A 57,671-nucleotide genomic window follows, 5' to 3' on the forward strand; every position below is an offset into this window, starting at 1 on the left:
GAGATATTAGACCCATTAGTGATAGACACAGGCTTATCTGCAGCGGATTATAGTTTTGAGTGGAGTTATAATAACACTATCATACCAGGAGCCACAGCGCCAAGTCTAATGCCAAGTCAAGAAGGAAGTTATAGTGTATTTGTCACAGACCTGAATACATCCACAGTGACCAATTGTACTCATATAGATACAACAGACGTTATAGAAAGCGAACCACCAAGTGTAAGCGTAGAACTAGTAACACAAGCCTTTGCGGATAATCATACAATAGAAGCTGTAGCAACCGGAATTGGAGTGTATGAATACAGTTTAGATGGAGGGCCATGGCAAGACGAAGGGACCTTTACCAACCTATCTTCAGGAGAACATGAGATCACAGCAAGAGACAAGAATGGCTGTGGATTAGTTACTGTATCAAAATTTATAATCGATTATCCATTATATTTTACACCAAATGGAGATGGAAATAATGAAACTTGGAACATTGAAGGTGTTGGAAGTAATGCAAAAATTTATATATTTGACCGATACGGAAAGTTGTTAAAGCAAATAAGTCCAGATGGAGACGGATGGAATGGAACTTATAATGGTAAAGCGATGCCAACGAGCGACTATTGGTTTACAGTAGAATACGACGAACCGAGCAATGGTGAACGTAAAGAGTTTAAAGCCCATTTTGCTTTGAAACGATAAATTATAATTTTAAGCATAAAAAAGCCTGAGTATTTAAATACTCAGGCTTTTTTTATATGCTTTTATTTTCAATTACAGATTAAACCCTAGTGTTAAGATAAAATCAGTAAACTTAGATTCAATTTGAGCAGCATCTGTTAAACCGACAGAATATAACTGATGATTATAATCGCGTTCAGATTGACTAAATGCAAAATCTAAATTAAGATTCCCAAAATTATAACCTATTCCTAATGAGTATCCGTTAAGGTCACCATAAAAACTATCATTTTTATAAGGACTTTCTTCAAAGCGGTAACCACCTCTAAAACTAACTTGTTTATAACGGTATTCGCCACCTAATCGATAAGATACGGCAGTATCTAAATCATTACTTATACTAGTATTCAAATTAGAGAAAAGAGCATCTGTTGTCGGTTTAAATTTTGAACTGCTATAATCTTTTACAGCATAGTCAAAACTCAATAAACCTGTCCTACCAAAAACATACGCTAAACTTCCAGTTACTTTACCTGGTGTTTGTAATTTATATTCTTCATAAACATTAATTACATTTGGGTTTACAACCTGATTAACATTAGATCCATCTTCTAATCGCGATGATGCTAGATATTGTGATGTTTCGTCTGAAATTCTATACCATGTTGGAGAGCTGTAAGATAAACCCACTCTTAGCTCTTCTGTTACTTTTGCAATTCCTCCTAATTGGAATGAGAATCCGCTTCCTGTTGTAAGTAAATTGTTTTCGAAATCTACTTGACTCACTGTAGAGCTTGCATTTGAGTTAGATTCATTAAAGAATGTGGTGCGTTCATAATCTATAAAATGTGAATTCAGATTCAATCCAAAATAAAGCTTATCATTATAACTTGTAGCAATATTAAAAGCTAGTTTTCCATTGTAGCCTCTACTAGCATACGCGTAACGTTGATTGTAGTTACCTCCATTTATATTAGAGATATAATTGTCGTTACTATCGTTTTCATCAGGATTTATGATATATCCTTCATAACCTAAAAATGCCTGTTGATTCTGAAAGCCATATATCGACCCAATTTCAGAATACGCCTGAGATATTGATTCACCAGGAAGGGCAGAAATATTGTCTAGTGGTAATCCATTTGCATATTCAACAAAGTAAGATCCGATAGTGTTATTCGCATTTACACCACTAGCTATCCAATCGTTATTAAAAGCAGCAGAACTATCATAAGCAAAACTTAATGAGAATTTATTCCAACCCGAACTTGTGTTCGTGTTTTTAAAAATAAATGCGGCTCCGAGTTGATTTAAATCAAAGCTGGAATTGGAAGAGGAGTTAGCTTTATTAAAATAGGTTACATCATTGTTAGTGTTGAATAGACCTAACGATATTGAAGCGTGGCTATTGTTAAAAATAGCTGAACCTGCGGGATTAATATTAACACTAGACATGTCGCCACCCAAAGCTCCAAAAGCACCACTCATAGCTCTGAAACGAGCAGTTCCCTGTATGTCATCCATAGAATATCTTAGTGCATCTGTTACGTCTTGTGCTAAAATATAAGACGTGCTTACCAAGCCTATGCAAAGCATAAGTACCTTTTTCATATATAATTTTTTAAGATTTATTAAAGTTTATTTTATCTTCTACCACCTCGTCTACTACTGCTAGAAGAACTTCTACTACCACTACTAGACCTAGAACTTGCAGATGATCTTACAGTACTTCCAGATGATCTAGTGCTGCTAGATCTTGAACGAACCGTTGCTGAAGATCTTGTACTTCTAGTAGAGGTAGCTGATCTAGTTGTACTTCTATTAGAAGACCTCCTCGTAGTCGCAGGTCTAGATCTTCTTGTTGAAGAAGAAGAGTTTCTAATGGTACGCGTTGGACTTGTTGTCGTTGTCCTTCTATTTGATCTTACTCTACTATTAGACTGAACAGCGTTAGATAATCTTCGTGTTGAATAATTATTTCTAGATAAGGCAGCATTACTTCTAGATAAGGCAGCATTACTTCTACGATTTAAATTGTTGTTGTATAATAAAGATCCTCTTCTTGTAGTATTGTAAGCATATCTATTATTTCTGTAATACCTGTTGTTCAAACCGTAATTATAGTATCCGTAGCCATATCTCCATGGTGCGTAATGTCTATACCCATAATAGCCACCGTAGTAACCGCCATAAGGACCAAAGTTATAACCCCAATGTCTGTAACCGTAGCCAAATCCTGAATTCCACATCCATGGACTATTATAACCATACCAGCCATTATCTATATAATTAATGGTAACCGTATTACTGATTTGTCCCCAACCACCATAAACAGGTTGTTGTTCTAGGGTGTCAACTACTTGTTCGGTATAATTTCCTTCATACGTGTCGATATCTGTGAAAATTTCAGATTCTTCTTGTATAGCATCGACTTCAGCTGAGTTTTCAGCGAAATAGTTTTTGTAATACTGCGAATCATTAACTGAAGTAGTAACTACTGTTTCTTCTGTATTGTTTTCGTAATCTTCAGTAGCATAAATCCCGTCATTGTCGTATCCTGCATACTGAAACGAACCACAAGAAGTTAACACGGTTAGTACACCGAGTGCAACAAAAAATGGCAATTTCTGAGTTAAATTAGTTTTAAATTGCATATCTCTTTTATTTTATTGTTGAACATAGCAAAAATAGTTAGTTTTGCTGTATTATTTAATACATTTAACATAAGCACAATATTTGTGCCAAAACACGGAAAATGGGTAAAAATCTTACTAGTAGAACCGAAGATTATTCAAAATGGTATAATGAACTGGTTGTTAAGGCCGATTTAGCAGAAAACTCTGCTGTTAGAGGTTGTATGGTTATTAAACCGTATGGCTATGCTATATGGGAAAAAATGCAAGCAGAATTGGACAGAATGTTTAAAGAAACAGGTCATGAGAATGCGTATTTCCCTTTGTTTGTTCCTAAAAGTTTGTTTGAAGCAGAGGAGAAGAATGCTGAAGGTTTTGCTAAAGAATGTGCTGTTGTAACACATTATAGATTGCAGAATGATCCAGACAATGAAGGAAAACTTAGAGTAGATCCCGAAGCTAAATTAGAAGAAGAGTTAGTTGTAAGACCAACTAGTGAAGCTATTATATGGAATACTTATAAAGGTTGGATACAAAGTTATAGAGATTTACCAATCTTAATAAACCAATGGGCAAATGTTGTACGCTGGGAAATGCGAACACGATTATTTTTACGTACTGCCGAATTTTTATGGCAAGAAGGGCATACAGCACATGCTACAAAGGATGAAGCACTGGCGGAAACAGTACAGATGAATGATGTTTATGCTGAATTTGCTCAAAACTTTATGGCAATTCCTGTTATTAAAGGAGTAAAAACAGAAAGCGAACGTTTTGCTGGCGCCATTGAGACCTATTGTATTGAAGCTTTAATGCAAGATGGAAAAGCATTGCAAGCAGGGACATCACATTTCTTAGGTCAGAATTTTGCAAAAGCTTTTGATGTTAAATTCACCAATAATGAAGGTAAATTAGACCATGTTTGGGCATCTTCTTGGGGAGTCTCTACAAGATTGGTTGGAGCTTTGATTATGACGCATAGTGATGATAAAGGTTTAGTGTTGCCTCCAAACTTAGCACCATCTCAAGTTGTTATTGTTCCTATATTTAAGACCGATGAACAACTAGAAGCGGTTTCTGAGAAAGCAGAAAATATAATTAAGGAACTAAAAGCTCTTGGTGTAAGTTGCAAATTTGATAAACGAACAACACATAGGCCAGGTGCAAAATTTGCTCAGCATGAATTGCAAGGTGTGCCATTACGAATAGCAATCGGCCCTAAAGACTTAGAAAATAATACGGTTGAGTTAGCAAGACGTGATACTTTAACCAAAGAGATTGTGAAAATTGAAGGTTTAGCCTCAACCATTAAAGATCTTTTAGGTACTATACAAGAAGAATTATTTACTAGAGCTTTAAACTTTAGAGATGAACATACCACTGAAGTTGACGATTTTGAAACATTCAAAAAAGTTTTAGAAACAAAAACAGGATTTATTTCAGCGCATTGGGATGGTACTGCTGAGACAGAGCAAAAGATTAAAGAGTTAACAAAAGCGACCATAAGATGCATTCCTTTAGTTGATTACAAGGAAGAAGGTAAGTGTGTTTATAGCGGGAATGCATCGAAACAACGTGTGCTTTTTGCAAAGGCTTATTAATTTTTTTTGAAAAAAATTTAATAAGGTGTTGCACAATTTAAAAATAGTTGTATTTTTGCATCCGCAATGGAAACGTTGTAGGTTCATTTAAATAATAAATACCAAAAATGGCCCGTTCGTCTATCGGCTAGGACGCATGGTTTTCATCCATGTAAGAGGGGTTCGATTCCCCTACGGGCTACAATTTTTAATAAGAAATAATATAATGGCAAATCATAAGTCAGCTTTAAAAAGAATTAGAAGAAACGAAAGTAAACGCGTACTTAACAAGTATCAGCATAAGACAACACGTAATGCTATAAAAAAATTACGTGAGCTTACAGATGCTAAAGAAGCGCAAGCAATGTTACCTTCTGTTATTAGTATGTTAGATAAATTAGCAAAGAATAATGTAATTCATGCTAACAAAGCTGGTAACTTAAAATCTCAGTTAACTAAACATGTTGCTGCAATTTAAATAATTGTAGTTTCTATTAAGATATTTAAAGTCTTTCCGATTGGAAAGACTTTTTTTATGGCTATGATTTAAGTATTATGGCTTTGTTGTTAAGCGTTGTCTTTTTATTGCAACTACTAAGATTGCAATTAAAGTAAATCTTAATAAGCCAATAAACTAATTTAGGCGTTGTTTTAATTAGTACACATACCAAAAAACAGGAAAAGTAAAGGGCTGAATATTTTAGACGCTATACAATAAGGGGGTTATACCTGGTCGAAGACATCTAAAATTGTCATAATTAATTATCTAATACGTTTTAAAACAAACCTGTAATTTCACCATCGTGACTGATGTCTATACCTTCAGAAGCAGGATGCGCAGGTAAGCCAGGCATTCGCATTATATCTCCAGTAATTGGGATTAAAAAGCCTGCACCAGATGCGATTTCAATTTCTCTAACTGTAATAGTAAAGTCCTTAGGACGACCTAAAAGTTTAGGGTTGTCTGATAATGATTTTTCGGTTTTTGCGACACAGATGGCTAATTTATCTAAACCAAGATTTTTAATGCGTTTAAGTTGTCGTTTAGCATTAGAAGTATACTCTACATAATCTGCTCCATAAATTTTTTGAGCTATAGTTTCGATCTTAAACTCTACACTGTTTTCCCAATTATAAAGCGGTTTAAATTGTGCGGTATTATCATTTACAACTTCTATGATTTGTTGTGCAAGTTCAATAGCACCTTCTCCGCCTTTAGCCCAAACATCAGCAACGGCAACTCTAATATTTTTACTTCTAGAAAAATCTTTTATGAGTTGAATTTCCTCTAGGCTATCCGATTCAAATTTATTGATGGCAATTACAGGAGTTAAACCAAACTGCTCTATGTTTTCTATGTGTTTTTCTAAATTGGGAAGTCCTTGTTCTAGGGCTTCTAAATCTTCGATTTTTAGTGATTTTAAATCTGCGCCACCATGATATTTTAAAGCTCTGATAGTTGTTGTTAATACCACAGCTTTTGGTGAGAGATCTGCACTTTGGCATTTAATGTCTAAGAATTTTTCAGCGCCTAAATCACAGCCAAAACCAGCTTCTGTAATTGTGTATTCTGAAAATGTCATTCCCATTAATGTTCCTATTACCGAGTTGGTACCTTGAGCTATATTCGCAAAAGGACCTCCATGAATAATTGCAGGATTTCCTTCCATAGTTTGCACCAAATTAGGTTTGATAGCATGTTGCAATAGGGCAGCCATTGCACCTGCAACTTTTAAATCTTTAGCATAAATAGGCTTATTTGTAAATGTATAACCTATAAATATATTTCCAAGACGCTCTTTTAAATCGTTTAAATCCGTAGCAATACAAAGAATTGCCATAATTTCTGAAGCTGCTGTTATATCAAAACCAGTCTCTCTAGGAATACCTGAAGTCGTACCTCCTAGACCAATAACAATTTTTCTTAAAGCTCTATCATTCACATCAAAGACACGTTTCCATGTCACCGTTCTTGGGTCTATACCTAAGGAGTTTGTTTTACTCTGAATATTATTGTCAATTATAGCAGCCAATAAATTATTCGCTTTTTCTATGGCTGAAAAATCACCTGTAAAATGCAAATTAATATCTTCTAATGGTAAAACTTGTGCAAAACCACCTCCTGTTGCTCCACCTTTTATTCCAAAGACAGGGCCTAAAGAGGGCTCTCTAAGAACTACGGTTGTTTTTTTGTTTAGTTTATTCAGTGCTTCAGACAATCCGATAGATATTGTTGTTTTTCCTTCACCAGCTGGAGTAGGTGAAATTGCAGATACTAAAATAAGATTGCTTTTATCGGCTTTAGATTTATCGATACAAGACAGAGGAATTTTAGCTTTATTTTTTCCATACATTTCTAAAAGATTAGGGTTAATTCCAAATTTTTCTGCGATGGCTGTAATCGGTTTTAGTGTTACCTTTTTTGCAATTTGAAGATCTGTCATAATAGAAAATATAAATTATTACTTCTCAAATTTAGACGAATTATAAGGCTTAAATGGTGATTTTTATCATGTATAAAATTGTATTTCAACTCTTTTATTACTTAATGCGTTAAAGGTTGTAACTTTGCAGTAAATTTTTAAAGATGCACAAAGCAGGTTTTGTAAATATTATAGGTAATTTTTTTCCATACATTTCTAAAAGATTAGGGTTAATTCCAAATTTTTCTGCGATGGCTGTAATCGGTTTTAGTGTTACCTTTTTTGCAATTTGAAGATCTGTCATAATAGAAAATATAAATTATTACTTCTCAAATTTAGACGAATTATAAGGCTTAAATGGTGATTTTTATCATGTATAAAATTGTATTTCAACTCTTTTATTACTTAATGCGTTAAAGGTTGTAACTTTGCAGTAAATTTTTAAAGATGCACAAAGCAGGTTTTGTAAATATTATAGGTAATCCCAATGTTGGAAAATCCACGTTGATGAATGCTTTTATTGGTGAAAAGCTATCCATAATCACATCGAAGGCACAAACTACCAGACATCGTATCTTAGGTATTGTGAATGGTGAAGATTTTCAGGTGATACTAAGTGATACACCAGGAATTATAAAACCAGCGTATCAACTACAAGAGTCTATGATGGATTTTGTAAAATCGGCTTTTGAAGATGCAGATGTACTAATTTATATGGTTGAAATTGGTGAGAAAGAATTAAAAGACGACGCTTTTTTTAAAAAAATCACCAACTCAAAGATTCCTGTTTTGTTATTGCTAAACAAAATTGATACCTCTAACCAAGAACAATTAGAGGAGCAATCAGAGCTATGGCAAAGTAAAGTGCCAAATGCTGAATTTTTTCCTATTTCTGCAACTGAAGGATTTAATGTTCAAAATGTATTTGATAGAATTATAGAATTATTACCAGAGTCACCAGCATTCTATCCAAAAGATCAATTAACAGATAAACCAGAACGCTTTTTTGTAAACGAAGCTATTAGAGAAAAAATCTTAATGCATTACAAAAAGGAAATTCCGTATGCTGTAGAAGTTGATACAGAAGAGTTTTTTGAAGAAGAGGACATAATAAGAATGCGTTCAGTAATTATGGTAGAGCGTGAAACTCAAAAAGGAATTATTATTGGCCATAAAGGATCTGCACTAAAACGTGTTGGTGTTGAAGCTAGAAAAGATTTAGAAAAATTCTTTGGTAAACAAGTGCATTTAGAACTGTACGTAAAAGTGAATAAAAACTGGAGAAGCAATCAGAACCAGTTAAAACGGTTTGGTTACAATCAACGATAACTCTTAATAATATCATTCATAAAATCATGTAATTTATGCATTTCAGGCTTGCCTTTATAGCGGCCTAACCGTCCTGAAACATACAATGCAAACCATAGTACCACCATTAGAAGGGTAAGAAATATTTGAATGGCATATGAGTTACCTAATGATGCATTGGTATAGGCCCAAACACCAAAGCCAAAAAACAAAGCGGCAACTATAAAATGTAAAAACATAAACATAGTCCATACGGTTGGGTTGGGGCCAAATAAACCATGAACTATGGCTTTATTACTACCGTCTTCGTTAATTTCTAAATGTAATTGAGGCGACCAAAAATGCTGATCTTTTTTAGGAATTTTTATAAAAATATGATCATCAATTCTAGAAACGATAAAATCTTTCTGACTTAATTTTGATGCTTCAAAGGCCTTGAGTAACGTTTCGTTATCAGTTGCCACTTCAAATTTAAAGCGCGGTCGTAATACTATTTCATTTGAGAGAGACATCTTATAATGGAGTAGGTGACAGGTGTTTATTTTAATATTAAAAACTCACAACGTCTGTTAATAGAATGTTCCGTTTCAGTACAATTATCACCACAAGGAACTATTGGTTTCGATTCGCCATAACCTTTTGAGGTTAATCGTGCTCTCGATATGCCATTTTCTACAAGATACTCTAAAGTTGCACGTGCTCTTTTTTCAGAAAGATCCATATTAAATTCATAACTCGCTCTAGAGTCTGTATGTGCTCCTAACTGAATTTCCATTCTTGGATATTTTGTAAGTAAGGCTACCAATACATCTAAGGTTCTTGCTGCCTGTGGTTTTATATCCCATTTGGCAAAATCGAAATATATGTTTTCTAATTCTATAAAAGTATTTCCTTCATCATCATCAGTAACAATTTCTTCTGCATCTTTGTAAGACTCAATTTCTAACTCAATATTAAATTCAATATTACCTTTGTCATTAGTATCAAAAAATTCAACCTGAGGAATATATTTAGGCTGAAAACCTTCAACAGAGTAATTTTGACTTGGTTGTGTTGGAAGTTTATATCTTCCATCTTCTCCAACGCGTTGTTCTGCAACCACATTGCCATCTTTATCAAATAAAGTTACGGTTGTATTAGGTAAAATTTCGCCAGTTACTTTATCGGTAACTAATCCTTCAATAAAATAAGTTCTTTCGTTTTCGATGCGTTTAAACGTGTAGATATTATCTAAACCAGAGCGGTTAGACGACACATACCCTGTGTTTATGGAATCTACAACCACAAAAGCAAAATCATCTTTTTCACTATTTATAGTTTCTCCTAAATTGAGCGCTTCTAAGAATTCATTGTTTTTTGCACGACTAGCAAAAAGATCTAAACCTCCAAAGCCATGTTTTCCGTTTGATGAAAAGTACAATGTACTATCCTTGGCAATAAAAGGGAACTGTTCTCTACGAATGGTATTGATGTTTTCACCTAAATTAATCGGTGTTCCAAATGAGTTATCTGCGAAAACATCGACATAAAAGATATCAAATGATCCTAAAGTATTAGGCATATCACTAGAAAAATATAAGCGAGTTTCATCATCGTTTAATGCCGGATGCATTGTAGAATAGGTTTCACTAGCAAATGAAACGGGTTCAATATTGGTCCATTCACCGTCAATAAGCTCTGCTTTAAAAATACTAACTACAGCGATTTTTGTTGAATCTAAATCGATTCGTTTTTTTAGGTTTCTAGAAAAGTACATGGTCTCACCATCTTTTGTAAAGATGGCGTTACTTTCATGTTGTTTTACAGAATTAATTTCATCGCTTAGCGGTTGAATGCTATCTAAAGTGATGTCATCTCCTTTAGATACAACACCTTCGTATAAATCTAAATACGGTTTGCCATTCCATTTATAATTCGGGTTTTCTATGTTTTTAGTAGATGCAAAAACAATTTTATCATCACGAAGACCAACTCCAAAACTAGAACCTCCAACGTCTTTTGTAAGATTATTTAATTCGTATTTATACGGTACAATACGTTTTAGCAAAGCTTTTAATTCTGGTGTGTTTATGGTATCCTTCAAGTGACGCGTAGAAACTTCATCAGCTTTTTCATAATTTTTGATGCCTTTTAAAACTTGAAAATATTTGAAATAGAAATCCTCGGTTAAATCGGTATTAATTTTTAAATCATACACTTGCTTGTAGGCTTTGTAAGCTTTTTCAAATTCAGAATTAAAGTAGTAACAATCTCCTAATTTTTCTAAATTATCGACTGTTTTGGGAAGGCTAGAAAAAATCTCTGCAGCTTCAACATAAGCTCTGTTTTCATAAAGATTATTCGCTTTGCTTACGGACTGAGAGAAACACAGCACTCCTGTTGTTAAAGCCGTTAATAGTATATATAGTTTAAACGTTTTCATGTGTTTTCAATTAGAAAAATCTAGGGGATTTATCGTAACCTTTTCCGAGTCTTCCGATGTTAAACAATAAAAATAATTCGTGCGAACCAGAATTAAATCGTCCTAAATTAGAGATTGTATGGTCGTAAGCATAGCCAATGCGAACTGCTGACGTCATAGAAAAATTAATCATACCAGTAACCGAATCATCATAACGATATCCCAATCCAAACTCCACTTTGTCATACATTAAAACGTTGGCTGTTGCATCTATAGAAAGCGGTGCATTATTAACATATTTCGCCATGAAGGCAGGTTTAAATTTAAAATTGTCACCAAGGTTAAATACATAACCACCAGTGAAAAACATATGAATGTTTTCTGCTGCTTCAGAAACAATGCCACTGTCTTCTTGTAGGTGTTTTGACTGTAATAAATTAGGTGCTGATAAACCTAAATAATATGTTTCTGAAAAATAGTATAGACCAGCTCCAACATTAGGGAAGGTTCTATTAATGTTTTCTGCAAAGGCTGGATCTGGGAGTGGATCTGAATACACAAAACCATCAAAATTGGTACTGTAAAAAGTGGCTCCAGCTTTAATTCCAAAAGATAATTTTGAAGTCTTGCCAACAGGAAGGACATATGCAATATCTGCAAATGCGCCAGATTGTTTGACGACATCACCAATTTCATCATGAACAAAAGAAATACCTCCTTCTAAACGATCTGTGATTTTAGAATGTGCAAAGAAAGAACCGGTTACAGGAGCTCCTACCGATTGTGCCCATTGTGAACGATAAAGTAAACCAACGCTCATAGTAGTCTCATCATCTGTAGCGTAAGCAGGATTTATAACACTCATATTATACATATATTGCGTGTATTGCGGATCTTGTTGCGCATATGATGAGAACCCTAAAAATAGAATTATAATCGCAATGCTATATGTTATTAATTTACTTTTCATTTTAATATGTCATAATTATCTATTCAGATAGACTCGTCCTTGTTGTGGTTCACGTTCACCATCATTAAATTCTAATATGTAAAAATAGACTCCAGCCGGAAGTTCAGTGTCATTATTTTTAGAGGTTCCATTCCATTTAGGTGAATTAATATCTCCTTCATATAGAATATTACCGTATCTATTAAAAACACTTAACTTAAAATTAGGGTATAACTCATCTAACCATAAAATATCGAAAACGTCATTAATTCCATCGTCATTTGGTGAAAAACCATCAGGTATTATAAGTTCTCCAATACAAGAAATTAAGCTTACTGTGAGTTCTAATCGAATATTACTTTCGCAACCAAATTCTGAAGTAAGGGCTCCATAATAAATAGTGCCATCTTGTAATGCTTCCGTATCATCATAAGGAATGCCGTCCGTAGGTGCATCATACCAAATAACTATACCGTCATCAATTATGTTGTTAGTTAAGTCTGTTATTGTAGGATTGTCTCCCAAACAAAATTCAGAACCATTATCAATAATCTCTGGTGTAGGAAGTTCTTCAACTAATATTTTAATTGGCTCTATAGTGTCTGTAATTGCACTACAATTTTGTCCTAAAACAAATAATTGTGTAAGTGTTACAATAGTTAAACCTGAATTTGGTAATAATTCCTGAGGAATTGTAAAAGTTGCATTTCCTCCTGTAATTGAAATGGCTATTGTATTTACTGAGTTATTAGCTTCTGTGAGTGCGTATACAATAGAGTAGTCTCCGTCGGGTAGTTGGTTGGCGCCTGTGATATCTATAATGGCATCCTGATAACCAGCACATAAAAGATTATTATCTATTGACATTGTTAGACCTGTAATATCAGGAAGGTCAATAATAGTAACAGTTACACTAGCAGAATTAGTGATACCACACTCTGCTGAAGTTACAGAATACGTGTAAATACCAGCGGTATCTATAGTTGGATCAAAAACTCCTGTACCACTGGTTAGTGCAGGTGACCAGGTACCACCGACGTCTGGAGTACCACCTAAACTATCAAAAAGATCTACTGGGTCTGTTTGGTCTATACATAAGTTAAGCGTATCGTCGATTCCAGCATTTGGTTCTGCTAATATTGTAACGGTAACAGTAGCTGTTGCCTCCGGACAAGCAGTGCCAGTACTAGAAACCGTATACGTATATGAGCCAGCAGCATCTATGCTTGGATCAAATAGCCCTGTACCACTGGTTAGTGCAGGTGACCAAGTACCACCAACATCAGGAGTACCACCTAAACTATTAAATAAATCGACGGATGTATCCGAACTACAAAACTCAATTGTACCATCAGAGCCTGCATCGTTCGTGTCTGAAAAAGAAACATCAACTGTTGCCGAGCTAGTGCCACACAAATTACTTACGGTGTATGTATAGTTGCCTTCAGGATCTATATTAGGGTCTAAAATTCCAGATCCACTATTTAGTGCAGGTGACCAGGTACCACCAGCTTCTGGAGTTCCGGCTAAACTGTTAAATAAATCTACTGTATTTGTTGAGTCACATAAATTGAGTGTACCATCACTTCCTGCATTTGGTGTTTGTAAAACTGAGACTATAACGGTTGCCGTTGCATCAGGACAAGCAGCGTCAGTGCTAGAAACTGTATAGGTATATGAGCCAGAAGCATCACTACTAGGATCAAAAAGACCAGTTCCACTGGTTAGTGTTGGAGACCACGATCCACCAACATCAGGAGTTCCTCCTAAACTATTAAATAAATCAACGGTTGTATCCGAACTACAAAGCTCAATTGAGCCATCAGTACCTGCGTCATTTGAATCAGAAAAAGAAACATCAACTGTTGCAGAACTAGTGCCACACGAATTACTTACGGTATATGTATACAGCCCTTCAGAATCTATATCAGGGTCTAAAACTCCAGATCCACTATTTAGCGCAGGTGACCAGGTACCTCCAGATTCTGGAGTTCCGGCTAAACTGTTAAATAAATCTACTGTATTTGTTGAGTCACATAAATTGAGTGTACCATCACTTCCTGCATTTGGTGTTTGTAAAACTGAGACTATAACGGTTGCCGTTGCATCAGGACAAGCAGCGTCAGTGCTAGAAACTGTATAGGTATATGAGCCAGAAGCATCACTACTAGGATCAAAAAGACCAGTTCCACTGGTTAGTGTTGGAGACCACGATCCACCAACATCAGGAGTTCCTCCTAAACTATTAAATAAATCAACGGTTGTATCCGAACTACAAAGCTCAATTGAACCATCTGAACCTGCATCATTTGAATCAGAAAAAGAAACATCAACTGTTGCAGAACTAGTACCACACGAATTGCTTACGGTATATGTATACAGCCCTTCAGAATCTATATTCGGGTCTAAAACTCCAGATCCACTATTTAGCGCAGGTGACCACGTACCACCAGCTTCTGAGGTTCCGGCTAAACTGTTGAATAAATCTACTGTATTTGTTGAGTCACATAAATTGAGTGTACCATCATTTCCTGCATTTGGTTCAGGTAAAATTGTAACAATCACAGAAGCCGAATCGTCAGGACAAAGGGTTTCACTATTTAGAACAGTATAGGTATAAGTGTTCGCGGCATCTAATGTTGGGTCAAAAATTCCAGTTCCACTAGCAAGAGCTGGTGACCAAGTACCACCAGTGTCTGGCATTCCGCCTAGACTATCAAATAAGTTTATAAGGGTTGTGTCGGTACTACAAATTTCAACACTACCATTAAAACCAGCAGTATTAGCATCAATAGTAGTAACTGATACACTTGCCGAAACATCACCGCATATTGAGTTTATGGTATAGGTATAAACGCCATCAGCATCACTATTAGGATCAAAAATCGCTGTTCCGCTTGAGAGTGAAGGTGACCAAGTTCCTCCTGGTTGAGGTGTTCCATTTAAGCTTTCAAATAAATCAACAGTATTTAAAAGACTACATAGAAGTATTGTGTTATCATTACCTGCATCAGGTGATTGCTCTACGGTTACTTCAACAATAGCTGAATCATCTGAACAAGGATCAGTTCCTGATGTGGTGTATGTATACGTGCCACCAGAATCTACAAGTGGATCAAAAACTCCTGTTCCACTAGTTAATGTTGGTGACCAAGTTCCACCAGCCTGAGGTGAACCACCAAGGCTATCAAAAAGATCTACAGAGCCATCATCTGTACAAACTGTAACAGACCCATCTATTCCTGCGTCTAAAAAAGGAGTTACATTTATTGAAATTGTGGCGGTTGCATCTGCACATGGAGTTGTGCCTGTAACTGTGTATGTATATGTGTTACTTGTATCTATTAAAGGGTCATAAATTCCTGTGCCACTTGCTAGGGCTGGCGACCAGGTTCCTCCAGTTTCGGGAGTGCCTCCAAGATAATTAAATAAGTCTAATGTTCCATTATTACTACAGATATTAACTGTCGCATCTAAACCAGCATCGGGTTCAGGTATGATAATAACATTTACATTTGCTGAAGCATCAGGACAAGGTGCAGTACCAGTAAGTGTATAGGTGTATATTCCAGGGGTATCAACTACAGGGTCAAAAACTCCTGTACCACTTGTTAGGGCTGGCGACCAGGTTCCACCAGTTTCGGGTGTGCCTCCAAGACTATTGAATAAATCTATTGCCGTTGAATCATTATCGCAAATTTCTACGACACCATTTGAACCAGCATTTGGCAACGGATTTACAATTACCGTAACCGTTGCAGATTCGTCAGGACATGGAGTGTTTCCTGAAAACGAATACGTGTATGCACCAGGACTATCTATGGTAGGATCAAAAACTCCAGTTCCACTATTTAATGCTGGGGACCAAACACCTCCAATATCAGGTGTTCCGCCTAAACTATCAAATAAATCTATAGTTGTGTTATTATCGCAAAGATCAATACTGCCATCTTCACCAGCATCATTAAACGGTGCGACAGATACAGTTACTGTTGCTGTAGTATCTAAACAAGGAGGCGTGCCACTAACGGTATATGTATAAATACCTTCTGCATCTACGCTAGGATTAAATTCACCTGTACCACTTGCAAGTGATGGCGACCAAACACCTCCAGTTTCGGGTGTGCCACCTAAGCTTAGAAATAAATCTACAGTGTCGCTATTACTACATAAGTCTAAACTAGCATCGGTACCAGGATTGGGTGCCGGAAAATAGGTTACTGTAACCGTTGCAGAATCATCTGGACAGCTATTATTAGAACTTACGGTATAGGTGTAAATTCCTTCTGCATCACTATTAGGATCAAAAATTCCTGTTCCACTATTTAATGCAGGAGTCCAGGTTCCTCCAGTATCAGGTGTACCTTCAAGTTCTGAAAATAAATCGACTGTTGTACTCGTATTATCACATAAATCTAAGGTGCTATCTTCACCAGCATTTGGTGCTATATCTAAAACAACTAAAACAGAAAGTCGTCCTGTGCTTTCACAAGGGGGATCTGTAGTTGTAGCATAATACGTTTGTCCATCTATTAAAGGTGTGGAAGGAGGTAACTCTAATGCTGAAAATAAGGAGATATACCAATTATTGTTTCCACTTGCTTCTAAATCGCCTATGGTTGGAGTGAATTCTGGCGTGACACAGAAACTTTGAATCATATCTCCTGTTGGAATTGGTGTAGCTCCAACAAGTACTAAAACCGATAGTCTCGATGTTCTACAGCTTCCATCTAAACTTGCTTGATCTGCGTAATAAATGGTGTTATCCATTAAGACATCATCCTCATTTAATGGTGTGCCACCAGAAGATGATAAATACCATTGAACATCGTTTCCAATGGCCTCTAAATCGCTTACTGTTGCAAGCGAAGGGTCATCTAAACAAACTCCTTGAAAATTTTCGCCTTCTGGTGGTCCAGAAATTGTAATGTCTACTCTAGCTCTAGTGCCACAAGCTCCAGAACTATCATCGGCATAATAATCTTCACCACTAATTAAACTGTCTGAATTTGATAATGGAACCGTTGAGGTTGGAGAATCATACCATACAATACCACCTCCATTATCGATGGCTTCTAAATCGCCAACGAGAACAGATTCCGTATCACATAGATACTGTGTACTGTTGGTAACTGTTGGACATTGTGCGTTAACTGCAGTAAATCCACAATAAACTGTAATAAGTAGAAATGCTAATCGTATAGGATCTCCTTTAAAACTGTACTGTTTGGCTTTCATTAAAAAAATTTAATATAATTGCTTTTGTTGAAATCAACGCCATGTATTTAAGAACAGCAAGTTCGTTTTTTATAATTATTTACTTGCTTGATTGAGAGATAGAGGGAAAACAAATATATGTAAATAGCCTATAGATAGCAAAATTAAAACATACAGTTTTGTAGTTTTTTTATTGGAGCAAATGTACTATATATGGGTGTTTTGCAATTTTTAGAACCCTATAATTATTCGGTAGTTTGCTTTTTAATCTATTAACTCATACATATATAGCTCTCAATTCGTATAATTAAATTTTTGAAATTGTAACTAATTTTAGTTCTTTTTAATTCATTATTAATGTAAATACGTTGTTTAAACTTATTGTTGCAGTTCTGTCATACCTTCATTAGAATTGTATTGCATCAAATATATTCCGGTATTTAAAAAGGTTTTGTCGGTTGTTTTTTGATAATCGAATTTGAGGTGTGGTTGTTCTGAACGTGTTGTGTTTAATAAATTGTCAGGTGATGAATCTTGAGAAATTCTTAATAAAATATCAAAAGTGACATTGAAACCTAAAATGGCATGTCGTGTTGGTTTAGCACTATATAGATCTTCGTATTTGTTTTCAAAATCTGTAATATCTATTTTGTTTTGTGGATTTGATGTGGAAGGAAAGATAAGTTGTAAAATTCGGTATCTCATATCTGAAACTTCACTTTGTTTTGGTAATAACGACGACTCTAACATTACCAATTGAATATTATGATTTGATAATTTACCCATTAAAGCCGTAGTTGTATTAAGAAGTACAATCGTTTTGTCACTGTCAAAAACAATGTGGTTTAGTCTGTTTTTGTTCAGCACTTTTTCTAAGGCATCAGATTTGAAAAAGCCTGCATTATCAACTTTTAAGAATTTTGCTTCGGGTAATGCATTCGAAATTAAATCCTTGTGTCTAGCTTCATCAAGATCACTAATTACAATAACATTTGAGTTTTTTTGAGCTAAATAATTTAAGGTTTTAGTGATTTGAGTCGTTTCAGAAGGAATAGATTTATAAACAGTAATACTATCACTTGATTCAATGTTAGACTCAATGTCGATAATAGATATTGGTGCATTAGAATCAATACTTGGAAAGGTTGAACTCGTATCCGAAAAAGGTACTAAAATAGCGTTTTTGTTGTGTGGACTTTCAATCGTGATGTTCGATTTTGCTATGTTTTTCTTTATTAACGTAACATCAAAATTTAAGTTAAGCGCTTTTGCAGAATCAATAGCAACTTGAGACCCTTGGAAAAAATCGATATACTTTTGAAACTCGGAATTGATGCTAATCATTTTTTGCCGTTCTTCTGGCGAACTTAATTCTTGTCTAGAAAAAGGGGTGTAAAAATAAATGCCATTTGAAGTTTCTGTATCTAAATTGGCGAACAGGACTTCATTTTTATTCGAGTAGATTTTTGTTGTTGAATCCTCATTGTTAGAATCTGCTGTTGCAACTGTATCCGCAGTGTCGTTAGTGCCAGCTGAAGGAGATGTGTTAACAGTAGTGCCAGAAACACCAATTGGCATTTTAATTATATCACCAGCAATAACAGCAGTTAATAGTTTTGGGTTTAAGTTTGTGAGTTCTTCAATAGTCATACCTGCTTTTTGTGATAAACTAAAAAGCGTCTCTTTTGGTTCTATGACATAATTCTTATAATTGGTTGTGCTTAATGAAGAATCGGGTTTTGTTTCCGTAACGTCTGTTACCTCAGTCATCTCAGTCACCTCAATTGCATCAGAGGGGGCTTCAGGGTCAAAACCTATCTCACTATCATTTATTTTTAACCTATGGCCAGCCATAAGCATTGGAACAGTGTGTGGATTTTTTGATTCAAGTTCTGTAATACTCATGTTAAAACGCTTAGCTAAACTAAACTTAGTGTCTCCGCGTTGTACAATGTATTCATCAGAAGAGGTGTCTATAGAAACTTTATCTGGAATAATTAACGTTTGTCCAATTTGTAAAAACTCGGATAATCTATCTGAATTTGCAGCTTCTAATTGAGCGACGCTAATACCATTTTCTCTAGCAATTCCCCATAGCGTTTCACCTTTTACAACGTAGTGCTCACCCTCTTTGGCGACTGGTTTGATTTCTTCAATACTTTTGTCCACGTTTATCACATGATCTGCTTGAAGCATACTCACAATATGTGGGTTTTGTTGCTCTAACATTGTAATACTAACACCAAAGCGTCGAGATAAACCAATTTTTGTTTCACCACGTTTTACAATATAATTACTTATTTTGTTTTCGGTAATTACAGTATTGCTAGACGTCGCAGTTGTATTGCTTGAATTTGGAATACGTAAGACATTGCCAGCATAAATGACATCTCTAGAACCTGGATTAAGTTCAAAAATGGCGTTTACATGGACTTCATACTGTCTAGAAATTTTATAAACGCTTTCCCCTTTTTGAATGGTATGTTCGGTATAGCTTTGTTGAGCTACACTAAGTTTAGAGCATAAAACCAAAACTAAGATTAGCGTAAAATATTTCCCCATTCCCTTTTGAAATTTAATTGTAAAAAATTGTAAATTAAGTAGTTATATAGGCTTCTTTTGAGGTTTTAAAAATAATATAAGTCCATAAGAAAGGGGGCTATTCTCAAAAAAAAACTTAATTAAAAACGCGCAAAAAATGTAAATAAAATCCTATTTGATACACGCATTAAAAATACTAAAAATTAACGCTACATACGCTATTTTTTTACTTGTTATCAACAGGATGTTAACAATATGCTATGTTGATTTTTGTTATTGTTATTTAGGGATAAACTGATTTTGACTTATAAGGTGAAAAGTCTATAATAGTTCGCTATAACACGCAAGGATATAGTATCTTTGTAGCCTTAAATAAAAAAACAATGAGCAATATTGTAGCTGTAGTAGGTCGTCCTAATGTAGGGAAATCGACATTTTTTAATCGTTTAATTAAAAGACGAGAAGCTATTGTTGATGCTGTTAGTGGTGTTACAAGAGATCGTCATTATGGCAAAACAGACTGGAATGGAAGAGAGTTTTCTTTAATTGACACAGGTGGTTATGTTGTTGGTAGTGATGACGTTTTTGAAGCGGAAATAGATAAACAAGTAGAATTAGCTATTGACGAAGCAGATGCTATAATTTTTATGGTAGATGTTGAAGATGGAGTTACAGGAATGGATGAAGACGTTGCTCAATTGTTAAGAAAAGTAACAAAGCCTGTCTTTTTAGTCGTTAATAAGGTGGATAATAATAAACGTTTAGAAGATGCTGTTGAGTTTTACTCACTTGGTTTAGGCGATTATTTTGCAATTGCAAGTATAAACGGAAGTGGAACAGGCGATTTATTAGATGCTGTTGTTGAAGCTTTGCCAGAAAAAGAAGACGTAGAAGAAGATGAGTTGCCTCGATTTGCTGTGGTCGGAAGACCTAATGCAGGGAAATCTTCGTTTATTAATGCTTTAATTGGTGAAGATCGATATATCGTAACTGATGTGGCAGGTACAACACGCGATTCTATTGATACAAAATATAACCGTTTTGGTTTCGAGTTTAATTTAGTAGATACGGCTGGTATTCGACGTAAAACCAAAGTTAAGGACGATTTAGAGTTTTATTCTGTTATGCGTAGTGTAAGAGCAATTGAGCATTGCGATGTGTGTTTAGTGGTTTTAGACGCAACTCGTGGGTTTGATGGACAGGTTCAGAATATATTCTGGCTAGCCGAACGAAACAGAAAAGGAATTGTAATTCTAGTTAATAAATGGGATTTAGTTGATAAAGACACTAAAACAGCTAAAGAATTTGAACAGCATATTAGACGAGAAATTGCTCCATTCACAGACGTACCAATTGTTTTTATTTCAGTTTTAAATAAGCAACGTATTTTTAAAGCTATTGAAACAGCTGTTGAGGTCTATCAGAATAGAACGAAACGAATTAAAACAAGTGTGCTCAACGAAACATTATTACCAATTATTGAGCAATATCCACCACCTGCAAATAAGGGTAAATTTGTGAAAATAAAGTACATTATGCAGTTGCCAACTCCGCAACCTCAATTTGCATTTTTCTGTAATTTACCACAGTATGTTAAAGATCCTTATAAACGTTTTTTAGAAAATAAGCTACGCGATGAATTCGATTTTAATGGTGTTCCAATAAGTGTTTATATGAGAAAAAAATAGTAGTTTTAATTTTATATGAATAGAATTAAGTACGCTATTTTTATCTCATGCCTTTGGTTATGTCATTTCTATGGGTTGTCCCAGAATTTCCCTCCAGAAATAAGTGTTACAGGTGAGCAAGTATATTGCCCTGAATCACAAATGCCAATTGTAACATTTGTAGCTATTACAGATCCCAATCCCGGTGATACATCACTTTCAGAAGTTTTTGTGCAAATTTCTGAAGGTTATCAAAACGGACAAGACACTTTAGAATTAATTGGTGTAAATCCTAATGTTACCTCAAGTTGGAATGCAGCAGAAGGACTTTTAACCTTGTCTGGTCCAGCAACTTTTGCTGAGTTTGATAATGCTATAGAAAATGTGGTTTTTAAAACAACTCAAACCAACTTTACTCAAGATAGACAGTTTTCAATCAATTTAGGTGATGCAAATTATTTGCCAAGTACAGGACATTATTATTTTTATGTGTCCGATCCAGGCATAACTTGGACAGAAGCGAGAGATGCAGCCGAAAGTCAAACCTATTTTGGTTTACAAGGATATTTAGCAACATTAACATCTGAAGAGGAATCACAATTAGCCGGTGAGCAAAGCGCAGGTACTGGATGGATTGGAGGTTCAGATGCCGAAACTGAAGGCATTTGGAAATGGGTTACAGGTCCAGAGGCTGGAATGGTGTTTTGGGAAGGTGGCGTTAATGGAGGTCCTCCAAATGATGAATTTTCTTTTTGGAATAATAACGAACCTAATAATGTAGGTAATGAAGATTATGCGCATATAACAGATTCATCTATTGGGAATGTTGGTGCATGGAATGATTTGGCGAATACAGGAGCCACTGATATTAACAGTCCTTACCATCCTCAAGGTTATATCGTTGAATATGGAGGAATGCCAAATGAACCTGAAATAAACCTTTCAGCCAGTAGCACGATTTTAATGCCAAGAATTTTAAATAATGCTATCGCAGTATGTGGAACAGATCCTTTTACCATAACGGCAGAAGTTTCAACTTCAGATGTGTGGTGGTTTGAAACACCAACGTCTACAACACCAATTCATGTAGGACTAGATTACGATGTAACTATTAATACGACCACAACATATTGGTTGCTACCAGTTGTTCAAGGTTGTCCGACGAATACGGAACGGTTTCCTTTTACAGTAACTATAAATACGATACCTAGTGTAAATGATATCACCATCAGCCAATGTGAAGATGAAGTAATGGATGGTATTTCTAATTTTAATCTAAATGCGTATGACGATGTTATTGTGAATGGAAGTTTGAACGATATAGATGTCAATTTTTTTGAAACAATAGATTTGTCTGTTCCAATAAGTGATAATTATACCAATATTACCAATAATCAAGTCGTTTATGCGGAAGTCATCAATACAGCAACTAGCTGTAGTGCAATGGCAGAAATCTTATTATCAGTAAACGAAAATATTTCAAATTATACGGTGTTAGCAGAGTGTGATAATGTTAACGAGACAGGTTTGGTTAGCTTTGATTTAGCACTTGCCGAAAGTCAAATTTTAAATTCATTGGAATCAGATGTGATTGTTATTGGGTATTATGAAACACATAGTGATGCCTTGCTTCAAGACAATCAATTGAGTTCTAATTTTACGAATACGGAACCTTATAATCAAACCATTTTTGCACGACTAGAACAAAATGGAAGTTGTTATAGTATCGCTGAGGTTACTTTAAATGTAGAACCGTTGCCTAACATAGTTACCGAAGATGTTTTGTATTATTGTTTGAATAGTTTTCCGGAGACCATAACGTTAGATGGCGGAATTATAAATGAAGCCCCAAATAACTTTTACTACAATTGGTCTACAGGAGAAACAACAATGACTATTGAAGTTAACCAACCAGGAACATATACCGTAGACGTAACAAAACCTTATGGTTGTACTAATAGTAGAACTATTACAGTATTACCATCAGAAACAGCAACTTTTGAAACTATTGATGTTAGCGATTTGTCGGAAAACAATTCTATTTCTGTTCTTGTATCGGGAGAAGGAGATTATGTTTATACATTAGACGATGAAGACGGAATTTATCAAACGTCAAGTACTTTTGAAAATGTACCTGCAGGCATTCATACTGTATATGTAAAAGATATTAAAGCAGATTGCGGTATTGTGTCGCGTGATATTTCTGTCTTAGGTTTTCCAAAATTCTTCACACCTAATGGAGATACTGTAAATGATACATGGCAAATTACGGGTTTTAACTCAGATTTGTCGGGTACTGTTCGTATCGAGATATTTAATCGCTACGGAAAACTTGTTGGGATTATAAATTCTACGAACCAGTATTGGGATGGAACACACAACGGAAAATTATTGCCAACTGACGATTATTGGTTTGCTGCTGAGTTCATAGATGGTAGAGCATTTAATGGCCATTTTACGCTTAAACGCTAATTTTATAAATATTTTAAGAGTTTTCATACGATTTCTCGCGTACTTGCGTTTTTAAATCAGCTATTCATCAATCAATCAGTCAATCAACATGAAAAAACTAGCCATAGTTTTTGCATTCTTATTTGCATTACAGTCATTTTCTCAAGAAAAATCATTCGAAATAATTGGAACTTTAAAAGCTGAAGATTCTCAACAACCGTTAGAATCTGCAACCGTTTATTTAGAGCGTGTTAAAGACAGTTCAGTTGTTACTTATACCATTTCAGACAAAGACGGAAAGTTTAAAATTGAAAATTCAACATACGATAAAGACTTAAATTTCTATGTGTCTTATGTGGGTTATAAAACGTATTTTAAAAAGATACCAATAGACAAAGAGGCGATAAATTTAGAGACAATAAGCCTGTCTTTAGATAACCAACTTGGTGAAGTTTTGGTGAAATCTACAGCTCCAATAACTATTAAAAAGGACACTTTAGAATTTAACGTAAAATCGTTTAAAACTAAAAAAGATGCCAATGTTGAAGATTTATTAAAACAATTACCAGGAGTCGAAGTCGATGAAGAAGGAGGTATTACAGTAAATGGCAAGCCCGTAAATAAAATATTGGTTAACGGAAAGCCTTTTTTTGGGGATGATCCTACGATTACCACTAAGAATTTAACCAAGGATATTATTGAGAAGATTCAGGTTGTAGATACTAAAACTAAATCCGAAGCTTTTACAGGTGAAGAAGGAGACAAGGAAAACAAAACCATAAATCTAACCATCAAAGAAGAAAATAATAAAGGTGTTTTTGGTCGTGTATCTGCAGGTGCAGGAACTGATGAGCGCTATGAACTTGCAGGCATGGTAAATCTGTTTGATAATGACCGAAGAATTAGTGTGCTCGCAGGAGGAAATAATACAAACACACCAGGATTTAGTTTTGGTGAGATTTCAAAAATGTTTGGACAAGGAAGCAGTGCTTCTATAAATAGTAATGGCTCTTTTACTATTGACGGTCGTTCTTTTGGAGGAGGAGAAGGCATTACAACATCTCAAAATGCGGGTGCTAACTATGCTGATGTTATTGGAGAAAAAACAGATGTGGCAGCAGATTATTTTTTCACGTCGAGTAATTCTGAAAATGAATCATCATCTGAACGCGAAACTATTCTATCGGATTCAAGATATTTTACAAACTCAAATTCTAAATCAGAAAATGATACTGATAATCATTCTTTTAACTTAGAATTTGAAATTGAAACGGATTCAACCTTTCAAATTAACATTGAACCTTCCTTTGGTTATTCTAAATCGAGAACACTGTATTCTAGTAACGAAGAAACTTTAGATGAAGATATGTTGCTTACAAATCAATCTAATGTTAACTCAAATGTAGAGCGCTATGTAAAACGATTCTCTAATGAAATTAGTGTAACCAAAAAATTTGGGAGTCGAGGAGCTTTTATTAAGGCTGAGTTAGAAACACGAATCAATCAACAGGAAAGTGATGACTTTTTAAATTCAAATACGGAGGTTTTTGGAAGCAATCCAGAAAACATAGATAGAAATCAGTTTACAGAGGGAGAAAATAATAGTTATGGTATTTCTACAAAATTATCCTACAGACTGCCAATCATAACTAAAAAATTCTTCTTGAATTTAGATTATGAATATGCTAAAGATAAAGACAATAACAGAAAAAGCACTTTCGATTTTAACACTTTAGATCAGGATTTTACAGATTTTAATACGGATTTAAGTACGGATTTTCAATACACGGATTATAGAAGTATTCCATCGGTTGGATTGTCGTATAGAGGTGAGAAGTTTTCTACGAGTTTCGATTTAGGTTACAATATAAGAACCTTAAAAAATCAAGATGTTTTACGACCAGAATTTAATGTTGAACGGAATTTTGAAAATTTAGAAGTGAATTCTTATGTAGGCTATACGTTTAGTCCAAAATCTTCTATAAATGTTAATTATTGGTTAGAGAATCAACCGCCAGGATTACGGCAACTTCAAGCGTATGAAGACGTGTCAAACCCACTTCAAACCATCATTGGTAATCCTGATTTAGAACCTTCTAATAACCATGGTCTTTATCTTGGATATAATGGGTTTGATTGGCAAAAACGTACGGGTTTTTATGTTGGTATTAATGCTAGTCTTACAGATAATCAAGTGGTGTCTAAAACTACTATAGATGAAGAAACTCTTAAACGAACAACAACTTATGTTAATATAGATGGTAATTATAATATTGGGTCTTGGGTAAACTATAGTAAAGATTTTAAGATTGATACATTAAGAACTGTTAAACTAAAGTTGAGGGCAAGTTATAATACATTAGAACGCATTAATTTTAATAACGATGTTAAATACGCGAGTAAGTCTGATAGAATTTCACCAAGACTTGGTATCGATTTTATATGGAAGAAAGTATTAGAATTTAAACCGTATTATCAGGTAAGTTATACTAATACTGCCTATGATATTGAGGCTTTTGACGATCGTGAATTTACAAGCCATAATGCCGGATTACGAACTGCAACATTTTTACCTAAAAACTTAGAATGGAGAAATGATATCAGTTTTAATTATAACCCTAATGTTGCTGATGGTTTTCAGAAAAGTGCTTGGTTTTGGAACTCAACCTTAGCCTATAGTATGTTTAATGATAAAGCTATTGTAACATTAAAGGTATACGATTTATTAAATCAAAACACCAATGCTGTGCGTATCGCTACTCAAGATTATATTGAAGATAAACAAAGCACCGTTTTAAGACAGTATTTTATGCTGAGCTTAAGTTATAAGTTTAATAGCTTAGGAAGTAAAGGAGAAACAGGAGATGGAGATTTTATCATTTTTGATTAATCTTGAATAGGTGATGAGGTTGAGGTATTAGGTGTAAGGAATTAGGTAGAATCAGTTTGTAGGTAATAGGAAACTACTAACCTTATTAAAAAATTACGTTAATTGATTGTCGTTTATTCTTGTGTGTTCAATTAAAGAAGGCGATACTAAGAACCATTTTATTTTACCGAACACCGAACACCGAACACCGAACACCGAACACTGAATACTGAGTACTGAACACTGAGTACTGAACACTGAGTACTGAACACTGAACACTGAACACTGAGTACTGAACACTGAGAGTATAAGTTGATGATTACCAGCTTCCGCCAGCTCCTCCACCAGAGAAACCACCTCCGCCACCAAAGCCTCCGAAACCGCCTCCTCCTCCGAAGCCTCCTCCAGAGCTGCCGCCAAAACCACCAGAAGATGAACCGCGAGAGTAGCTTCCTCGACCCATATTACTTAAAATTATGGCTTCAAGAAGACTTCCGCTTCCTGAGCGATTTCCTCTATTTCCACCATGGCCTCCACCACGAGTTTTGGAAATAGCAATGATAAAAATGATAAAAATGATAACTAAAAAGATGATTACCTCTATGGGCATTCCTCCTGTGGATTGCGGTCTGTTATTTTTATAAGCACCACTCAGCACGTCAAATATAGCGTCAGTTCCTTTATCTAATCCTTGGTAATAATCACCTTTTTTAAATTCTGGAATAATGACATTTCTAGTGAGTTCTCCAACAATTCCGGCTGTGAGTCTATCTTCTACACCATAACCAGGTGAAATCCATATTTCACGATCAACTCTAGCAAGTAATATAAAAACTCCATTGTCTTCTTTTGCTTGCCCAATTTCCCATTTTTGTCCCCATTTTGGAGCTAATAAACCAATATTTTCACCTTTGGTTGTTGGAATTATAACGACTATGATTTCGGTTGATGTACTATCGCTGTATCTTTCTAATTTTCGAGATAGGTTGTCAAATTCATGTTGTTTAAGAACTTTAGTACTGTCTATAACAGCTGGTATAAAATCGGGTTTATCAGGAATGTTATATTGTGCATTCGCAGTAAAACTAAAGCTTATTATAAAGCCAAAAGAAAGAGTTAATATGAAACGTTTGATCCTATTCATTAGCTTTTTGAAATCGTGTTGTCCAATTCGTTGGTATCATTGTGTTGCCAAGGAAAGTGCTTTGATAATGATTTGCCAGATTCCATTACACCATCAATAATTCCCTGTTTAAAGTTCTTAGATTTGAATTGTGCTGCAATTTTATCACGCGTAGAATTCCAAAAATCAGCACCAACAATATTGTTAATGCCTTGGTCTCCACATATTACAAAAGATTTATTCTCAACAGCAATATAGATTAATACACCATTGCGTTGTGCGGTATTATCCATTTTTAAATAATGAAAAACTTCTAAGGCATGTTCGTAAACATCGCTCTCGCAATTTTGTTCAATATGCACACGAATTTCGCCAGAGGTTTTGCTTTCAGCAACCTGAATCGCTTCTACAATCTCCTTTTCATCTGCTTCACTTAGAAAATCTTCCAGTTTAGACATGGTTAATGGGTATTAAAAATCAAATTCTACATCTACTGGTTTTTCAGCTCCAGCTTCAGAATCAAAATATGGTTTCTCATCAAAATTTAAAAAACCAGCTAAAATTGTATTTGGAAACGTATTCACATGAACATTATAAGGTTTTATTTGTTCGTTATATCGCGTTCTTGCTGTTTGAATCGTGTTTTCCGTACTTGTTAATTCGTCTTGTAATTTTAAGAAATTTTGATTGGCTTTTAGTTCAGGGTAGCGTTCTACAGTGACTAATAAACGAGACAATGCACTACTTAAACCTCCTTGTGCTTGGTTGAATTGTGATAATTGTTCTGGTGTAATATTAGATGGATCAATGGTTGTTTTTGTAGCTTCAGATCTTGCTTTAATAACAGCTTCTAAAGTGTTTTTTTCAAAATCAGCAGCACCTTTTACTGTGTTTACTAAATTTCCAATTAAATCGTTTCGTCTTTGGTAAGACGTCTGAACATTTCCCCAAGCTTCTTTTACGTTTTCGTTAAGTGTGACCGCTGTATTATTGAAGTTTTTCCCCCAAGAATAAAAACCGAATCCAATGATTGCAATTACGATTACAGGAATTAGCCATTTTTTCATGATAGTTAGTTTTAAAGTTGTGTTTTAATTTTGTTGAGTTGTGCTTTAATGCTTTCTAGCTTTTCGATGATTTCAAATTTTTCTAAAGCTTGTTTTTTTTCTTCTTTAAGATGTGTTTTTGCACCTTCAAGTGTAAATCCTCTTTCTTTTACTAGGTGGTAAATGAATTTAAGATTCTTAATGTCTTCTGGTGTAAATTTTCTATTGCCTTTAGCGTTTTTCTTTGGCTTTAAAACATCAAATTCCTTTTCCCAAAAACGAATTAATGAGGCATTAACTTTAAAGGCTTTGGCCACTTCGCCAATCCCGTAATATCGTTTTTCTGGTAGATTTATATGCATCTTAATCGAGAGATTGGTTTTCTAATGATGCTTTTCTAAGCAATATATCGTATTCTTCAGCAGATAAATTACCGTAGTAAAAATTGATAGGATTTATACGTTCACCATCTTTAAAGATTTCATAATGTAAATGTGGAGCTTCAGAACGCCCTGTGCTACCAACATAACCAATTAAATCGCCACGCTTAACACGTTGATTGACTTTAACATTAAATTTATACATATGCGCATATAATGAAATATAACCATAGCCATGATCTATACGAATGTGATTTCCGTAACCTGTAGATCTGCTGTCTGCACGTTTTATAACACCATCACCCGAAGCATATATTGGTGTACCACGAGGAGCTGTAAAATCCATTCCGTAATGAAATTTTCTAACCTTTGTAAATGGGTCAGTTCTGTAACCATAGCCAGATGCCATACGCGTCATATTCTCATTGCTAATTGGTTGAATAGCTGGTATGGCTTCTAAGAATTTTTCTTTGTCTTCCGCTAATTTTGCTATTTCATCTAAAGATTTAGACTGTACTACAATAGCTTTTTCTAAAATATCTAAGCGTTTATTACTTTCTGCAATTAATTTGGTGTTATCAAAGCCTTCAAATTTTTTATAACGATTAATACCACCAAAACCTGCTCTTCGTTGTTCGGTTGGTATTGGGTTGGCTTCAAAATAAAGTCTGTAAATTGCGTTGTCGCGTTCTTCAACATTTTCTAGTGCTGCAATGGCATCATCCATACGCTTGTTTATCAATTCGTATTGCAGCTCCATATTTTGCAATTCTCTAGCTAACTGGCGTTCTTTTGGCGACTGAATATATTGGCTAGCAATGAAAACTGCTAAAAACCCAAATAGAGCAGCAGCAGTTAAAAACGCAGCTACATATTTAAAGGTTGTAGATTTCTTACGCTGTATTTTGCGATAAGAAAGCGTTTCAGAATCATAATAATATTTTACTTTAGCCATGTTCGAATTTATGCTATTTTTGCAGCTAATAAGCCTATAAAGTAAGTGGCTTAAACTAGTGTAACGTTCAAAGATAAAAAAATGTTTTGCATTTGCGCTAATTTAATAGAAACAAGCTCTAATTTTTATATATGAAGTCTCAAGATATAAGATCTAAATTTTTAAACTTTTTTGAAGAAAAACAACACCTTATTGTTCCTTCTGCACCAATGGTATTAAAGAATGATCCAACATTAATGTTTGTTAATGCTGGTATGGTGCCTTTTAAAGAATATTTTTTAGGGAATTCAGACCCAAAGAAGAATAGAATTACAGATTCGCAAAAATGTTTACGTGTTTCTGGTAAACATAATGATTTAGAAGAGGTTGGTTATGATACTTATCATCACACCTTGTTTGAAATGTTGGGAAACTGGAGTTTTGGAGATTACTTTAAAAAGGAAGCAATTGCATGGGCTTGGGAATTGCTAACCGAAGTTTATAAAATAGATAAAGAGATACTGTACGTTACTGTTTTTGAGGGGAGTGATGATGACGACAACCTTAAAATGGATACTGAAGCTTACGATATTTGGAAACAATATATTTCTGAAGACCGCATTTTAAAAGGCAATAAAAAGGATAATTTTTGGGAAATGGGAGATCAAGGCCCTTGTGGTCCTTGTAGTGAAATCCATGTAGATATAAGATCTGAAGACGAAAAAGCAAAGGTTGATGGAAAGTCGTTAATAAATATGGATCATCCGCATGTGGTTGAAGTATGGAATTTGGTTTTTATGGAATTCAACCGAAAAGCAAATGGGTCTTTAGACGAACTGCCAAATAAGCATATTGATACAGGAATGGGATTTGAGCGTTTATGTATGGTGTTGCAAGGTGTGCAATCTAATTATGATACTGACGTTTTTACACCGATTATTCGTGAAATTGAAACTATTACCGATAAAAAATATGGCAATATTGAGGACATTGATATCGCAATCCGAGTAATTTCGGATCATGTACGTGCCGTAGCATTTTCAATTGCCGATGGTCAATTACCAAGTAATACAGGTGCAGGTTATGTAATTCGTAGAATCTTGCGAAGAGCAATTCGTTATGGGTTTACATTTTTAGATAAAAAAGAGCCATTTATTTATCGTTTGGTTGATGTGTTGAGCAAGAAAATGGGTGATGCATTCCCAGAAGTAAGAGCACAAAAAGTGTTGATTGAGAACGTCATTAAAGAGGAAGAGGCATCATTTTTAAGAACATTAGATCAAGGTTTGGTCTTGCTGAATCGTATTGTTGAGGATACAAAAGGCGATACGGTTTCTGGTGAAAAAGCTTTTGAATTGTATGATACTTACGGTTTTCCGATTGATCTAACCGCTTTAATTTTATCTGAAAAGCATTTAAAATTAGACGAAAAAGGCTTTAAAGATCATTTACAACAGCAAAAAGATAGATCGCGTTCAGCAAGTGAAACATCTACCGAAGATTGGACGGTTTTATTTGAAGACGATGTACAAGAATTTATTGGTTACGATACGCAAGAAGCTAATGTGAAAATTGCTAGATACCGAAAAGTCACGTCTAAAAAAGATGGTGAAATGTATCAGCTTGTATTTAACTTAACACCATTTTATCCTGAAGGAGGAGGCCAGATTGGAGACAAGGGATTTCTTCAAGATAATCAAGGAGATGTGGTCTATATTTTAGATACTAAAAAGGAGAATAATGTTATTATTCATTTAGCAAAAGAATTACCAGACCATATTAATGATAGTTTTAAGGCTGTTGTAAGTAGTGAACATAGAGCATTATCGTCGAGCAATCATACAGCAACGCATTTGTTGCATCAAGCATTACGAGCAGTTCTAGGAGAGCATGTTGAGCAAAAAGGATCCTTGGTAAAACCAAAGTCATTGCGATTCGATTTTTCACATTTTTCTAAAGTCACTAATGAGCAATTACAAGAAATAGAAGATTTTGTAAATTCAAGAATAGAAGGGCATTTACCATTAGAAGAACAACGAAATATTCCGATGGAAAAAGCTGTTGAAGAAGGAGCCATGGCATTGTTTGGTGAGAAATATGGAGATACAGTAAGAACGATTCGTTTTGGAAAGTCTATAGAATTATGTGGTGGAATTCATGTGAAAAACACCGCTGATATCTGGCATTTTAAAATTATATCCGAGGGAGCTGTTGCAGCGGGAATAAGACGAATAGAAGCTATTACAAATAAATCTGTTAGAGATTATTTTTCTGAAAACAACTCAGCTTTCTTAGAAATGAAAGGCTTATTGAATAATGCTAAAGAACCTGTAAAAGCATTAGAGCAGCTACAAGCGGAAAATAATGATTTAAAAAAGCAGATTGAAGGGCTTTTAAAGGATAAAGCGAAAAACATAAAAGGAGAACTTAAAAGTGAATTAACGGAAATAAACGGCATTCAATTTTTAGCTAAAAAATTAGATTTAGATGCTTCAGGAATTAAAGATGTTTGTTTTGAATTAGGAAGCCAGTTTGATAATCTGTTCTTATTATTTGGAGCTGAAAATGATGGAAAAGCAATTTTGTCTTGTTATATTTCTAAGGAATTAGTTGCTAGTAAAAACTTAAATGCAGGAACAATAGTAAGAGAACTCGGAAAACACATCCAAGGTGGAGGTGGAGGACAACCGTTCTTTGCTACGGCAGGAGGAAAGAATCCTAAGGGTATTGAGGCTGCTTTGGAGGCTGCTAAGGGTTATTTATAGTATAGAAATTACTCAGAGATTGGCAGAGGAGAAACGCAGAGACTCACAGAGAATAAGGTTATAGTTTTTGTGCTGTTTTTGAATTTAAATCAATTAGTAACTTTGACGAATAATGTGTATTCATAGACTCATGTTTCTCTGTGAAACTTCGTGAGACTTAGCGAATCTCTGTGTAAAATAAACCATGAAACTACAAACACAAATACCACTAAAACCACAACAACACAATCAAATAGATTATAACTCTAAAGTGGTGTTATTGGGTTCGTGCTTTTCTGAAAATATAGGTGAGAAGTTTAGTTATTTTAAGTTTCAATCTGAGGTTAATCCTTTCGGTGTTTTATTTCAACCTTTGGCAATAGAAAGCTTAATTACAAATGCCATAAACAAAAAGGAATATACAGAGAAGGATATTTTTTTTCAAAATGAACAATGGCATTGTTTTGAAGCGCATTCTCAGTTAAGTTCGGCTTCAAAAGAAGAGGTGTTACTTAATTTAAATGATCAAATTACAGCAACAAAGCAAAACATTAATGAAGCAACTCATGTTATAATTACCTTAGGAACAGCTTGGGTTTATAGAGAAAAAGCGACAGATACAATAGTTGCCAATTGCCATAAAGTTCCGCAAAAACAATTTTTAAAAGAGCTACTTTCTGTAGACACTATTACCGAATCACTTCGTGCTATAATTGCCTTATTAAAAAGTGTGAATCCTAAACTGAGTTGCCTGTTTACGGTTTCACCAATTAGGCATATTAAAGATGGCTTTGTTGAAAATATGCAGAGTAAAGCACATTTAATTTCGGCCATTCACAATGTTGTTGAGCCAAGACATCAAAACTATTATTTTCCGTCTTACGAAATACAAATGGACGAGCTTCGTGATTATCGTTTTTACGCAGCGGATATGATTCACCCAAATCAAACTGCTATTACGTATATCTGGGAAAAGTTTCAGAGGGTATGGGTTTCAGAATCAGCTTCTGTAACTATGGATGAGGTTGAAACCATTCAGAAAGGACTTCAACATAAACCGTTTAATTCAGCATCTGAAGCGCATGAAAAATTTCTTCAAAAGTTAGCGGATAAAAAAGCAAAACTTCAGGCTGAATTTCCACATATTGCTTTTTAATAGCTTTTAAAAAAAGTGTAGCTAACAATTAAGTTAAGATGTGATTTTAAGTTATGTTATAATACGCGTAGTGCTACGTTTTTAGTCGATTTTACGAATGCATATTCGTACAATGCTAGCGATTAATCAACAAGTCGTACTACAACTTACAATCCTTAATCTGAAGGTTAAGTAGTTGTAATTATTCAATATGTTTACGAGCTGTTAAACTGAAATTTTTGTACTTTAAAATAGGTGAATCAATGATTACTTCACTCTAACACTGTCTGGAACCAAAACGGTATAATCGCCGTTGTTTCTAATAACATCGCGAACAATAGATGATGAAATAAATGATGTTTTTGCTGCAGTTAATAAAAATACAGTTTCAATTTTAGATAGTCTTCTATTGGTGTGAGCAATGGCTTTTTCAAATTCAAAATCAGCAGGATTACGCAAACCTCTGAGTATAAATTTTGAATCAATTTCTTTACAAAAATCAATGGTTAAACTTTTGTATGTTACCACCTTTACTTTAGGTTGATCTTTAAACGCTTCTTCAATAAACCGTTTTCGTTCCTCTAAAGAAAACATGTAGTTTTTATCCGCATTGATGCCTATGGCAACAACAACTTCATCAAACAGTTTTATACCACGTTTTATAATATCGAAATGCCCATTAGTAATTGGGTCAAAGGATCCAGGAAAAAGTGCTCTTTTCATCAAAAAGGTTTTGCGTTTCCGTCATAAATTTTTGGAAACTTTTATAGATTCAAATATAATTATTATTTATTCAAAGCTTCTTCAATAGCATTTCCAAATAAATCTTTCAAAGGAATATTAGCTTCTTTGGCTTGCTTTGGTAAAATGCTTTCTTCGGTAAGACCTGGTACTGTATTTACTTCAAGCAAATAAGGTTCGTCATTTTTAAATATAAATTCACTTCTGGTAAAGCCTTTCATGCCAAGGTTTTCGTATATTTTTTTTGCAGCACTTCTTACTTTAATCGCATAATCTTCAGAAATTCGAGCAGGTGTAATTTCCTGCGATTTACCTAGATATTTAGCTTCATAGTCAAAGAAATCGTTCTCAGATACAATTTCGGTTATTGGTAACACCAGTGTTTCCCCTTTGTATAAAATAACACCAACAGAAACTTCAACACCATCTAAATACTGTTCAATAATTATTTCGCTATCTTCTTTAAAGGATTTTTCTACAGCTACTTTTAAACCGTCTTTTTTATATACTTTAGAGATTCCAAAACTACTACCAGCTCTATTGGCTTTTACAAAACATGGCAAGCCCACTTTAGCAACGATGGCATCTTCATCAATACAATCTCCAAGATTCAGGTAATAACTTTCGGCAGTTTTAATACCGTAAGGCTTTAGTGCAGATAATAAATCACGCTTATTAAAAGTTAATGCAGCTTGATACATGGAACAACTTGTTTGCGGCATGTCTATCAATTCAAAATAAGCTTGCATATAGCCATCCTCACCTGGCGAACCATGAATGGCATTAAAAACACAATCGAATTCTATTTTAGTTTCATTTACTAAAACCGAAAAGTTATTTTTATCAACAGGAAACTCTTCTTCCATATCGTTAACAAAAACCCATTTGTTTTCGAAAATATGGATGCGATAAGTGTTATAGATTTCTTTATCTAACGTGTTGTAAACCAAATTACCACTCATAAGGGAAATTTCATATTCACTAGAATAGCCTCCCATTATAATTGCAATATTTTTCTTCATCTTTATGCTGAACTTATTTCAGAATCTGTACCTAAAAAAAGGCCGTTTTTTAATTTAAAAAGCGATTGTGTAAAAGTATCAATTATTTTCAAGAATCTAATTCTCTAAATCATACGTATTTTATTTTTGTGTCGTTATTATTTCTTAGTTTTGTCAACAATTATTTGCATATGAGTTTTGTAAAGTTTCTTACCAGTAAAGTATTTTTTAAACAATTGGCGATTGCCGTTGTAGCTGTAGTAGTATTGTGTTTTCTAGCCTTGAAATGGTTAGATTCAACAACTAATCATGGCGAATTTGTAGTCGTCCCTGATTTAAAAGGGAAATCGTTAGAAACGGTTAATATTGAATTAAAAGATCATGATTTGGCGATGGAAATACAAGATTCTGCTAATTATAATCCAAAATATCCTAAATATTCTGTGATAGAGCAAAACCCAACTGCTGGATCGCATGTTAAGGAAAATAGAAAAATATACTTAATCTTAAACCCTTCTGGTTACCGTAAAGTTGAAGTGCCAAATATTTTAAAGCGCACTTTTAGACAAGCCAAACCTCAATTAGAAGCCTTAGAGTTTGAAATAGGTAAAATAACGTATAAAGACGCCATTGGCGAAGGGGTTATCTCGATGTCACATAAAGGTGAATCGTTAAAGCCTGGAACATTATTGCCCTTAACATCTAAGATAGACTTGGTTTTAGGTAACGGTAAACTATAATTTAAGATAATGCCAAATATTCCTGAAAATTCAGACCAAGAAGAAAACGAGTTATACGAGCATCACGCGTTTAGAGTTGTTGCAGGTCAACAACCACTTCGTATCGATAAATATTTAATGAATTTTATTGAAAATGCTACACGAAATAAAATTCAAGCGGCAGCAAAAGAAGGCAGTATTTTTGTTAATGATGTGCCAGTAAAATCGAATTATAAAGTTAAGCCAAACGATCATATTACGGTTAAGTTTGAGCATCCACCTCATGAAAATTTGCTTATTGCAGAAGATTTACCAATAGATATTGTTTACGAAGATGACGATTTACTTGTGGTCAATAAACCTGCAGGAATGGTGGTACATCCAGGACATGGGAATTATTCTGGAACTTTGATTAATGGACTTATTTTTCACTTTGAAAACCTACCAAATAACTCAAGCGAACGTCCAGGTTTAGTGCATAGAATTGATAAAGATACCAGTGGATTGTTAGTGGTTGCAAAAACCGAACAAGCCATGGCACATTTGTCTAATCAGTTTGCAAAGAAAACATCTGAGCGCGAATATGTAGCACTTGTTTGGGGAAATGTTGAAGAAGAGGAAGGTACGATTGAAGGTAATATTGGTCGTCACCCTAAAAACAGATTACAAAATACCGTGTTCTTAGATGATGACGGAGAACAAGGAAAACCAGCTGTAACACATTATAAAGTTTTAGAACGTTTAGGATATGTTACTTTGGTAAGCTGTAAGCTCGAAACTGGTCGTACACACCAAATCCGTGTCCACATGAAACACATAGGACACACGCTTTTTAATGACGAACGCTACGGAGGAGAACGCATATTAAAAGGAACTACATTTACAAAATATAAGCAGTTTGTAGATAACTGTTTTAAGATTTTACCTAGACAAGCCTTGCATGCTAAAACTTTAGGGTTTGTACATCCAACGACAGGTGAGTTTATGCAGTTTCAATCTGAAATTCCTGAAGATATGACACAATGCATAGAAAAGTGGAGACAGTATGCAAAGCATGTTGACTAATTACAGTTGCATTTAGTGTCTTATAATATTAAGAATTACACGTCTTTCTGTTCAGCTTCACATCAAAATAGTTATCGGTTATAACACTATCAAGATTAGTACTCACTAATATTTGAAACTCTTTCTTTTACATCGTATTTTTACCATTGAGAAAGAAAATTTGTTTAACCATTTATGAGATGCCCATTTTTTTGAGCATCTGTAACCTTAATAAGATACCCACTTTCGTGGGCATTTGTATGAAACTAGTACTATCACCAGCAAAATCTTTAGATTACGACACTAAATTACCAACTTCTAAAACAACGGAAGGTGTTTTTTTAGACGAAGCAGAGCGTTTAAATAAAGTATTGAAAAAGAAATCAGTTAAAAGCTTAGGGAAACTGATGCATATTTCAGATAATTTAAGTCAATTAAATTATGAGCGTAATCAAGATTGGAAATTACCATTTACAAAAGACAATGCAAGGCAAGCCATTTATGCATTTAGTGGTGATGTGTACAGAGGTTTGGATGCTTATACTATTGATACCAAAAAAATAGATAAGGTTCAAGATACGGTTAGGATTCTTTCAGGATTATATGGAGTATTAAAACCCTTAGACTTAATGCAGCCATACCGCCTTGAAATGGGGACAAAAATGCCAGTTGGTAAAAATAAAAACCTGTATGAGTTTTGGAAGAAGAAAGTTACAAAAGCTTTAAATGACGAATTAGAAGATGGTGAGATTTTTCTCAATTTAGCAAGTAACGAATATTTTAAGGCTATAGATACCAAAGCATTAAAAGTGCCTGTGATAAACGTAGCTTTTAAAGAATTTAAAAACGACAAATATAAAATCATTGCCATATTCGCAAAGTTAGCAAGAGGATTAATGGCAAGGTATATCATTGATACTGATGCAAAAACATTAGATGATATTAAAGGGTTTAATTACGAAAATTATGGTTTTAGTGAAGAATTATCTTCAGAAAACGAATTGGTTTTTACGAGATAAAAGAGACTTACAGTCACTAAAAAATTAATTTATGTATTACTTACTTATAGCGGTTCAGGTGTATTGTTTGTATCATGCTTATAAAAACAGAAAGCCTTATTATTGGTATTTTCTCATATTCTTTATTCCTGCGATTGGTTCAGCGATATACATTATTACGCAAGTGTATAATAAGGATGATGCCGAAAAAATTCAAGAAGAAATTACAACAGTTCTTAATCCAACAAAAAAAATCAAAGCTTTAGAAAGTAAGATTGAGTTTGTAGATACGTACACCAATAGAATTGAGTTAGCCGATGCGTATTTTATGAATAAAGACTTTCCTAATGCTATTGCAAACTACAAGAAAACTTTAGAGGATAAGGTTCAAGATGATTTGTATGCGCGTCAAAATCTTATACTGTGTTATTTTCAATTAAAGGATTATAATGGCGTTATTGAACATGCGGAACAAATAAAAGACACATCAGAATTTAAAGGATCAAAACAACAATTTTGTTATGGTTTAGCTTTAAATGAATTGGGTAAAACCAACGAAGCTGAAGCCCAATTAAAACAAATAGACAGACCATATTCTAATTATGCAGAACGTTTGGCACTCGCTAAATTTTATATAGAAAACAATAGAACTTCGGAAGGAAAGGAATTGCTAACTGAAATCTCTATAGAGTCTAAACGTTTAACAAAAACAAACCGAAAACTTTACGGAGCAACTATTGTTGAGGTGGAGCAGTTGTTGGCTAAGTTATAGTTTGCTTTATTACTAATCTTATACTTATTAGCCACCATGTGTTATGATATATAGTTTTTTTTATTTTTTTATTTTAACTAGAAGTTCATAAAGTTCATAAATCCCTGTTTTCTGGGATGAATACAAGTTCTACTATCCCTAAATTTGTACATGTTTATTAAGCCCCATAACATTTTTGTTTTTCTTTTTTTGTGCTATACGTCAATTTGTAAGGCCCAAACTACGGCTACTATTGATACTGAAGACAAAAAGGTGGATCAACTTTTTTACTATTTCAATAATGGGGATGATACCAAAGCATATAAAGAAGCTCTCCATTCGTTACGAACTTTTAAATCCAAGAAGGCAATAACTAATACCAATTTATTATTGGCTTACTACCATAATAAATATGTTGCAATAGACTCGTCTATATATTATACCCATCAAGCTCTAAAAAGTAAAAAGAATGTTAATGACTCCTTAGGGGTAAGGTTGACCATATTATCTTATCAATTACTTGCGCTAAATAACACAAACAAAGGCTTATATCAAGAAAGTAAAAAATGGCATATTAAAGGAGCCGAATTAAGTGAAAAACATAATGAAACCAATCTGTACTATACGCATTTACATGGTTTGGCAAGTACATATATTACATTAGGTAAAACTGAAGAAGCTTTAGACCTTTTAGAGAAATGTATTAAAAATTCTAATGATGAAGAACTTATTTTAGGAAGTTATATCAATTTAGGATCAATCTATTCGTCGCAATCTAAATATAAATTATCCAATACATATTTACAAAAAGCAAGAGAAATGTGCGAGAAAAATACGCATAGAAAACAGGCTTTAGTAAATGTAATTATCAATATTGGTGATAACTACTTAAGTATTGGAGATATGGATAAAGCGCTTTCATTTTACGATGAGGCAAAAAAGATCAGCACAGAAAATAGATCCTATAATTTAGAACTTATTGTTTTAGGAAAAATTGGGACGGTACTATATAATGAAAAAAGAGATAGTGAAGCTCTTTTAATATTCTCTAATGCTTTAATTAAAGCGATAAACTTGGGCAATTTAGATATTGAGATGAATAGTTATCTAATGTTAGAAAAACTCTCTAAAAGAAAAGGTGATTATCGTAGTGCTTATAATTATGGCAAACACTATTATAAAATCAAAGATTCTATCGAGAATTCTCAAAAAGAAAAGGAGATTAATAGTTTAGAAGTAAAATTTAAAACCCTTGAAAAGGAAAAAACTATAAAGCAATTACAGATAGAAAACCTTAATAAAACTTTAAATATTAAGAATAAGGAGGCAGATATAGAAAAGTATAAACTTCAAGAAGCAATAATTGCAAAACAGAATGAAAACCAGGTATTACAATTACAAAATGGCGTAGAAAAACGTAAAAATGAAATTGCATTACTGAAAGAAAAAGAAACTTTAAAGGCATTAGAGCTAGATAGAGAGAAGACTATTAAATATATTGTTCTTATCGCTTTCTTCATTTTATTAATTCCTATTGTTGGACTTTTAATTATTTATTATCAAAAACTACAAGCGCAAAGTTTAGTTAATTTAAAAGAGAAAGAGATAAATGAGCAACAGGTAATTTCATTAAAAAAAGACCAAGAATTAAAGTTAATTAAAGCATCAATTAGAGGTCAAGATCAAGAGCGTAAAAAGATTGCTCAAGAAATGCACGATAGTGTAGGAGGCAATTTAGCAGCTATAAAATTACAATTCAGTCAACTTTACAATCAGCCAGATAAACTAAAATTAATTTATAGTCAATTAGATGACACTTACGAACAGGTAAGAGATTTGTCGCATAATTTATTGCCTAAAAAAATCAGAGAAAACGATTTTATATTTTTAATTAAAGAATACATTAATACCGTTGAAGCGTCTAGTGAACTTACCATAAACGTCTCTTTTTATGACGAAGAGAAAATTAACGCCTTAAGTAAAATTTTACAAAATGAGTTATTTTCAATTTTTCAAGAATTAACAACCAATACAATTAAGTACGCCAAAGCAACCACTATAGACATGCAGTTAGATCTTTTAAACGAATGTCTGTTTTTTGTTTATGAAGATGATGGTGTTGGCTTTGATGTATCCATGACGACTTTAGGTATAGGATTAACCAATATAAAGAACAGGGTAGACACTCATAATGGTGTATTACATATCGACTCTAAACCCGATAGAGGGACTAACATTAATATAGAAATTCCACTAAAATCATAAATAAATGAAGTATAACCTCATTATAGCCGACGATCATAAAATGTTTTTAGACGGTTTACTAAGTATTCTAGATACTGAAAGCGATTACAATATTCTATTTACAGCTAAGCATGGCGGACATGTTAAAAAATATATTTCAATAAATACCGAAGAACAAATAGACCTCGTTATTACTGATGTTACAATGCCAGAAGTTGATGGTATTGCTCTAAATAAGTGGATAAAGAAAACGGATAGAAATATAAAGACATTAGTGGTGAGTATGCACAACTCAGCAAAAATCATTGATGACCTCATAGAAAACAATGTAGATGGTTATCTTCAGAAAAATGCACAAAAAGAAGAATTCTTAAGAGCTATTGAAACGATTTTAGGTGGTGAAAAGTATTTCTCTAAAGAAATTAAGGATATCTACCTTCAAAATAAATTTGAAAAGAATAAGGAAAAGGAAATCAAACTAACAAAACGAGAAGTAGAGGTGATCTCGCTTATCGCGGAAGAGTTTACTACTCAAGAAATAGCAGATAAACTTTTTCTTAGCAAACATACCATTGAAAGTTATAGAAAAAACCTGATTACTAAGTTAAACGTTAGAAACCTCGCAGGATTAACTAAATACGCCATAAAAAAAGGGTATGTGTCTTAGTATGTTTCAACTATAATACTCATAATCGTTAAGGGCTCTATTTTTATAGAGTCCTTTTTTGTTCTCATGTGTTGTGCTAAACCCAAAGCAAATTCATTTCTACTTTAAAACATGGCATCTGTTTTAGTCTTCTTAATATAAAGATCGTGTTATTGATAAATAATAGTCTCATAGTGCAGATGTAGGATATTGATAATAATAGTTTTAGTAGTAATCACCCTGTTATCAGGGTATTCGTTTTTACTATAAAAGGGGTTATACAGCTAAGCTTACCGGTCTAAATTTGTATTAGAATATGAGAGGCACCAAAAAAAAGGAAAGGTGTTTCAATTATTAAATAACAAATATAAATTAACCATCAAAAAACACATTATGACTTTCGGAATTACATTAATCTTATTAAGCATCATTGCAGTACCATCTTTATTATTATCAAAAAAACCTAATGCAAAAGAACTCTTAGAAAAAATAGAACCATACCAAGGTTGGATCGGAATCATTTTTTGCTTTTATGGTGTTTGGGGAATTATCTTTTCAATATTAAACTTAGGTTGGTTGACAACATTCCCAATTTGGTGGATAACTTTATTAGCAGGAAGTATTGTCGAAGCTGTTTTAGGATTCATGTTAGGATTCAGCCTAATTAACAAATTCTTTTTGTCTAAAAATGCAGCCGCTAAGGAAAAAGCGATTGTGCTTAGAGAGAAGTTAGCACCAAAACAAGGTAAGCTTGGTGTTGTAGGCTTATTTGTAGGTGGTTGGATGATTGTTGCTTCAATCTTATTCTTTTAAACAAAAACGATAAAATCAGATTATTATGAAAAAAATTATTTTTTTAATGGCATTGGTATTTTCAGTGCCGTTAATTGCCCAAGAACACAGGAATACCATTACAGTAGTTGGGGAAACGCAGGCCGCTTTAGGAAATAGTAGTTATACAATTTTAATAAGCTTACAACCCATATTCGTGTACGAAGGTCAAACAGAAGTTGAGGTTGCGTCTTTGGCTGAAGCCAAGCAAAATTACATTAAACAATTAAAAGCAATCGGTATAGATTTTAGCAGGTTTAAAAGAAATGCATACTATGAGTTTATGACGTCGTATTCGTCAAATAGAGCGTCGGAATACTATTATATAAAAACTTCAAATAAAGAAGAGGTTAGGAAAATAACACGACTAAAATCTGCAGGAATGTCTATTGCAAACACGGATATAGATGCTCATATATTATCTAAAGAACAGTTAGTGGATCTTTCAAAAAAAGCCATAGATAATGCTGAGGAAAAAGCGGAAGCTTTAGCTAAAAAAATAGATAAAACTATTGGTGAAATTGTAACGATAGTAGATCAAAATACAAGTGAACAGTATATGCAAAGTTATGGGACTTCAACATCGCAAACTCATATTGTAACAGTGACCTTTGAATTAAAGTAAGTAAAAACGAAAACCTTTAAATAATCAATTAGTAATATTATCAGTATTCGCTTTTCTGTTGTGTTTTTAATGAAGAAGCTCAAAAATTCAAAATGTTTGAAAGTTCAGTTGAGAAGAAACTGGACCCTAAAACTATTAGAAGGACTATAAACAGAACAGTGATATTTTTTAAAACTAAGCACCTCTTTGTGTAAGTAAAGAGGTGCTTTTTTTAAGTCGTAAATATTGAGACTTAGAGTTTGGTATCTAATATTTTAGAACGACATTGTGTTTTTACGTTTTATGAGGAGTCTTTCTTTTCTATGAGTATTTTCCTTTTAGTCCTCAGTTCCCCACGGGGCACTAGGTGTTTCAATAGGTTTAGTTAAATCGAAACGCACGGTAAATAAACGATCAGTTCCAAGACGACGAAGATTATATGTTAAGCTCGTTTCATCTATTGTAAACCACCAAATATTAGTAGACGCAGGAGGTAATATTTCTGAAGTATGCTCATCTGCAGGAAACATTTGAAGGTTTGCTAAACCATGATTAGAACTTATGCCTCCATATTGGGTTAAATCTTCTTCCGATCCGTCTTCATGTCTATGATCGTGTTTAAGACTAATTATTTTATCATCATTCATTTTTAAAACCCAAGTACGAGATTTGTTTTCGCCAACAAAAAACGGAATTCTAAGGGTGTTCGTTTCACAGGATCGTACATGCATCACCAATTTTTCACCCACAAATCCGTCTCCTTCTTTTCCTCCTTCTATAATCTCACCTTCGTAGGCATTGCCACAATGTGCTTCTAGCTGTTCCCAAAAGTGTTCTGAATTGGTTTGTTCTTGAGCTATGAGTGTTACAGGTAATATAAGTAATACATAGAGTAATGTCTTCATAATTAATGTTCTAAATGAGTGTTTTTTCTAAGGGCTAAGATACTTTAATTATTGAAGTTAAATAATATTTAAAAAAAACAGTATCTTTTTTGCATTCAGGTTAAAGAATAAAGAAGATCAGTTAATCTAATGCATCTTAAATTTTAAATTGACGAAAAATGTAATCATGAAAAAAACACTACAAGTTGGCAATACTATAGCATTAATTTTTACTATAGTTATTAATTACCTTTCTAATACTGGCCTTTTAAATAACACAACAATTGGTGAGGTGTCTAATAGTTATAGATCGTTGTTTACACCTGCAGGGTACACGTTTGCGATTTGGGGACTCATTTACGTTATGCTATTAGGCTTCGTAATTTATCAAGGTAGAAGTCTGTTTGTAAAAGTTAAAAATGATGATTTTGTTTTAAAAACGGGTTGGTGGTTTATGCTGTCTTGTTTATTTAATTCACTTTGGGTATTTGCATGGATTTATGAATATACAGGCGTGTCTTGTATTTTTATTTTCTTATTGCTGTTTTCATTATTAAAGATTGTAGTCAACAACAGAATGGAATTAGACGATGAGCCATTACCCATTATTGCTTTTGTTTGGTGGCATTTTGTAATATATTCGGGTTGGGTAACTGTGGCGAGTATTGCTAATGTATCGACGTATTTAGTGAAAATGGGTTGGGATGGTTTTGGCTTGTCTAATGTAACATGGGCAATAATACTAATAATAATTGCAGTGGTTATTAATGTAGTGATGACCTGGAAACGTAATATGAGAGAGTTTGCCCTTGTAGGGGCTTGGGCTTTAATTGGTATAGGAAATGCTAATAAATTAACTAACGACACTATAATGTATATCGCCTTTATAGGTGCGGCGATATTAATAATTAGTAGTTCTATACATGCTTTTAAAAACCGTGATACGAATCCATTTGTTAAGCTTCAAGAACAGAAGAATTCATAAGGTTTAGAATATAATAGGCATTTTTTTAGAGTCAGGCTTAAAATAGCTGTAACTTCGCGGCAAATTAAAGGAGTGACCTAAATACGATTTCAAATAAGGAATAGTCAATTATAGAGTTTGCTTCATAAACTTTATATATGTCATTTAAATCATTGGGCTTATCTGAGCCTTTACTAAAAGCTATCCAAAAAAAAGGATACGAAACTCCATCACCAATTCAAGCCAAAGCCATTCCTCCAGTTTTAGAAGGAAAAGATGTGTTAGCATCAGCACAAACAGGAACAGGTAAAACAGCAGGCTTTACATTGCCATTGCTACACCTGTTGTCTAATAATACAGCACAAAGGCACAGACCAATTAGAGCCTTAATCTTAACTCCAACACGTGAGTTAGCAGCGCAAGTTTTTGCGAATGTAAAAGAGTATAGTGAGTTCTTAAATATAAGAAGTACTGTAATTTTTGGTGGAGTCAATCAAAAACCACAGGTTAATAAATTAAGTCAAGGAGTCGATGTTTTAGTGGCCACTCCAGGGCGTCTAATCGATTTAGAAAATCAAGGTGTATTATCCTTAAAACATGTTGAAATATTTGTTTTAGATGAAGCAGATCGTATGCTAGATATGGGGTTTTTACGCGATATTGAACGTGTGATGAAACTAATGCCAAATAAGCGACAGAATCTTATGTTTTCAGCAACATTCTCTAAAGACATTAAGAAATTGGCGTATTCAATTCTTAATAATCCAACTCAAGTTGAAGCCACACCAGAAAATACGGCTGTTGAGGTTATTGAACAAAAGGTGTATAGAGTTGCAAAAGGAAAAAAAACAGGATTAATAATAAAGTTAATTTCTGAAGGTGAATGGCAGCAGGTTCTAGTCTTTACAAGAACGAAACATGGAGCCAACAAGCTTTGTAAAAAAATGATTAGCGCAGGTATTACAGCTGCAGCTATACATGGTAATAAAAGTCAAGGAGCACGAACAAAAGCATTAGCCGGATTTAAAAACGGTACTGTTAGAGTTTTAGTAGCTACAGATATTGCAGCTAGAGGTTTAGATATTCCGTTATTACCACACGTTGTTAATTTTGAATTGCCGAACATATCTGAAGATTACGTTCATAGAATTGGTAGAACAGGTAGAGCAGGAGCCGAAGGGCAAGCGATATCTTTGGTTAGTGCAGACGAAACGGCCTATTTAAGAGGTATAGAAAAGTTAATTGGTGAAAAAATTGAAATGGAAATTGTTGAAGGTTTTGAGCCAGATCCAAATGCATCAACAGAACCCATAAAACCTGGACAGAATAGAAACAAAGGTCGTGGCAGAAGTTCTAATAGCAGAAACTCTGGAAAGTCTAAAAACTCAAATTCAGACCGAAATAAAAGTAGAAATAAAAGTAGAAATCGAAATCGAAATAATGATAATAGACGTTAGATAATGACTACAGCTTTAAAACATAAAATAATTGAGGTTTGCGATAAAAAGATCGCTCAAAAAGGAACCAATGTTGGCATCTCATTTTATGCGTTTTTTAAAAACAAAAATGATAATCCGGAGTTATTAATGGAAGCTGCAACTTGGTGGATTAAAACCCATCAATTAGATCATTTTGAAAAGGCTATTAAGATTAAGGAATTAGTTCAACATTAGTAGTCTGTTGTCATTCCTGCGTTGGCAGGAATCCATTATAAAAATAAATAGTATTATATTCTTGCTTTCATAGGAATTTCAGAATTATGTCATCACAACCCAATAACCCACTTCACGGAGTAAAGTTAGAACAGATTATAACTGAATTACAAGCGCACTATGGATGGGAATATATGGGGTATCAAATCAACATTCGCTGTTTTACGCACGATCCTTCTGTAAAATCTAGCTTAAAGTTTTTAAGACGTACACCATGGGCTAGAACTAAGGTAGAGCATATGTATCTAGATTATCTAAAAAAGAATAAGAATTAGTTTGAGCTAAACAAACAGGTGAATTTGAACTCTCGATTAAATTCTACCCAAAGTTTTACCTTTTTTCTTATCTAAATAATGCCGTAAAACTCCGCCTTTCACATTGTTCACATCAAATTCTACTATAAAAGCATTTTCGTCAATGTCTTCTATAATGCGATGCATTTTTTTAATGTCAATACGATTAATTATGGTGTGAATAATATCAAAATCTTGTTGTGCACCAGTACTTCCAAAGCCTTTAGAACCTTTGTACGTGGTTAAACCAACACCCAATTCCATCATAATAGCATTTTTAATTTTTGCATAATCATTAGAAACTATGGTGACACCTATAAAATCTTCAAAACCTTCAATAGTTAAATCGGTGACTTTAGCTGTAACAATATATGTAAGAATGGAGTAGAGGGCAATTTCTAAGGAAACTACCATTGCTGTGATACTAAACAATATAATATTAAACATTAGAATAACTTTTCCGATGCTCAATCCAAATTTATCATTGAGATAAATACCTAAAATTTCAGAACCATCTAAAACCGATCCATTTCTAATCGCAATACCAATTCCTGCTCCTAAACACAAACCACCAAATATAGAAATGAGCAGGTTGTCGTCGGTTATGGTGCCATAATCCCCAAAATGAATTAAGGAAGCAAAACCGAGAATACTAAGGATAGATTTAATAACAATACGCTTAGATACGGTATAATACCCAAGAACTAAAAATGGTAAACTGAATATAATTAGTGATAATGAAATGTTTATTCCAAAAAGATTGTTAACGAGTAGCGCCATTCCTGTAACGCCTCCATCTAAAAAACCATTTGGTAATAAAAAAGCTTTTAAACCAATACTGGCTAATACGATGCCAAATGTGATTTGACTAAATTCTGAAAAAAAATTATACGTTTTTGAGTGTCTCAAATGTTTAGTTTTTGTTCTGGAAAAGTTACAAAAACCATTTAAAACGCGATTAATTTATAATAATTATTTGAAGTTTATTTTCAAACCTAAATGTAGCCTTTCAATTGCCTTTTATTTGCCTAAGACCTTCATAGACTATAATACCTACAGCATTGGCTAAATTTATGCTTCTAATAGATTCGCTATAAAGCGGAATTTTAAAAAGTTGTGATTTGTGTTGCTCAATTAATGGTTTTGGTAATCCGACGGATTCTTTGCCAAAAACTAAAAATAGATCATCGGTAAAGTTGATGTCCCAATGCGATTTTGTGCCATGACTAGACAAAAACACCATTTTAGCATCTCTATTTTTTAAGAAAAAGTCATCGATGTTATCATAATAAATAACTTCTAAATGTTGCCAGTAATCGAGACCTGCACGTTTTAGGCGTTTGTCATCTATTTCAAATCCAAAGGGTTTAACTAAATGTAAAACAGAACCAGAAGCTAATGCTAACCGACCAATGTTTCCAGTGTTATTCGGAATTTCGGGTTCAATAAGGACAATATTAAGCGGCATTTTTACGTGTTGTTTTAATAATAATTAATCGTAGTAGCAACAGAAATGGGAATCCATGAAACACCACATCAAACCAATCTTTAAATCCCATGCCATTTGCTCCACCGGCAATCCACTGTATTTTACCCCAAATATGTGGCTCAGGAAAAAATGGAGCCAATCCTAAAGTTAAGCAGAGTAAGAGTATTAATTTCCAGTCGTTAAGTAATTTCATGGTATAAAAAAAGTCTATTCAAAGATATGAATAGACTTTTTAATTTTAAGTATTAATACTACTTTTTAGATTGTTGTTTCTTTATTGTTTTCTCGTCAATATCAAACGCATTTGTTTTCTGATTAACATTTCCCGAAGGATTTGTTGGAGTGGTTTGAGTTTTCGATATTTTAAATTTCTTTTTATCTTTTGTAATTCCCATAATCTCTCTTTTTTTTTGGTTCACTTTAATATAAAAAAATAAGAGGTCTTTTCTTCACAAGGCTTTCATAAAATCCCTGTGGTAAATGTTAAAACTACTTAAGAAGTCGGCGTAATGGAAGTGATAAACGAGTTGATGTCATTAATACCATTCTTAGTGACATGTTTAATAAAAGCACTTCCAATAATAGCCCCTTTTGCATATTGTGTAGCTTGTGTAAAGGTTTCATTATTTGAAATACCAAAACCTACAATTTGAGGATTATCTAATTTTAAATCGGCAATACGCTTAAAATAGGCCGTTTGTTCGTCGCCAAAACCAGAACTACCTCCTGTTACATTTGCAGAACTCACCATATAAATAAAGCCATCTGAAACCGAATCAATATAACGAATACGCTCTTCAGAGGTTTGTGGAGTAATTAATAAAACATTGATTAAACCATATTTTTCAAAAGTCGATTTGTATTCCGAATGATAAATATCTACAGGTAAATCAGGAATTATAAGTCCATCAATACCAACGTCTTGACATTTTTTACAAAACGCTTCAACTCCATATTGCAACATCGGATTAAAATACCCCATAATTATTAATGGTATAGAAACTGTTTTCCGAATATCTTTGAGTTGTTCAAATAATAACTCGCTAGTCATTCCATTGTCTAAAGCTTGTGTAGAACTTGCCTGTATAGTTGGGCCATCTGCTAACGGATCACTAAAAGGTAATCCTATTTCTAACATGTCTACACCACTTTTTTCAAGGTTTTCAATAATAGAAACTGTATCGTTTATATTTGGATAACCTGCTGTGAAATATATAGATAACAGTTTGTGGTCTTCGTTTAATTTTTGATGTATTCTGTTCAAAATTTATATGGTATTAACCTGAAATTTAATCAGGATTATAGATGCTAAATAAGCTGCCAATTTACAGAAAAACTGAGATATATTTGGGTTAGGCAACAACAAAATATCTAAATAATCCAATCGCTTTGGTGTTAGTTCATGCTATTAATCCTTCTGTACTGACCAATACCAACTATTTTTAATAACTCCGTGTATAATTATAAGCAAATTCTACCGTTATAGATTTGGTATTGAATTATATTTGCCACAACATAAAATCATCAATAAAACTCTTAATAAATGATGTTCTTTAAAAGACCGTTAATCATCGTTTTTCTTGTAATTTCTTCATTTGGTATGGCGCAAAAATCTGCCATCTATACAAATGACTTACAGGATTACCAAAAGGCATTAACATTATATAATAACAAACAGTTTAAAGCAGCACAATCTTTATTCGACGATGTAAAGTTGAATACAAATGATGCCACTATAGAATCCGACTGTGCTTATTATATTGCTAACTGTGCAGTACGTTTAAATCAGAATAATGCAGATCATCTTATTACTGAATTTGTGGAAGAATATCCAACAAGTACTAAAAAAAATACCGCATTTTTAGATGTAGCTGATTATTATTTTAACAACGGAAAATACGCTTATGCACGTAAGTGGTACGATAGAGTTGATGAACGTAATATGGCTCATGCAGAAAAGGAGCGTTTCAATTTTAATTATGGGTATTCCTTGTATTCTACCAAAGATGAAAAGCAGGCAACCAAGTATTTAAACCGTGTTGTAAATTCAAAAGAATACGGTTCACAAGCCAAATATTATATTGGTTTTATGGCGTATCAAGGGGATGATTATGATACGGCAAATGAATATTTTGATCAAGTGAGCGATAACGAAAAATATAAAGAGAAGTTGTCGTATTATCAAGCTGATTTAAATTTTAAATTAGGAAAGTTTGAAAAAGCTATTGAGCTTGCAGAAGAGCAATTGCCTAAAGTGAGAGGTATTGAAGAATCTGAATTGTCAAAAATTATTGGTGAAAGTTATTTTAATCTTGAAAAATACGCTGAAGCTATTCCATATTTAAAAGCATACCAAGGTAAAAAACGAAAGTGGAACAATACAGATTATTACCAATTAGGCTACGCCTATTACAAGCAAAATGATTTTGAAAGTGCCATTTCAGAATTCAATAAAATTATTGGAGGAAATAATCCTGTGGCTCAAAATGCGTATTACCATTTGGGTGAGAGTTATATCAACTTAGATAAAAAACAAGAAGCTTTAAATGCGTTTAGAAATGCTTCGCAAATGGATTACGATTTAAAAATTCAAGAAGATGCGTGGTTAAACTATGCTAAAATTAGTTATGATATTGGGAATCCTTATCAGTCCGTTCCTCAAGTTTTAACGGGTTATTTAAATCAATATCCAAATACAAATTATAAAGAAGAAGTAGAAACGTTATTAATTGATTCTTACATATCATCAAAGAATTATAAAGAAGCCTTAGAACTTTTAAATGGCAAAAACAGTTTTGAGAACAAAGCCGCATATCAAAAAGTTGCTTTTTTTAGAGCTGTAGAATTGTATAACGAAAATAAATACAACGAAGCCTTAGCGCTTTTTAATGGATCGTTAAAAGAATCCATTGACCCTGTTTTTGTGGCAAAAGCTACGTTTTGGAAAGCTGAAACCGAATATAATTTAACCAATTATAACGATGCTTTAATAGGCTTTAAACAATTTGATGGTTTTAGTGAATCGGCGAGTTTACCAGAAAACGAAAATCTAAATTACAACTTGGCTTACACCTATTTTAAGTTAAAAGATTACACAAACGCTTCAAGTTATTTTGAAAAATTCATCAACAATAAATCGAATGATAGGTTGCGACAGAATGATGCCTATTTAAGATTGGCTGATGGTTATTTTGTGTCTAGTAATTATAGTGATGCTATTAATGCTTACAAAAAAGCGAATCAGATTAATGAAATAGAATCAGATTATGCAGCTTTTCAAATAGCAATGAGTCAAGGGTATTTAGGGAAGAGTTCCGATAAGATAACGGAATTGAAATCGTTTATAAATACGTATCCAAAATCGGCATTACGAGATGATGCCATGTATGAGTTGGCAAATTCATATGTGAAATCTAACGATACCGATAAAGCCATGCAGATGTATGATCGTTTAAATACGGAATACAAAACAAGTGCGTTTACATCAAAAGCATTATTACGACAAGGATTAGTGTATTATAATAGTAATGATAATTCGCGAGCGCTCACTAAATTCAAAAAAGTAGCAACGGATTTTCCAGGTTCTGGTGAAGCAGTTCAAGCGGTTTCAACGGTTCGATTAATTTATATCGATTTAGGTCAAGTTGATGAGTACGCATCTTGGGTTAGAACTTTAGATTATGTTGAGGTTTCTGATGTTGAGCTAGATAACACCACCTATTTAGCGGCAGAAAAACCATATTTAGATAATGAAACAGATAAAGCAATTCGTCAGTTTAATAAATATTTATCACAGTTTCCAAACGGTATTAGCAGTTTAAAAGCGCATTTCTATTTGGCACAATTGTATTACAAAAAGAATTTGTTCGATAATGCACAACCACATTACAAAACTGTCGTTGAGGCACCAAAATCGGAATACTCAGAACAAGCCACAGTAAAGTTGTGTGAGATTTATTTAAGTAAATCAGATTGGGAAAACGCAATTCTTGTCTTGCAAGGACTAGAGGTAGAAGCCGATTATCCGCAGAACGTCATTTATGCACAGTCTAATTTAATGAATGCTTATTACCAAACAGAAGACTACGTAAAAGCAGAAAACTATGCTGAAAAAGTATTGAGCCATCCAAAATTAGATAACAAAGTAAAGAGTGATGCTAAATTAATTATAGCACGTTCAGCCATTAAAACAGGAAATGAAACAAAAGCAAAAACAGCTTACGCTGAAGTTGAACAACTAGCCACAGGAAGTGTTGCTGCCGAAGCTTTATTTTACAACGGTTATTTTAAAAATAAAGCAGGAGAATACGAAGCATCAAATACAACCATTCAAAAATTAGCTAAAGATTACGGAAGTTATAAACTGTTTAGCGCAAAAGGCTTGGTGGTTATGGCTAAGAATTTTTATGCTTTAGAAGATGCGTTTCAAGCCACTTATATTTTAGAAAGTGTAATTAGTAATTTTCCGGAATTTACAGAGGTTGTGAACGAAGCAACAGAGGAATTAAACAAAATAAAAGCAGAAGAAGCTAAGACAAATTCATCAATCGAAACAGACGATAACTAGAATCCCTTTGAAAAAAGGGATCTTATGAATCGTAAAAATATTTGCAATCAAACAAATACACATGAAAACTAAATATATCATCTTATCAATCTTCACGTTGAGTTTAACATTCAGTTATGCTCAAGAAAAAGACACCATTGCAGACCAAACGGTCAACGTTGTAAAACCATATACACCAACAATTTCGGATGCCTTTAAGATTAAGGATAACCCTAAATTGAGTGATTCTAATGCGGTAAAGAAAAAGGAAATTAAGTATAATATTTTCTCCATTCCTGTAGCGTCAACATTTACACCTGCGAAAGGAAAAGCAGCGACAGTAGATAGAGCTAAAGCGGTGAAATTATATGACAATTATGCTTCATTAGGTTTTGGGTCATACACAACCATTTTGGGCGAAGTGTATCTTAACCATGAGTTAAGTAGAGATGAAAATGTCGGTGGTTATTTTAGTCACCATTCTTCACAAGGAGGAATTGATAATGTACTTTTAGATGACGATTTTTCTAAAACAAAACTAAATGCTTACTATAAAAAAAGTGATAGAGATTTTACCTGGCAAGTCGATGGTGGGTTTAATTTACAAACCTATAATTGGTATGGTGTTTCTCAAGATTATTATTTAGAAAGCGATTTGGATGGGGTTGATGCTGGCCAGACCTATAATGATTTGTATGTTGGTGGTAAGATAGATTTTGAAGATGCTATAGTTAAAGACGCAAGTCTTAGATTTAGACGTTTTGGAGATAATCATGATTCTGCAGAAAATAGATTAATTGCTAAAACTAGTTTCGATTTTCCTGTACAAGCTGAAATTATTAACGCAGAGCTATCAGTAGATTATATCAGTGGTTATTTTGAAGGAGATTTGGATACTACTGCCGAAATTAACTACGGGAATGTAACTTTGGGTTTTGCTCCTTCTTTTCAAATGACACGAGATGATTTAACGTTGGATTTAGGAGTTAAATTGGTTTATCTAAATGATACAGAGTTTAGTGAAAGTAAGTTTTTTATCTACCCAAATATTGAAGCGTCTTACCGTATAGTCGATGAATTATTAATTGCTTATGGTGGACTTAAAGGCGATTTAATTCAGAATTCTTATTATGATTTTGCCAATGAAAATCCGTTTGTATCTCCTACCTTATTTATTACTCCAACCGATCAGCAATACAAAACCTTTGTTGGTGTAAAAGGAAAACTGACAAATAGTATGGGTTATAATTTAAAAGCGAATTATGCTTCTGAACAGAATAAGGCGTTGTACAAATCAAATCCGGCTTCAAATGCTCCATTATCGGTATATCAATATGGAAATTCATTCAACATTACTTATGATGATGTAACTACGTTTTCGGTAGCAGGTGAATTAAATGTAGACTTGAATAGAAATTTTACTATGGGACTAAAAGGAGAGTTTTTTGCGTATAATACAGATAACCAAGCTGAAGCATGGAACTTACCAGATCTTACAGCATCTCTTTTCGTAGATTATCAAATTTCTGAACAATGGTTTGCTGGGTCAAGCTTGTTCTTTGTTGGCGAGCGTAAGGATCAGGAAATTTTTGTTGATGAACTTAATCCATTAAATACTATAGTAACAACAATGTCATTAGATAGTTACTTTGATCTTAATGCGCATGTTGGTTATAAGATAAACGATCAATTTTCAGTCTTTGGTAAAGCTAACAATATCGCTAATCAAGATTATGACCGTTGGTTAAACTTCCCTGTACAAGGGCTTCAACTTTTAGCCGGAGCAACGTATCAGTTTGATTTCTAGTTCCTACGAAAGTGGGAATCTCATGATGTAATTCGTCATTGAGAGAGCAATGAAATTAACTGTAATATTGAAATCACAGATTGTTATAATTCAAAAGCGTTCCAATTCGGAGCGCTTTTCTTATTTTTACAATCACTTATCAGGCTAAAATTGTATGTTCTGAGCATAGTCGAAGCATCCAAGACCTAACAAAAACAGTATGTCAAAAATGAAAAAACTTCTTTTTATCCTAATTTTAATAACAACGTTTTCTTGTGAAAAAGAAAAGGAACAAGCCGACTTAATCGTCACTAACGCCAATATTTACACAGTAGATGATGCTTTTAGTAAAGCAGAAGCATTTGCTGTAAAAGACGGGAAAATTATTGCCGTTGGTACTACATCTGAAATAGCTAATAAGTATCAAACTGTGGATACACTCAACGCTGATGGAAAAACAATTGTTCCAGGATTTATAGATGCACATTGTCACTTTTTAGGTTTAGGTTTTAATCAGCAAGTTGCCAATTTAGTTGGAGCTAAAAGTTTTGAGGAAATGATGAAACGTGTTTTGAATTTTCAAAATAAGCACAATAATGATTTTATTTTAGGTAGAGGATGGGATCAAAACGATTGGGAAGACAAACAATTCCCAAATAAAAAGCTATTAGATAAACTATATCCTAATACTCCAGTGGCTTTAACACGTATTGATGGTCATGCTATATTAGCCAATCAGGCGGCTTTAGATTTAGGAAATGTAACAGTGAACAGTAAAATTGAAGGAGGTGAAGTTATGGTCGAAGATGGACAACTCACCGGAATTTTAATTGATAATGCAGAAAGTTTAGTAATGAATTATTGGCCAGAACCGACGCGGTCCGATATAACAAATGCGCTATTGGAAGCTCAAAAATTGTGTTTCGATTTGGGTTTAACAACTGTTGATGATGCAGGATTGGGTAAAGATGCTATAGAAATTATAGATAGCCTTCAAAAATCTGGTGAACTAAAAATGCGCATTTATGCTATGGTGTCGCATACAAACGAGAATTTAGATTATTTCTTAGATAAAGGAATTACAAAAACCGATCGTTTAAATGTGCGTTCATTTAAGTTTTATGCCGATGGAGCTTTAGGCTCAAGAGGAGCAATGCTTAAAGAACCATATAGTGATAAACCAGGTCATTTGGGTTTACTGGTAACGGATTTAGAAACCATGAAAGCATCGGCAGAACGCATTGCAAATTCAGAATTTCAAATGAATACACATGCCATTGGTGATTCTGCTAATAGAGCGGTTTTAGAAACCTATAACAAAGTACTTAATGGAAAAGACGATAGACGTTGGCGAGTAGAACATGCCCAAATCGTATCTGATGAAGATTTTGAGTTGTACAAAAATATAATGCCATCCATTCAGCCAACACATGCCACTAGCGATATGTATTGGGCAGAAGATAGAGTAGGAGAAGAACGTATTAAAGGAGCTTATGCTTACAAACAATTATTAGATGCTTATGGAAAAGTCGCTTTAGGAACTGATTTTCCGGTGGAACAGGTGAGTCCGTTTTTAACATTTTACGCAGCTGTGGCAAGACAAGATTTGGAACACTATCCAGAAGGTGGTTTTCAAATGGAAAATGCATTAAGTAGAGAAGACGCTTTAAAAGGAATGACCATTTGGGCTGCTTATTCTAATTTTGAAGAAAACGAAAAAGGAAGTATTGAAGTTGGAAAATTTGCCGATTTTATCATTTTAGATAAAGACATCATGACGGTCGATGCTAGGCAAATTCCTCATATTAAAGTGTTGAAAACTGTTGTTGGTGGTGAGGTGCAGTAGTAACGTTTGAAGCTCGCAAAGTCGCAGAGCCGCAATGTTTTGATTAAAATTATGAGTTCTTTTTTTGCGTTTCAGTCTTTGCGACTTAGCGTCTTTGCGCGAAATTTGTTTTTTCTATTTAATAACAGTAAAAGTGTTAGTTGGAATACGATTATTATGAATTATCTTATTTGTTTTTCCACAAAGATTCACAGAGTAAAAAAACACAGAGATACACCGAGAACTTATATTTAACTGTCATAAATTGTTCATATATGGACAAATAAACACTCCGTGAATCTCTGCGAATCTCCGAGAAACTCAGTGTAACCACCTAATATAGCCGCGCCAAATAATCAAAATGCTCACCATCCATAACCTTTTCGCATTTTAACCCAACCGTTAAACACGCCGTTTTCAACGTTTCAAAATCGAGATATAACCATTTCATTGGTGTTTCTTTTTCACCTTTATAGGATAGAAAATAATCTAACTCACCAGGGTAACCTTGGTTGAGGTC

46 protein-coding genes and 1 tRNA gene (1 of these 47 running past the window's edge) are annotated in these 57,671 nt (G+C 33.8%); 25 read left to right on the forward strand and 22 right to left on the reverse strand.

Going from position 1 to position 57,671, the window contains the following annotated elements; genetic code table 11:
- Positions 1-693: T9SS type B sorting domain-containing protein (locus K1X16_RS06025; protein WP_225035424.1), on the forward strand; the 693-nt coding region annotated here is incomplete at its 5' end.
- A gap of 72 nt (positions 694-765) precedes the next feature.
- Here K1X16_RS06025 and K1X16_RS06030 read toward each other — a convergent pair.
- Both K1X16_RS06030 and K1X16_RS06035 read right to left on the reverse strand, forming a co-directional pair.
- Positions 766-2,283, reverse strand: a complete 1,518-nt coding sequence (locus K1X16_RS06030; RefSeq protein ID WP_225035425.1) for an OmpP1/FadL family transporter — start codon at positions 2,281-2,283, stop codon at positions 766-768.
- A gap of 32 nt (positions 2,284-2,315) precedes the next feature.
- Entirely contained in the window at positions 2,316-3,326 is a 1,011-nt protein-coding gene (locus K1X16_RS06035) for a hypothetical protein (RefSeq protein ID WP_225035426.1), read from the reverse strand.
- Between the two features lie 101 nt (positions 3,327-3,427).
- Between K1X16_RS06035 and proS the strand changes: the two genes are divergently transcribed.
- The 3 genes from proS to rpsT all read left to right on the forward strand — a co-directional run bounded on the left by proS (position 3,428) and on the right by rpsT (position 5,363).
- Positions 3,428-4,906 carry a proline--tRNA ligase gene (proS, locus tag K1X16_RS06040; protein WP_195872639.1) on the forward strand — a complete coding sequence of 493 codons (1,479 nt, stop codon included), beginning with the start codon at positions 3,428-3,430 and terminating at the stop codon, positions 4,904-4,906.
- 109 nt (positions 4,907-5,015) lie between these two features.
- A tRNA-Glu gene (locus tag K1X16_RS06045) sits at positions 5,016-5,087 on the forward strand.
- A gap of 24 nt (positions 5,088-5,111) precedes the next feature.
- Complete coding sequence (gene rpsT, locus K1X16_RS06050) at positions 5,112-5,363, forward strand: 30S ribosomal protein S20 (protein ID WP_195872638.1); 252 nt, start codon at positions 5,112-5,114, stop codon at positions 5,361-5,363.
- Positions 5,364-5,661: 298 nt separating this feature from the next.
- Here rpsT and K1X16_RS06055 read toward each other — a convergent pair whose 3' ends face one another.
- Complete coding sequence (locus K1X16_RS06055) at positions 5,662-7,329, reverse strand: formate--tetrahydrofolate ligase (RefSeq protein WP_225035427.1); 1,668 nt, start codon at positions 7,327-7,329, stop codon at positions 5,662-5,664.
- A gap of 426 nt (positions 7,330-7,755) precedes the next feature.
- Here K1X16_RS06055 and era point away from each other — a divergent pair, with 426 nt between their 5' ends.
- The gene (gene era / locus K1X16_RS06065) at positions 7,756-8,637 is read left to right on the forward strand and encodes a GTPase Era (RefSeq protein ID WP_195872636.1); all 882 of its coding nucleotides are present in this window, start codon (positions 7,756-7,758) and stop codon (positions 8,635-8,637) included.
- On the opposite strand, the gene K1X16_RS06070 is transcribed toward era, so the two are convergent.
- From K1X16_RS06070 to K1X16_RS06090, 5 genes are all read right to left on the reverse strand, one after another.
- Complete coding sequence (locus K1X16_RS06070; RefSeq protein ID WP_225035429.1) at positions 8,628-9,128, reverse strand: GTP-binding protein; 501 nt, start codon at positions 9,126-9,128, stop codon at positions 8,628-8,630. The two genes, era and K1X16_RS06070, sit on opposite strands and share 10 nt — an antisense overlap.
- Before the next feature lie 26 nt (positions 9,129-9,154).
- Positions 9,155-11,038, reverse strand: a complete 1,884-nt coding sequence (locus K1X16_RS06075; RefSeq protein WP_225035430.1) for an OmpA family protein — start codon at positions 11,036-11,038, stop codon at positions 9,155-9,157.
- Between the two features lie 10 nt (positions 11,039-11,048).
- Positions 11,049-11,987: a type IX secretion system membrane protein PorP/SprF gene (locus tag K1X16_RS06080; protein ID WP_195872633.1), complete on the reverse strand. Its 939-nt coding sequence runs from the start codon at positions 11,985-11,987 to the stop codon at positions 11,049-11,051.
- 15 nt (positions 11,988-12,002) lie between these two features.
- Positions 12,003-17,204 (reverse strand): gliding motility-associated C-terminal domain-containing protein, encoded by a 5,202-nt coding sequence (locus K1X16_RS06085; RefSeq protein ID WP_225035431.1) that lies wholly within the window; start codon positions 17,202-17,204, stop codon positions 12,003-12,005.
- A 357-nt stretch (positions 17,205-17,561) separates the two neighbouring features.
- Positions 17,562-19,745 (reverse strand): LysM peptidoglycan-binding domain-containing protein, encoded by a 2,184-nt coding sequence (locus K1X16_RS06090; protein WP_225035432.1) that lies wholly within the window; start codon positions 19,743-19,745, stop codon positions 17,562-17,564.
- Positions 19,746-20,107: 362 nt separating this feature from the next.
- On the opposite strand from K1X16_RS06090, the gene der reads away from it, so the two are divergent.
- The 3 genes from der (at position 20,108) to K1X16_RS06105 (ending at position 26,732) form a co-directional block, all read left to right on the forward strand.
- The gene (gene der / locus K1X16_RS06095) at positions 20,108-21,412 is read left to right on the forward strand and encodes a ribosome biogenesis GTPase Der (RefSeq protein ID WP_195872630.1); all 1,305 of its coding nucleotides are present in this window, start codon (positions 20,108-20,110) and stop codon (positions 21,410-21,412) included.
- A 15-nt stretch (positions 21,413-21,427) separates the two neighbouring features.
- A complete protein-coding gene (locus K1X16_RS06100; RefSeq protein ID WP_225035433.1) occupies positions 21,428-23,863 on the forward strand; it encodes a T9SS type B sorting domain-containing protein in 2,436 nt (811 codons plus the stop codon).
- 88 nt (positions 23,864-23,951) lie between these two features.
- The gene (locus K1X16_RS06105) at positions 23,952-26,732 is read left to right on the forward strand and encodes an outer membrane beta-barrel protein (RefSeq protein WP_225035434.1); all 2,781 of its coding nucleotides are present in this window, start codon (positions 23,952-23,954) and stop codon (positions 26,730-26,732) included.
- 298 nt (positions 26,733-27,030) lie between these two features.
- On the opposite strand, the gene K1X16_RS06110 is transcribed toward K1X16_RS06105, so the two are convergent.
- From K1X16_RS06110 to K1X16_RS06130, 5 genes are read right to left on the reverse strand one after another with little or no spacing between them, the layout of a single operon-like run.
- The gene (locus K1X16_RS06110; RefSeq protein ID WP_225035435.1) at positions 27,031-27,855 is read right to left on the reverse strand and encodes a TPM domain-containing protein; all 825 of its coding nucleotides are present in this window, start codon (positions 27,853-27,855) and stop codon (positions 27,031-27,033) included.
- A complete protein-coding gene (locus K1X16_RS06115) occupies positions 27,855-28,292 on the reverse strand; it encodes a TPM domain-containing protein (RefSeq protein ID WP_195872626.1) in 438 nt (145 codons plus the stop codon). The genes K1X16_RS06110 and K1X16_RS06115 overlap by 1 nt, the downstream gene beginning before the upstream one ends.
- 12 nt (positions 28,293-28,304) lie before the next feature.
- Positions 28,305-28,901 carry a LemA family protein gene (locus K1X16_RS06120; RefSeq protein WP_195872625.1) on the reverse strand — a complete coding sequence of 199 codons (597 nt, stop codon included), beginning with the start codon at positions 28,899-28,901 and terminating at the stop codon, positions 28,305-28,307.
- A gap of 11 nt (positions 28,902-28,912) precedes the next feature.
- Positions 28,913-29,242 (reverse strand): MerR family transcriptional regulator, encoded by a 330-nt coding sequence (locus K1X16_RS06125; RefSeq protein ID WP_195872624.1) that lies wholly within the window; start codon positions 29,240-29,242, stop codon positions 28,913-28,915.
- 1 nt (position 29,243) lies between these two features.
- Positions 29,244-30,215 (reverse strand): M23 family metallopeptidase, encoded by a 972-nt coding sequence (locus K1X16_RS06130; protein ID WP_195872623.1) that lies wholly within the window; start codon positions 30,213-30,215, stop codon positions 29,244-29,246.
- 131 nt (positions 30,216-30,346) lie between these two features.
- Between K1X16_RS06130 and alaS the strand changes: the two genes are divergently transcribed.
- Both alaS and K1X16_RS06140 read left to right on the forward strand, forming a co-directional pair.
- Positions 30,347-32,959 carry an alanine--tRNA ligase gene (gene alaS, locus K1X16_RS06135; RefSeq protein WP_225035436.1) on the forward strand — a complete coding sequence of 871 codons (2,613 nt, stop codon included), beginning with the start codon at positions 30,347-30,349 and terminating at the stop codon, positions 32,957-32,959.
- A gap of 184 nt (positions 32,960-33,143) precedes the next feature.
- A complete protein-coding gene (locus K1X16_RS06140; protein ID WP_225035437.1) occupies positions 33,144-34,094 on the forward strand; it encodes a GSCFA domain-containing protein in 951 nt (316 codons plus the stop codon).
- A 246-nt stretch (positions 34,095-34,340) separates the two neighbouring features.
- Here K1X16_RS06140 and coaD read toward each other — a convergent pair whose 3' ends face one another.
- Positions 34,341-34,796, reverse strand: coding sequence for a pantetheine-phosphate adenylyltransferase (gene coaD, locus K1X16_RS06145; RefSeq protein WP_225035438.1), 456 nt, complete (start codon positions 34,794-34,796; stop codon positions 34,341-34,343).
- Between the two features lie 62 nt (positions 34,797-34,858).
- Complete coding sequence (locus tag K1X16_RS06150) at positions 34,859-35,836, reverse strand: D-alanine--D-alanine ligase (RefSeq protein WP_225035439.1); 978 nt, start codon at positions 35,834-35,836, stop codon at positions 34,859-34,861.
- Between the two features lie 170 nt (positions 35,837-36,006).
- Here K1X16_RS06150 and K1X16_RS06155 point away from each other — a divergent pair, with 170 nt between their 5' ends.
- The 8 genes from K1X16_RS06155 to K1X16_RS06190 all read left to right on the forward strand — a co-directional run bounded on the left by K1X16_RS06155 (position 36,007) and on the right by K1X16_RS06190 (position 43,673).
- Positions 36,007-36,555 (forward strand): PASTA domain-containing protein, encoded by a 549-nt coding sequence (locus K1X16_RS06155; protein ID WP_195872618.1) that lies wholly within the window; start codon positions 36,007-36,009, stop codon positions 36,553-36,555.
- A gap of 9 nt (positions 36,556-36,564) precedes the next feature.
- The gene (locus K1X16_RS06160) at positions 36,565-37,599 is read left to right on the forward strand and encodes an RluA family pseudouridine synthase (RefSeq protein WP_225035440.1); all 1,035 of its coding nucleotides are present in this window, start codon (positions 36,565-36,567) and stop codon (positions 37,597-37,599) included.
- A gap of 239 nt (positions 37,600-37,838) precedes the next feature.
- Positions 37,839-38,597, forward strand: coding sequence for a peroxide stress protein YaaA (yaaA, locus tag K1X16_RS06165; protein WP_225035441.1), 759 nt, complete (start codon positions 37,839-37,841; stop codon positions 38,595-38,597).
- A gap of 31 nt (positions 38,598-38,628) precedes the next feature.
- Entirely contained in the window at positions 38,629-39,348 is a 720-nt protein-coding gene (locus K1X16_RS06170; protein WP_195872615.1) for a TRAFs-binding domain-containing protein, read from the forward strand.
- Positions 39,349-39,600: 252 nt separating this feature from the next.
- Positions 39,601-41,592, forward strand: a complete 1,992-nt coding sequence (locus K1X16_RS06175) for a tetratricopeptide repeat protein (RefSeq protein WP_225035442.1) — start codon at positions 39,601-39,603, stop codon at positions 41,590-41,592.
- A 4-nt stretch (positions 41,593-41,596) separates the two neighbouring features.
- Positions 41,597-42,238, forward strand: a complete 642-nt coding sequence (locus K1X16_RS06180) for a response regulator transcription factor (RefSeq protein WP_195872613.1) — start codon at positions 41,597-41,599, stop codon at positions 42,236-42,238.
- A gap of 372 nt (positions 42,239-42,610) precedes the next feature.
- Entirely contained in the window at positions 42,611-43,030 is a 420-nt protein-coding gene (locus tag K1X16_RS06185; RefSeq protein WP_225035443.1) for a hypothetical protein, read from the forward strand.
- Positions 43,031-43,055: 25 nt separating this feature from the next.
- A complete protein-coding gene (locus tag K1X16_RS06190) occupies positions 43,056-43,673 on the forward strand; it encodes an SIMPL domain-containing protein (protein ID WP_225035444.1) in 618 nt (205 codons plus the stop codon).
- Positions 43,674-43,990: 317 nt separating this feature from the next.
- On the opposite strand, the gene K1X16_RS06195 is transcribed toward K1X16_RS06190, so the two are convergent.
- The gene (locus K1X16_RS06195; RefSeq protein WP_195872610.1) at positions 43,991-44,557 is read right to left on the reverse strand and encodes a hypothetical protein; all 567 of its coding nucleotides are present in this window, start codon (positions 44,555-44,557) and stop codon (positions 43,991-43,993) included.
- Positions 44,558-44,723: 166 nt separating this feature from the next.
- On the opposite strand from K1X16_RS06195, the gene K1X16_RS06200 reads away from it, so the two are divergent.
- From K1X16_RS06200 to K1X16_RS06215, 4 genes are all read left to right on the forward strand, one after another.
- Positions 44,724-45,521, forward strand: coding sequence for a tryptophan-rich sensory protein (locus tag K1X16_RS06200; protein WP_225035445.1), 798 nt, complete (start codon positions 44,724-44,726; stop codon positions 45,519-45,521).
- Between the two features lie 137 nt (positions 45,522-45,658).
- Positions 45,659-46,957, forward strand: a complete 1,299-nt coding sequence (locus K1X16_RS06205) for a DEAD/DEAH box helicase (protein ID WP_225035446.1) — start codon at positions 45,659-45,661, stop codon at positions 46,955-46,957.
- Between the two features lie 3 nt (positions 46,958-46,960).
- On the forward strand, positions 46,961-47,173 hold the full coding sequence (locus K1X16_RS06210; protein ID WP_225035447.1) for a DUF6500 family protein: 213 nt from the start codon (positions 46,961-46,963) through the stop codon (positions 47,171-47,173).
- A gap of 86 nt (positions 47,174-47,259) precedes the next feature.
- A complete protein-coding gene (locus K1X16_RS06215; RefSeq protein WP_225035448.1) occupies positions 47,260-47,487 on the forward strand; it encodes a VF530 family DNA-binding protein in 228 nt (75 codons plus the stop codon).
- Positions 47,488-47,523: 36 nt separating this feature from the next.
- Here the strand turns inward: K1X16_RS06215 and K1X16_RS06220 are convergent, their stop codons facing one another.
- The 5 genes from K1X16_RS06220 to trpA all read right to left on the reverse strand — a co-directional run bounded on the left by K1X16_RS06220 (position 47,524) and on the right by trpA (position 50,258).
- Positions 47,524-48,414 (reverse strand): YitT family protein, encoded by an 891-nt coding sequence (locus K1X16_RS06220; RefSeq protein ID WP_225035449.1) that lies wholly within the window; start codon positions 48,412-48,414, stop codon positions 47,524-47,526.
- 100 nt (positions 48,415-48,514) lie between these two features.
- Positions 48,515-48,973: a tRNA (cytidine(34)-2'-O)-methyltransferase gene (locus tag K1X16_RS06225; RefSeq protein ID WP_195872605.1), complete on the reverse strand. Its 459-nt coding sequence runs from the start codon at positions 48,971-48,973 to the stop codon at positions 48,515-48,517.
- Complete coding sequence (locus tag K1X16_RS06230) at positions 48,963-49,187, reverse strand: hypothetical protein (protein WP_195872604.1); 225 nt, start codon at positions 49,185-49,187, stop codon at positions 48,963-48,965. The genes K1X16_RS06225 and K1X16_RS06230 overlap by 11 nt, the downstream gene beginning before the upstream one ends.
- Before the next feature lie 58 nt (positions 49,188-49,245).
- Complete coding sequence (locus tag K1X16_RS06235) at positions 49,246-49,389, reverse strand: hypothetical protein (protein WP_195872603.1); 144 nt, start codon at positions 49,387-49,389, stop codon at positions 49,246-49,248.
- A 98-nt stretch (positions 49,390-49,487) separates the two neighbouring features.
- Positions 49,488-50,258, reverse strand: coding sequence for a tryptophan synthase subunit alpha (gene trpA / locus K1X16_RS06240; protein WP_225035450.1), 771 nt, complete (start codon positions 50,256-50,258; stop codon positions 49,488-49,490).
- A gap of 279 nt (positions 50,259-50,537) precedes the next feature.
- Between trpA and K1X16_RS06245 the strand changes: the two genes are divergently transcribed.
- The 3 genes from K1X16_RS06245 (at position 50,538) to K1X16_RS06255 (ending at position 57,172) form a co-directional block, all read left to right on the forward strand.
- Positions 50,538-53,561 (forward strand): tetratricopeptide repeat protein, encoded by a 3,024-nt coding sequence (locus K1X16_RS06245; protein WP_225035451.1) that lies wholly within the window; start codon positions 50,538-50,540, stop codon positions 53,559-53,561.
- A gap of 61 nt (positions 53,562-53,622) precedes the next feature.
- The gene (locus K1X16_RS06250; protein ID WP_225035452.1) at positions 53,623-55,347 is read left to right on the forward strand and encodes a TonB-dependent receptor; all 1,725 of its coding nucleotides are present in this window, start codon (positions 53,623-53,625) and stop codon (positions 55,345-55,347) included.
- Between the two features lie 208 nt (positions 55,348-55,555).
- Positions 55,556-57,172 (forward strand): amidohydrolase, encoded by a 1,617-nt coding sequence (locus tag K1X16_RS06255; RefSeq protein ID WP_225035453.1) that lies wholly within the window; start codon positions 55,556-55,558, stop codon positions 57,170-57,172.
- A gap of 313 nt (positions 57,173-57,485) precedes the next feature.
- Here the strand turns inward: K1X16_RS06255 and K1X16_RS06260 are convergent, their stop codons facing one another.
- Positions 57,486-57,671, reverse strand: the 3' portion of a protein-coding gene (locus K1X16_RS06260) for a class I SAM-dependent methyltransferase (protein ID WP_225035454.1). 513 nt of this gene lie beyond the right edge of the window; 186 of the gene's 699 nt are visible here — the last part of the coding sequence; its start codon lies off the right edge, out of view; the stop codon is at positions 57,486-57,488.

Origin of the sequence: Winogradskyella sp. SM1960 (assembly GCF_020179375.1) — a bacterium.
In the GTDB taxonomy this organism is placed as follows: domain Bacteria; phylum Bacteroidota; class Bacteroidia; order Flavobacteriales; family Flavobacteriaceae; genus Winogradskyella; species Winogradskyella marina.

What these genes read in the sequence shown, in the direction of transcription:
- K1X16_RS06030 (WP_225035425.1), bottom strand. Translation starts at nt 2,283, where the DNA reads ATGAAAAAGGTACTTATGCTTTGCATAGGCTTGGTAAGCACGTCTTAT.
- K1X16_RS06035 (WP_225035426.1), bottom strand. Translation starts at nt 3,326, where the DNA reads ATGCAATTTAAAACTAATTTAACTCAGAAATTGCCATTTTTTGTTGCA.
- proS (WP_195872639.1), top strand. Translation starts at nt 3,428, where the DNA reads ATGGGTAAAAATCTTACTAGTAGAACCGAAGATTATTCAAAATGGTAT.
- rpsT (WP_195872638.1), top strand. Translation starts at nt 5,112, where the DNA reads ATGGCAAATCATAAGTCAGCTTTAAAAAGAATTAGAAGAAACGAAAGT.
- K1X16_RS06055 (WP_225035427.1), bottom strand. Translation starts at nt 7,329, where the DNA reads ATGACAGATCTTCAAATTGCAAAAAAGGTAACACTAAAACCGATTACA.
- era (WP_195872636.1), top strand. Translation starts at nt 7,756, where the DNA reads ATGCACAAAGCAGGTTTTGTAAATATTATAGGTAATCCCAATGTTGGA.
- K1X16_RS06070 (WP_225035429.1), bottom strand. Translation starts at nt 9,128, where the DNA reads ATGTCTCTCTCAAATGAAATAGTATTACGACCGCGCTTTAAATTTGAA.
- K1X16_RS06075 (WP_225035430.1), bottom strand. Translation starts at nt 11,038, where the DNA reads ATGAAAACGTTTAAACTATATATACTATTAACGGCTTTAACAACAGGA.
- K1X16_RS06080 (WP_195872633.1), bottom strand. Translation starts at nt 11,987, where the DNA reads ATGAAAAGTAAATTAATAACATATAGCATTGCGATTATAATTCTATTT.
- K1X16_RS06085 (WP_225035431.1), bottom strand. Translation starts at nt 17,204, where the DNA reads ATGAAAGCCAAACAGTACAGTTTTAAAGGAGATCCTATACGATTAGCA.
- K1X16_RS06090 (WP_225035432.1), bottom strand. Translation starts at nt 19,745, where the DNA reads ATGGGGAAATATTTTACGCTAATCTTAGTTTTGGTTTTATGCTCTAAA.
- der (WP_195872630.1), top strand. Translation starts at nt 20,108, where the DNA reads ATGAGCAATATTGTAGCTGTAGTAGGTCGTCCTAATGTAGGGAAATCG.
- K1X16_RS06100 (WP_225035433.1), top strand. Translation starts at nt 21,428, where the DNA reads ATGAATAGAATTAAGTACGCTATTTTTATCTCATGCCTTTGGTTATGT.
- K1X16_RS06105 (WP_225035434.1), top strand. Translation starts at nt 23,952, where the DNA reads ATGAAAAAACTAGCCATAGTTTTTGCATTCTTATTTGCATTACAGTCA.
- K1X16_RS06110 (WP_225035435.1), bottom strand. Translation starts at nt 27,855, where the DNA reads ATGAATAGGATCAAACGTTTCATATTAACTCTTTCTTTTGGCTTTATA.
- K1X16_RS06115 (WP_195872626.1), bottom strand. Translation starts at nt 28,292, where the DNA reads ATGTCTAAACTGGAAGATTTTCTAAGTGAAGCAGATGAAAAGGAGATT.
- K1X16_RS06120 (WP_195872625.1), bottom strand. Translation starts at nt 28,901, where the DNA reads ATGAAAAAATGGCTAATTCCTGTAATCGTAATTGCAATCATTGGATTC.
- K1X16_RS06125 (WP_195872624.1), bottom strand. Translation starts at nt 29,242, where the DNA reads ATGCATATAAATCTACCAGAAAAACGATATTACGGGATTGGCGAAGTG.
- K1X16_RS06130 (WP_195872623.1), bottom strand. Translation starts at nt 30,215, where the DNA reads ATGGCTAAAGTAAAATATTATTATGATTCTGAAACGCTTTCTTATCGC.
- alaS (WP_225035436.1), top strand. Translation starts at nt 30,347, where the DNA reads ATGAAGTCTCAAGATATAAGATCTAAATTTTTAAACTTTTTTGAAGAA.
- K1X16_RS06140 (WP_225035437.1), top strand. Translation starts at nt 33,144, where the DNA reads ATGAAACTACAAACACAAATACCACTAAAACCACAACAACACAATCAA.
- coaD (WP_225035438.1), bottom strand. Translation starts at nt 34,796, where the DNA reads ATGAAAAGAGCACTTTTTCCTGGATCCTTTGACCCAATTACTAATGGG.
- K1X16_RS06150 (WP_225035439.1), bottom strand. Translation starts at nt 35,836, where the DNA reads ATGAAGAAAAATATTGCAATTATAATGGGAGGCTATTCTAGTGAATAT.
- K1X16_RS06155 (WP_195872618.1), top strand. Translation starts at nt 36,007, where the DNA reads ATGAGTTTTGTAAAGTTTCTTACCAGTAAAGTATTTTTTAAACAATTG.
- K1X16_RS06160 (WP_225035440.1), top strand. Translation starts at nt 36,565, where the DNA reads ATGCCAAATATTCCTGAAAATTCAGACCAAGAAGAAAACGAGTTATAC.
- yaaA (WP_225035441.1), top strand. Translation starts at nt 37,839, where the DNA reads ATGAAACTAGTACTATCACCAGCAAAATCTTTAGATTACGACACTAAA.
- K1X16_RS06170 (WP_195872615.1), top strand. Translation starts at nt 38,629, where the DNA reads ATGTATTACTTACTTATAGCGGTTCAGGTGTATTGTTTGTATCATGCT.
- K1X16_RS06180 (WP_195872613.1), top strand. Translation starts at nt 41,597, where the DNA reads ATGAAGTATAACCTCATTATAGCCGACGATCATAAAATGTTTTTAGAC.
- K1X16_RS06185 (WP_225035443.1), top strand. Translation starts at nt 42,611, where the DNA reads ATGACTTTCGGAATTACATTAATCTTATTAAGCATCATTGCAGTACCA.
- K1X16_RS06190 (WP_225035444.1), top strand. Translation starts at nt 43,056, where the DNA reads ATGAAAAAAATTATTTTTTTAATGGCATTGGTATTTTCAGTGCCGTTA.
- K1X16_RS06195 (WP_195872610.1), bottom strand. Translation starts at nt 44,557, where the DNA reads ATGAAGACATTACTCTATGTATTACTTATATTACCTGTAACACTCATA.
- K1X16_RS06200 (WP_225035445.1), top strand. Translation starts at nt 44,724, where the DNA reads ATGAAAAAAACACTACAAGTTGGCAATACTATAGCATTAATTTTTACT.
- K1X16_RS06205 (WP_225035446.1), top strand. Translation starts at nt 45,659, where the DNA reads ATGTCATTTAAATCATTGGGCTTATCTGAGCCTTTACTAAAAGCTATC.
- K1X16_RS06210 (WP_225035447.1), top strand. Translation starts at nt 46,961, where the DNA reads ATGACTACAGCTTTAAAACATAAAATAATTGAGGTTTGCGATAAAAAG.
- K1X16_RS06215 (WP_225035448.1), top strand. Translation starts at nt 47,260, where the DNA reads ATGTCATCACAACCCAATAACCCACTTCACGGAGTAAAGTTAGAACAG.
- K1X16_RS06225 (WP_195872605.1), bottom strand. Translation starts at nt 48,973, where the DNA reads ATGCCGCTTAATATTGTCCTTATTGAACCCGAAATTCCGAATAACACT.
- K1X16_RS06230 (WP_195872604.1), bottom strand. Translation starts at nt 49,187, where the DNA reads ATGAAATTACTTAACGACTGGAAATTAATACTCTTACTCTGCTTAACT.
- K1X16_RS06235 (WP_195872603.1), bottom strand. Translation starts at nt 49,389, where the DNA reads ATGGGAATTACAAAAGATAAAAAGAAATTTAAAATATCGAAAACTCAA.
- K1X16_RS06245 (WP_225035451.1), top strand. Translation starts at nt 50,538, where the DNA reads ATGATGTTCTTTAAAAGACCGTTAATCATCGTTTTTCTTGTAATTTCT.
- K1X16_RS06250 (WP_225035452.1), top strand. Translation starts at nt 53,623, where the DNA reads ATGAAAACTAAATATATCATCTTATCAATCTTCACGTTGAGTTTAACA.
- K1X16_RS06255 (WP_225035453.1), top strand. Translation starts at nt 55,556, where the DNA reads ATGAAAAAACTTCTTTTTATCCTAATTTTAATAACAACGTTTTCTTGT.